Source organism: uncultured Altererythrobacter sp. (assembly GCF_913057185.1).
Taxonomy (GTDB): domain Bacteria; phylum Pseudomonadota; class Alphaproteobacteria; order Sphingomonadales; family Sphingomonadaceae; genus Erythrobacter; species Erythrobacter rubellus.
In genome coordinates this window covers 735,053-792,247 of record NZ_CAJXNK010000001.1, presented here as the reverse complement: position 1 = coordinate 792,247, position 57,195 = coordinate 735,053, and the positions used below count along the sequence as shown (strand labels likewise).

At 56.9% G+C, this 57,195-nt stretch carries 51 protein-coding genes, 1 tRNA gene and 1 pseudogene (2 of these 53 only partly in view); 22 read left to right on the top strand and 31 right to left on the bottom strand.

From position 1 onward, the window contains the following. The 3 genes in view from QZ487_RS03960 to QZ487_RS03950 are tightly spaced (at most 23 nt apart) and all read left to right on the top strand, a layout consistent with a single transcriptional unit that may run on beyond the window. Positions 1-834, top strand: the 3' portion of a protein-coding gene (locus QZ487_RS03960) for an acetaldehyde dehydrogenase (acetylating) (RefSeq protein ID WP_296023397.1). Its footprint begins 123 nt before the window's first position; the window shows 834 of its 957 coding nt (coding positions 124-957); its start codon lies off the left edge, out of view; the stop codon is at positions 832-834. Continuing rightward, a complete protein-coding gene (gene dmpG, locus QZ487_RS03955) occupies positions 831-1,859 on the top strand; it encodes a 4-hydroxy-2-oxovalerate aldolase (RefSeq protein WP_296023396.1) in 1,029 nt (342 codons plus the stop codon). Before QZ487_RS03960 ends, dmpG begins: the two co-directional genes overlap by 4 nt. Before the next feature lie 23 nt (positions 1,860-1,882). Beyond that, on the top strand, positions 1,883-2,971 hold the full coding sequence (locus QZ487_RS03950; protein WP_296023395.1) for an NADH oxidase: 1,089 nt from the start codon (positions 1,883-1,885) through the stop codon (positions 2,969-2,971). Positions 2,972-3,016: 45 nt separating this feature from the next. On the opposite strand, the gene QZ487_RS03945 is transcribed toward QZ487_RS03950, so the two are convergent. From QZ487_RS03945 to QZ487_RS03935, 3 genes are all read right to left on the bottom strand, one after another. Next, positions 3,017-3,643, bottom strand: coding sequence for a nucleotidyltransferase family protein (locus QZ487_RS03945; protein WP_296023394.1), 627 nt, complete (start codon positions 3,641-3,643; stop codon positions 3,017-3,019). Further along, positions 3,618-4,430 carry an XdhC family protein gene (locus QZ487_RS03940; RefSeq protein WP_296023393.1) on the bottom strand — a complete coding sequence of 271 codons (813 nt, stop codon included), beginning with the start codon at positions 4,428-4,430 and terminating at the stop codon, positions 3,618-3,620. Before QZ487_RS03940 ends, QZ487_RS03945 begins: the two co-directional genes overlap by 26 nt. Positions 4,431-4,834: 404 nt before the next feature. Then, positions 4,835-4,921 (bottom strand) — tRNA-Leu (locus tag QZ487_RS03935). A 176-nt stretch (positions 4,922-5,097) separates the two neighbouring features. On the opposite strand from QZ487_RS03935, the gene QZ487_RS03930 reads away from it, so the two are divergent. Beyond that, the gene (locus tag QZ487_RS03930) at positions 5,098-6,042 is read left to right on the top strand and encodes a complex I NDUFA9 subunit family protein (protein ID WP_296023392.1); all 945 of its coding nucleotides are present in this window, start codon (positions 5,098-5,100) and stop codon (positions 6,040-6,042) included. Here the strand turns inward: QZ487_RS03930 and QZ487_RS03925 are convergent. Both QZ487_RS03925 and QZ487_RS03920 read right to left on the bottom strand, forming a co-directional pair. Further along, a complete protein-coding gene (locus QZ487_RS03925) occupies positions 6,039-6,542 on the bottom strand; it encodes an NfeD family protein (RefSeq protein WP_349665847.1) in 504 nt (167 codons plus the stop codon). The two genes, QZ487_RS03930 and QZ487_RS03925, sit on opposite strands and share 4 nt — an antisense overlap. Continuing rightward, positions 6,539-7,534 carry an SPFH domain-containing protein gene (locus QZ487_RS03920; RefSeq protein WP_296023391.1) on the bottom strand — a complete coding sequence of 332 codons (996 nt, stop codon included), beginning with the start codon at positions 7,532-7,534 and terminating at the stop codon, positions 6,539-6,541. Before QZ487_RS03920 ends, QZ487_RS03925 begins: the two co-directional genes overlap by 4 nt. A 162-nt stretch (positions 7,535-7,696) precedes the next feature. On the opposite strand from QZ487_RS03920, the gene QZ487_RS03915 reads away from it, so the two are divergent. After that, the gene (locus tag QZ487_RS03915) at positions 7,697-9,811 is read left to right on the top strand and encodes a PQQ-dependent dehydrogenase, methanol/ethanol family (RefSeq protein ID WP_296023389.1); all 2,115 of its coding nucleotides are present in this window, start codon (positions 7,697-7,699) and stop codon (positions 9,809-9,811) included. Here the strand turns inward: QZ487_RS03915 and purU are convergent. Together purU and purT are read right to left on the bottom strand one after the other, a co-directional pair. Then, a complete protein-coding gene (gene purU, locus QZ487_RS03910) occupies positions 9,808-10,662 on the bottom strand; it encodes a formyltetrahydrofolate deformylase (RefSeq protein WP_296023388.1) in 855 nt (284 codons plus the stop codon). The genes QZ487_RS03915 and purU overlap by 4 nt on opposite strands. 52 nt (positions 10,663-10,714) lie before the next feature. Then, positions 10,715-11,896, bottom strand: coding sequence for a formate-dependent phosphoribosylglycinamide formyltransferase (gene purT, locus QZ487_RS03905; protein WP_296023387.1), 1,182 nt, complete (start codon positions 11,894-11,896; stop codon positions 10,715-10,717). A gap of 121 nt (positions 11,897-12,017) precedes the next feature. Between purT and QZ487_RS03900 the strand changes: the two genes are divergently transcribed. Continuing rightward, the gene (locus QZ487_RS03900; RefSeq protein WP_296023386.1) at positions 12,018-12,593 is read left to right on the top strand and encodes a redoxin domain-containing protein; all 576 of its coding nucleotides are present in this window, start codon (positions 12,018-12,020) and stop codon (positions 12,591-12,593) included. Between the two features lie 24 nt (positions 12,594-12,617). Here QZ487_RS03900 and QZ487_RS03895 read toward each other — a convergent pair whose 3' ends face one another. Beyond that, the gene (locus QZ487_RS03895) at positions 12,618-13,898 is read right to left on the bottom strand and encodes an aspartate kinase (protein ID WP_285976474.1); all 1,281 of its coding nucleotides are present in this window, start codon (positions 13,896-13,898) and stop codon (positions 12,618-12,620) included. A gap of 52 nt (positions 13,899-13,950) precedes the next feature. On the opposite strand from QZ487_RS03895, the gene ubiG reads away from it, so the two are divergent. Further along, positions 13,951-14,691 (top strand): bifunctional 2-polyprenyl-6-hydroxyphenol methylase/3-demethylubiquinol 3-O-methyltransferase UbiG, encoded by a 741-nt coding sequence (gene ubiG / locus QZ487_RS03890; RefSeq protein WP_296023385.1) that lies wholly within the window; start codon positions 13,951-13,953, stop codon positions 14,689-14,691. Here ubiG and QZ487_RS03885 read toward each other — a convergent pair. The 4 genes from QZ487_RS03885 to QZ487_RS03870 all read right to left on the bottom strand — a co-directional run bounded on the left by QZ487_RS03885 (position 14,669) and on the right by QZ487_RS03870 (position 17,675). Next, a complete protein-coding gene (locus tag QZ487_RS03885) occupies positions 14,669-15,667 on the bottom strand; it encodes a glycerophosphodiester phosphodiesterase family protein (RefSeq protein ID WP_296023384.1) in 999 nt (332 codons plus the stop codon). The genes ubiG and QZ487_RS03885 overlap by 23 nt on opposite strands. 281 nt (positions 15,668-15,948) lie before the next feature. Continuing rightward, entirely contained in the window at positions 15,949-16,290 is a 342-nt protein-coding gene (locus tag QZ487_RS03880) for an arsenate reductase (RefSeq protein WP_296023383.1), read from the bottom strand. A gap of 156 nt (positions 16,291-16,446) precedes the next feature. Continuing rightward, positions 16,447-16,920 carry a crossover junction endodeoxyribonuclease RuvC gene (gene ruvC, locus QZ487_RS03875; protein ID WP_285976470.1) on the bottom strand — a complete coding sequence of 158 codons (474 nt, stop codon included), beginning with the start codon at positions 16,918-16,920 and terminating at the stop codon, positions 16,447-16,449. Positions 16,921-16,928: 8 nt separating this feature from the next. Continuing rightward, positions 16,929-17,675, bottom strand: a complete 747-nt coding sequence (locus tag QZ487_RS03870; protein WP_296023382.1) for a YebC/PmpR family DNA-binding transcriptional regulator — start codon at positions 17,673-17,675, stop codon at positions 16,929-16,931. Between the two features lie 56 nt (positions 17,676-17,731). Here QZ487_RS03870 and QZ487_RS03865 point away from each other — a divergent pair, with 56 nt between their 5' ends. Then, complete coding sequence (locus tag QZ487_RS03865) at positions 17,732-18,490, top strand: CPBP family glutamic-type intramembrane protease (RefSeq protein WP_296023381.1); 759 nt, start codon at positions 17,732-17,734, stop codon at positions 18,488-18,490. On the opposite strand, the gene QZ487_RS03860 is transcribed toward QZ487_RS03865, so the two are convergent. The 3 genes from QZ487_RS03860 to QZ487_RS03850 form a co-directional block, all read right to left on the bottom strand. Further along, on the bottom strand, positions 18,487-18,834 hold the full coding sequence (locus tag QZ487_RS03860; protein WP_285976467.1) for a heavy metal-binding domain-containing protein: 348 nt from the start codon (positions 18,832-18,834) through the stop codon (positions 18,487-18,489). The genes QZ487_RS03865 and QZ487_RS03860 overlap by 4 nt on opposite strands. Before the next feature lie 50 nt (positions 18,835-18,884). Continuing rightward, a complete protein-coding gene (locus tag QZ487_RS03855) occupies positions 18,885-19,121 on the bottom strand; it encodes a DUF2312 domain-containing protein (protein ID WP_285976466.1) in 237 nt (78 codons plus the stop codon). Positions 19,122-19,202: 81 nt separating this feature from the next. After that, positions 19,203-19,517: a DUF1244 domain-containing protein gene (locus QZ487_RS03850; RefSeq protein WP_285976465.1), complete on the bottom strand. Its 315-nt coding sequence runs from the start codon at positions 19,515-19,517 to the stop codon at positions 19,203-19,205. 62 nt (positions 19,518-19,579) lie between these two features. Between QZ487_RS03850 and pyk the strand changes: the two genes are divergently transcribed. Continuing rightward, positions 19,580-21,049 carry a pyruvate kinase gene (gene pyk / locus QZ487_RS03845; protein WP_285976464.1) on the top strand — a complete coding sequence of 490 codons (1,470 nt, stop codon included), beginning with the start codon at positions 19,580-19,582 and terminating at the stop codon, positions 21,047-21,049. An 81-nt stretch (positions 21,050-21,130) separates the two neighbouring features. On the opposite strand, the gene gltX is transcribed toward pyk, so the two are convergent. The 5 genes from gltX to QZ487_RS03820 form a co-directional block, all read right to left on the bottom strand. Further along, positions 21,131-22,462, bottom strand: a complete 1,332-nt coding sequence (gltX, locus tag QZ487_RS03840; RefSeq protein WP_296023380.1) for a glutamate--tRNA ligase — start codon at positions 22,460-22,462, stop codon at positions 21,131-21,133. 64 nt (positions 22,463-22,526) lie between these two features. Beyond that, entirely contained in the window at positions 22,527-22,964 is a 438-nt protein-coding gene (locus tag QZ487_RS03835) for a DNA-directed RNA polymerase subunit beta' (protein ID WP_296023379.1), read from the bottom strand. 152 nt (positions 22,965-23,116) lie between these two features. After that, complete coding sequence (rpoC, locus tag QZ487_RS03830; protein ID WP_285976461.1) at positions 23,117-27,394, bottom strand: DNA-directed RNA polymerase subunit beta'; 4,278 nt, start codon at positions 27,392-27,394, stop codon at positions 23,117-23,119. A gap of 67 nt (positions 27,395-27,461) precedes the next feature. Next, positions 27,462-31,649, bottom strand: coding sequence for a DNA-directed RNA polymerase subunit beta (gene rpoB, locus QZ487_RS03825; RefSeq protein WP_296023378.1), 4,188 nt, complete (start codon positions 31,647-31,649; stop codon positions 27,462-27,464). 296 nt (positions 31,650-31,945) lie between these two features. Then, positions 31,946-32,245, bottom strand: a complete 300-nt coding sequence (locus QZ487_RS03820) for a hypothetical protein (RefSeq protein ID WP_285976459.1) — start codon at positions 32,243-32,245, stop codon at positions 31,946-31,948. A 354-nt stretch (positions 32,246-32,599) separates the two neighbouring features. Here QZ487_RS03820 and rplJ point away from each other — a divergent pair, with 354 nt between their 5' ends. Together rplJ and rplL are read left to right on the top strand one after the other, a co-directional pair. Continuing rightward, the gene (gene rplJ, locus QZ487_RS03815) at positions 32,600-33,115 is read left to right on the top strand and encodes a 50S ribosomal protein L10 (protein WP_296023376.1); all 516 of its coding nucleotides are present in this window, start codon (positions 32,600-32,602) and stop codon (positions 33,113-33,115) included. A gap of 85 nt (positions 33,116-33,200) precedes the next feature. Then, on the top strand, positions 33,201-33,578 hold the full coding sequence (gene rplL, locus QZ487_RS03810) for a 50S ribosomal protein L7/L12 (RefSeq protein WP_067597473.1): 378 nt from the start codon (positions 33,201-33,203) through the stop codon (positions 33,576-33,578). A gap of 159 nt (positions 33,579-33,737) precedes the next feature. Here the strand turns inward: rplL and QZ487_RS03805 are convergent. Continuing rightward, positions 33,738-34,577: pseudogene (locus QZ487_RS03805) on the bottom strand (sulfotransferase domain-containing protein). Positions 34,578-34,913: 336 nt separating this feature from the next. Here QZ487_RS03805 and QZ487_RS03800 point away from each other — a divergent pair. The 4 genes from QZ487_RS03800 to QZ487_RS03785 all read left to right on the top strand — a co-directional run bounded on the left by QZ487_RS03800 (position 34,914) and on the right by QZ487_RS03785 (position 38,829). Next, entirely contained in the window at positions 34,914-36,305 is a 1,392-nt protein-coding gene (locus QZ487_RS03800; protein WP_296023375.1) for an MATE family efflux transporter, read from the top strand. 139 nt (positions 36,306-36,444) lie between these two features. Further along, complete coding sequence (groES, locus tag QZ487_RS03795) at positions 36,445-36,732, top strand: co-chaperone GroES (RefSeq protein ID WP_285976456.1); 288 nt, start codon at positions 36,445-36,447, stop codon at positions 36,730-36,732. A 57-nt stretch (positions 36,733-36,789) separates the two neighbouring features. Continuing rightward, the gene (gene groL / locus QZ487_RS03790; protein WP_285976455.1) at positions 36,790-38,448 is read left to right on the top strand and encodes a chaperonin GroEL; all 1,659 of its coding nucleotides are present in this window, start codon (positions 36,790-36,792) and stop codon (positions 38,446-38,448) included. A 141-nt stretch (positions 38,449-38,589) separates the two neighbouring features. Continuing rightward, entirely contained in the window at positions 38,590-38,829 is a 240-nt protein-coding gene (locus QZ487_RS03785) for a host attachment protein (RefSeq protein ID WP_285976454.1), read from the top strand. 69 nt (positions 38,830-38,898) lie between these two features. On the opposite strand, the gene QZ487_RS03780 is transcribed toward QZ487_RS03785, so the two are convergent. Next, positions 38,899-41,130 carry a DUF305 domain-containing protein gene (locus QZ487_RS03780; protein ID WP_296023373.1) on the bottom strand — a complete coding sequence of 744 codons (2,232 nt, stop codon included), beginning with the start codon at positions 41,128-41,130 and terminating at the stop codon, positions 38,899-38,901. Between the two features lie 301 nt (positions 41,131-41,431). On the opposite strand from QZ487_RS03780, the gene QZ487_RS03775 reads away from it, so the two are divergent. Continuing rightward, a complete protein-coding gene (locus tag QZ487_RS03775; protein WP_296023372.1) occupies positions 41,432-42,457 on the top strand; it encodes a serine hydrolase in 1,026 nt (341 codons plus the stop codon). Between the two features lie 104 nt (positions 42,458-42,561). On the opposite strand, the gene QZ487_RS03770 is transcribed toward QZ487_RS03775, so the two are convergent. Further along, entirely contained in the window at positions 42,562-42,804 is a 243-nt protein-coding gene (locus QZ487_RS03770) for a hypothetical protein (protein WP_285976451.1), read from the bottom strand. Between the two features lie 249 nt (positions 42,805-43,053). Between QZ487_RS03770 and polA the strand changes: the two genes are divergently transcribed. Both polA and QZ487_RS03760 read left to right on the top strand, forming a co-directional pair. Then, on the top strand, positions 43,054-45,897 hold the full coding sequence (gene polA, locus QZ487_RS03765) for a DNA polymerase I (RefSeq protein ID WP_296023371.1): 2,844 nt from the start codon (positions 43,054-43,056) through the stop codon (positions 45,895-45,897). Between the two features lie 66 nt (positions 45,898-45,963). Continuing rightward, the gene (locus QZ487_RS03760; RefSeq protein WP_296023370.1) at positions 45,964-47,055 is read left to right on the top strand and encodes a mechanosensitive ion channel domain-containing protein; all 1,092 of its coding nucleotides are present in this window, start codon (positions 45,964-45,966) and stop codon (positions 47,053-47,055) included. A gap of 12 nt (positions 47,056-47,067) precedes the next feature. Here the strand turns inward: QZ487_RS03760 and QZ487_RS03755 are convergent, their stop codons facing one another. Both QZ487_RS03755 and QZ487_RS03750 read right to left on the bottom strand, forming a co-directional pair. After that, entirely contained in the window at positions 47,068-47,283 is a 216-nt protein-coding gene (locus QZ487_RS03755; protein ID WP_367114428.1) for a hypothetical protein, read from the bottom strand. A 182-nt stretch (positions 47,284-47,465) separates the two neighbouring features. Beyond that, positions 47,466-48,212, bottom strand: a complete 747-nt coding sequence (locus QZ487_RS03750) for a methyltransferase (protein ID WP_296023369.1) — start codon at positions 48,210-48,212, stop codon at positions 47,466-47,468. A gap of 172 nt (positions 48,213-48,384) precedes the next feature. On the opposite strand from QZ487_RS03750, the gene QZ487_RS03745 reads away from it, so the two are divergent. Genes QZ487_RS03745 through QZ487_RS03730 form a run of 4 tightly spaced genes read left to right on the top strand, consistent with a single transcriptional unit; the run spans position 48,385 to position 51,424 of the window. Next, positions 48,385-49,092, top strand: coding sequence for a CoA transferase subunit A (locus QZ487_RS03745; protein WP_296023368.1), 708 nt, complete (start codon positions 48,385-48,387; stop codon positions 49,090-49,092). Then, positions 49,089-49,622: a nuclear transport factor 2 family protein gene (locus QZ487_RS03740; protein ID WP_296023367.1), complete on the top strand. Its 534-nt coding sequence runs from the start codon at positions 49,089-49,091 to the stop codon at positions 49,620-49,622. The genes QZ487_RS03745 and QZ487_RS03740 overlap by 4 nt, the downstream gene beginning before the upstream one ends. Then, positions 49,622-50,284 (top strand): 3-oxoacid CoA-transferase subunit B, encoded by a 663-nt coding sequence (locus QZ487_RS03735; RefSeq protein WP_296024108.1) that lies wholly within the window; start codon positions 49,622-49,624, stop codon positions 50,282-50,284. The genes QZ487_RS03740 and QZ487_RS03735 overlap by 1 nt, the downstream gene beginning before the upstream one ends. A gap of 3 nt (positions 50,285-50,287) precedes the next feature. Beyond that, the gene (locus QZ487_RS03730) at positions 50,288-51,424 is read left to right on the top strand and encodes a CaiB/BaiF CoA-transferase family protein (protein WP_296023366.1); all 1,137 of its coding nucleotides are present in this window, start codon (positions 50,288-50,290) and stop codon (positions 51,422-51,424) included. On the opposite strand, the gene metK is transcribed toward QZ487_RS03730, so the two are convergent. The 6 genes from metK to hisS form a co-directional block, all read right to left on the bottom strand. Continuing rightward, positions 51,421-52,662, bottom strand: a complete 1,242-nt coding sequence (metK, locus tag QZ487_RS03725; protein WP_296023365.1) for a methionine adenosyltransferase — start codon at positions 52,660-52,662, stop codon at positions 51,421-51,423. The genes QZ487_RS03730 and metK overlap by 4 nt on opposite strands. 40 nt (positions 52,663-52,702) lie before the next feature. Beyond that, complete coding sequence (lnt, locus tag QZ487_RS03720; protein WP_296023364.1) at positions 52,703-54,298, bottom strand: apolipoprotein N-acyltransferase; 1,596 nt, start codon at positions 54,296-54,298, stop codon at positions 52,703-52,705. Between the two features lie 45 nt (positions 54,299-54,343). Then, entirely contained in the window at positions 54,344-54,946 is a 603-nt protein-coding gene (locus QZ487_RS03715) for a DUF4167 domain-containing protein (protein ID WP_296023363.1), read from the bottom strand. Positions 54,947-55,178: 232 nt separating this feature from the next. Further along, a complete protein-coding gene (prmC, locus tag QZ487_RS03710; protein WP_296023361.1) occupies positions 55,179-56,000 on the bottom strand; it encodes a peptide chain release factor N(5)-glutamine methyltransferase in 822 nt (273 codons plus the stop codon). Further along, entirely contained in the window at positions 55,997-57,064 is a 1,068-nt protein-coding gene (gene prfA, locus QZ487_RS03705; RefSeq protein WP_296023360.1) for a peptide chain release factor 1, read from the bottom strand. Before prfA ends, prmC begins: the two co-directional genes overlap by 4 nt. 125 nt (positions 57,065-57,189) lie before the next feature. Further along, a protein-coding gene (gene hisS / locus QZ487_RS03700) for a histidine--tRNA ligase (protein ID WP_285976438.1) crosses the window boundary here: on the bottom strand, positions 57,190-57,195 show its end. 1,233 nt of this gene lie beyond the right edge of the window; only the last 6 of its 1,239 coding nucleotides appear in the window; its start codon lies beyond the right edge, outside the window; it ends in the stop codon at positions 57,190-57,192.

Sequence of the window (57,195 nt, the reverse complement as noted above, 5' to 3'; positions counted from 1 at the left end):
AGCGACGGACTCAAGCGGGCAACGCGGATGGGTGTCGCCACGACTGCCGAGGGGATCGACGGGCTGATGGCGATGCCCGAGTTCGCCGATATCGAGATCGTCTTCGATGCCACGAGCGCCGGCGCACACAGGCGTCACAGCGAAGCTATCCTGGCCGCGGGCAAGCGCATGGTGGATCTGACCCCGGCCGCCATCGGTCCGTACACCATCCCGCCGGTGAATGGCGAGACCAACCTCGATGCGAAGAACGTCAACATGGTCACGTGCGGCGGCCAGGCAACCATCCCCATCGTCCATGCCGTAAACCGCGTGGCCAAGGTCCACTATGGAGAAATCGTCGCCTCGATCGCCTCAAAAAGCGCCGGTCCCGGCACACGCGCCAATATCGACGAGTTCACAGAGACTACCAGCCAGGCGATCATGGACGTGGGCGGCGCGACGCGCGGGAAGGCAATAATCATCCTCAATCCTGCCGAACCTCCCTTGATCATGCGAGATACGGTCTATTGCCTTTGCGCGGACGCTGACCAGGAGGAGATCCGCTGCAGTGTAGAAGATATGGTGGCCCAAGTTCAGACCTATGTCCCTGGCTATCGCCTTAAGCAGGCTGTGCAATTCGAACATATCGGGTCAAACCGCCCGCTGCGCATCCCCGAGATGGCGAAAACGGGACAGACAGATTTCACCGGCATCAAGGTCAGCGTGTTCCTCGAGGTAGAAGGCGCCGCGCACTACCTGCCCGCCTATGCCGGCAATCTCGACATAATGACCTCGGCGGCCATGAAGACGGCAGAAAAGATTGCCGCGCGTATTCATCAAGGAGTGACCGCATGAACTTCGATCCGACCAGCGCTAAGCTCTACATTCAGGATGTTACCTTGCGCGATGGCATGCATGCGATCCGCCACCAGTACGGGATCGAGCATGTCCAGGCGATCGCCAAGGCTCTCGATGCGGCCAAGGTCGATGCTATCGAGGTGGCCCACGGAGACGGATTGCAAGGTTCCAGCTTCAACTACGGCTTTGGCGCTCATACCGACTGGGACTGGATCGGCGCGGTTGCCGAAGTGCTCGAACATTCGGTGCTCACCACCTTGCTCTTACCCGGAATCGGCACTGTGCACGATCTCAATCGAGCCTATGAGATGGGCGTGCGCTCGGTACGGATTGCGACCCATTGCACCGAGGCAGATGTGTCGAAGCAGCATATCGAAGCGGCGCGCAATCTGGGCATGGATGTATCGGGCTTCCTGATGATGAGCCACATGTCGGAGCCCGAGCCGCTCGCACAGCAAGCCCGGCTGATGGAAGAATATGGTGCGCACTGCGTCTATGTCACCGACAGCGGCGGTGCGATGAACATGGAACAATATGCAGCCCGATTGCAGGCTTATGACCGGGTGTTAAAGCCGGAGACGCAGCGTGGTGTCCACGCTCATCACAATCTATCCCTGGGTGTCGCCAACTCAATCGTGGCTGTGCAGAACGGTGCCGTCCGCGTGGATGCCAGCCTCGCCGGGATGGGCGCAGGTGCGGGCAATGCCCCGCTCGAAGTCTTCATCGCCGCAGCTGACAGCTACGGCTGGAACCACGGCTGCGATCTCTATTCACTGATGGATGCGGCAGAAGACCTCGTCCGCCCGCTGCAGGATCGACCCGTTCGTGTGGACCGCGAAACGCTGACGTTGGGCTATGCCGGGGTCTATTCGAGTTTCCTGCGCCACGCGGAAAAGGCTGCGCAAGATCACGGTCTCGATACACGCACCATCCTTGCCGAAGTGGGCCGCCGCAAGATGGTCGGCGGACAGGAGGACATGATCGTCGATGTTGCTCTGGATCTTTCAGGTGAAAGGAATTGATTGCACGCCGGCTCGTCTCCCGTTTGGAACGGGACGGTTCGCTGACACTGCGATTGCGCAACGAAGAGGTCGGTTCCCTCGCGGCAAACGCCTTATTGCTGAAGGTCGATGCAGCGCCGATTAATCCTGCCGATTTGAAAGCGATGCTTTGCAGTCTCGAACCGGACGCCCTCTATGCGGTCCACGATGCAGCGGGCGAAGCACTGTGCGGTAACCTGCCCCCTGAACTCGCCAAGGCATTCGGTTGGCGTCTTGGTGTAGATATGCCGCTCGGCAACGAAGGCACGGGGATTGTTATAGCCGCAGGAGAAGCGGACAGTGCCCAGCAACTCATAGGCAAGAGGGTCTCTACAGCCACGAGGGGTATGTATAGTGACCATTGCATCGTCGACTGTAACGATTGCCTTGTTCTGTCTTCTTCCAGTCCGGTCGAACTTTGTGCGGCTGCCTTTGTCAATCCAATGACGGCACTGGCAATGCTGGAAACGATGCACAACGGAGGGCATAATGGCCTTTTGCTGACTGCTGCGGCATCCAATCTCGGGAAGATGGTCAATCGGCTGTGCGAGGCGGAAGGCGTACCCCTCGTCAACATCGTTCGATCGGACAGAGCTCGCGATGCCCTTCTGGAATTGGGCGCCGACCACATCTGCAATAGCTCGGACCCCAATTTCCGTGATCATCTCATCAATGCGCTGGTCGAAACCGGGGCAACCATCGCCTTTGATGCTATGGGCGGAGGAGCTCTGGCAGGCCAAATCTTGCACGCGATGGAGGACGCGCTTGCACGCAGTGCCGGTATTTCGGGACCATACGGTTCTAAAATCGGGAAGCAGCTATACTTCTTTGGCGGGCTTGATCCAGCTCCCGTGACATTCTGGCGCAATTTCGGGATGGCATGGAATATCGGAGGATGGCTCCTCCAATCGGAGCTGAAGAAGTTCAGCCCCGCAAAAGTTGCAGCGATGAAGGGCTATGTGGTCGACCGACTTGACGATATTTTCTCAAGCGAGTTTGCGGGCACGATTGCTCTTGAGCAAATGCTCCAGCCCGACACTCTGCAAGCATGCATGGGTATTCGAACCGGAGGCAAGTGGCTCGTCAGGCCATGACAAACGAGCCAGCGCCGGCACACATCTGATCTTCCCTAGATTGGGTTATTGAGATCGGTCTCCCGATCCCCGGCATGCCAGTATGTTTTCCGCTGTCCTTATGTCGTCAGGCGTGTCGACATCCAATAACGTGCTAGTTGGTGCAGCACATCTGGTGATGTCGGTAAGGCCGCGCAACAGTTTGCCTGCACCCTGATCGCCGCGAAGCTCAAGCAACCGAGGATAGTAGCTCGCCGGAAAGCGGGCAGGAACGCCGAGACCGCCATCCTCATGGATTGTGGCCGCAACACCTTCGCAGGTCCCAACCCTCTTCAGATGGTCCGGTTCTACAAGAGGCATGTCCGCCAGACAAACAAGGAGGGACTCTGCTCCAAGATGTTGTGCAGCTCCTACCGCCAAGCCGATCGAATGTGAAAGTGGTGTGGCCTGCCGCTCTTGCACTTCGAGAAAGGACCACTCCGTCGCTACGCCCAGCTTGGCCGCGAAGAGCGGTCGGCAGACCAAAACTCCGGGCTCGAACCCCGCCGCGTCGATTGCCTTCAATGCCCACGCCACCACTGGCATCCCGCAACAGGGCGCAAGCAGCTTGTTCTCCCCAAACCGCCGTCCTTTACCAGCGGCAAGGACTGCCACCAGCGTTTGCGACCTACCGATGCGGGTGAAGGCTGTCATACTCGGCCATGACGTGCGAAAATATCGACAACGCGAGCATATCCGGCTCGCGCGTTCGTGGAATCAATCCAACAGGACTATGAAAGCGTGAATCTGCGCTGGACCCAAGCCCATTTGCCTGGAGCATGGCCTCACGTTCTTCTCGTACAGCCTGCCCCCCCTGGACCCCAACAAAGAAAGCATCCGTGCGCAGCGCCCAGGGTAAGAGCATGCGCTCCCACTCATGATCGTGAAACAGGATCACGATCGCGGTCCACGGGTCGATGGAAATATCTTCCGGGGCGTGCCCGAGCGACAAGCTCGCCATACCCGGGCCTGCATCGCCAATTGGAAAGCGACATTCGACATCCACTCCGTAACCCTGCGCGAAATCTACCAAAGCCGTGACCTCGCGGCCCGTTCCAAGAACCACCAGCCGAGGCTGCGGAATGTAGGCTCTTCGTTGCAGGAATGATGGGTGGGACTGCAGGTTCAAATCGAGCGTCGCAGGCCTTCTCTGCGTTAACTGGCGTAGAACTTGCCTGCCTGCTTCAAAATCCGGTGCTGTATCGATAAGGATGTCAATGCCGCTTCCGCACGGCAGCCGAAAATCTATGTTCAGCGAGTTCTTGCCAAACCTCATTACAAACGCACCAAGGCCGGTGCGCGCCCGTTCGGCCTCCCGCCGCAACTGCTGCTCAAGACAGCCATCCGCAAGCGATCCGACCATGTCACCGTGCCAGCCAACGGCAAGCTGCGCGCCCAATCGGCGTGAAAAAGAGCCTTCAATATTGACTATCGTGCACATCGCCGCATTGCCCTCGGCGCAGCGAGCAAGTGCAAAATGATCCGACTGCAACTTTCCGGCTCCCCGCTAAATATGCCTCCATCGCCTGATCTATGATGAGTTCGTGGTTGCAGGGCAACCCAGACGCACCCTCATTCTCTCATAGAATGAGATTTTCGGCATCGCTTCGGGGGCGTTCGAACGGTCTACTGCTGGATGCCGATGCGGGCCTGTGAATTCAGTTTCCGAAGAAGCTTGCAAAAATCTGAGGCTGGGACGATTCGAGAGGAATCGAGATTCGAGTGCCAGGGACCGGTAGGTGCTGCGAGGGAAGAGAAAAGACGAATAGGGACAGTGATTTGGAGAACCAATGCGAGTCTTCAGAACTCGCCATTTTCTCTCTATATGTCAATGCGTTAATCTGATGGTGCCCAGAAGAGGACTCGAACCTCCACATCCTTGCGAATACTAGCACCTGAAGCTAGCGCGTCTACCAATTCCGCCATCTGGGCATAGGCTCTTCGCAAAACATATTTCGCGAGAACGAGCGAGGCGCGCGGTTAGCCCCGCTACGCGGCCCTTGTCAACGACTCATTTCCGCCATTTGCCTACCTCCAAACACTTGCGGCCGCGCGCTGCTTGGGGCAATGCGCTGCCAATCGACCAGGCAACCTTTCGGAAAAGCAACATGACCCGCCCCTCTTCGCTCAAGGACAAACTCGTAACTCTGTTTGGGGGCAGCGGTTTCCTTGGGCAATATCTGGCGCAGGCGCTTTTGGAACGGGGAGCCCGGCTACGCATCGCCAGCCGCAATCCGGAAAAGAGCCACAGGCTAAAGCCGCTTGCCAATTTAGGGCAGATCCAATTTGCCCGCTGCAACATCAATGATGCACGCCAAGTGCATGGGGCCGTTTCCGGAGCAGATGCTGTCGTCAATCTGGTGGGCAGCTTTGGTGGCGACTTGATGCAGCTTATGGGCAATTCCGCCGGAGAAGTGGCTTCGGCAGCAAAGGCTTCAGGGGCAGAAGCGCTGGTTCATATCAGCGCAATCGGCGCCGATGCGGATTCTGCTTCAACCTATGCTAGAGCCAATGCGCTTGGCGAGGAATTGGTGCGTGAGAATTTCGTCAACGCGTCGATCCTGCGTCCATCGGCGCTGTTTGGAGAAGACGACAATTTCGTAAACATGTTCGCCGGATTGGTCCAAATGATGCCTGTACTGCCGGTTTTTGGGCCAAGTTCACGTCTACAGCCAGCCTTTGTCGATGATTTAGCCGAGGCGATTGCGAACGCCCTTGAAGATCCAGGCAAGCATGGCGGAAAAACTTTCGAGCTCGGTGGTCCGGAAGTGATCACTATGATGGAATTGAATCAGCGTATCGCTGACTCGCAAGGCCGCAAGAGAACATTCTTGCCTGTGCCTGACACAGCCTCAGCCGTGTTCGCTGCATTGCCTTTGACGCCGATGAATCGTGATCAATGGGTCATGTTGAAAGAAGGCAATTGCGCGTCTGGCGACTACCCCGGTTTCAAGAAACTTGGCGTCACACCGCGCCCACTCGGTCTGTTTCTAGACAAATGGATGGTCCGTTATCGCAAGCACGGCCGGTTCAACGAAGGGCTTGCTAGCTAGGCCTGTTTGCCGCCAGCATCGTCAGTATCCCCGGCAGGGCTGTCAGCGATCAGATTGAACGGCTCCACCATCAGAATAGTGCCATCGCTTCCGGTGATGCGAACACGCTCCCCCTCTCCAATATCCGGTCCGCGCGCAATCCACTCGCTATCTCCATATTTGACGCGACCTGAACCACCGACGATTGCCTGAGTGACCAAGGCATTTTCACCGATCAGACGTGTGCCGCGCTGATTGAGCAGCGGGTCCGAGCTTTCGATCGGGGAATCGCGCAGGAAACGCTTTGCGCTGAACGCTGCGATCAATGACAAAGAAACGAACACCACGACTTGTGCCGGCAGCGCAAGGTCGATGCCCAAAGTAAGCAAGCCGGTTATAATCGCCGCGATTGCAAGCCAGATCAGATAGACGCCCGGAACCAGCATCTCCAAAGCGGCCAGGATCAGACCGATTGCGATCCAGACCCAGTGCGCATCAAATCCTTCGAGCCCGTTCATCATGTGCCGCCTGTCCGCGGCACGCTTGCTCGTGCACGATCTTTCGGCAGGGGTTGACCAGTGCGGGATCCGGTTGTGACATCACCTTGGTTCGGATCCATCGCATCGCGAACCAGCTCACCAATACCGCCTAGCGTCCCAATCAACTGCGTAGCTTCGAAAGGGAAGAGGATAGTCTTGGCATTGGGGCTGTCAGCAAACTTACCGACAGCTTTGGTATACTCCTGCGCGATAAAATAGTTTATCGCCTGATTGCCTGAAGAAGCAATCGCATCTGACACCATTTGGGTTGCCCGAGCCTCGGCCTCTGCGGCGCGTTCGCGCGCCTCGGCATCGCGGAATGCGGCTTCGCGTTTTCCCTCCGCTTCGAGGATTGCCGATTGCTTAGAGCCTTCCGAACGCAAGATTGCGCTGGTCTTGTCGCCCTCTGCCTCGAGGATTTCTGCACGCTTCAAGCGCTCTGCCTTCATCTGGCGCGCCATAGCTTCAGAAATGTCATGGGGTGGCCGGATATCCTTGATTTCAACGCGCGTGATCTTGACACCCCAGGGCGAGGTCGCGTGATCAACAACCGACAGCAGGCGAGCGTTGATCTCGTCACGCTTTGAAAGTGTCTCGTCCAGGTCCATCGAGCCCATAACGGTGCGCAAGTTTGTAGTCGTTAGCGCCATGATCGCCTGGTAAAGATGGGTCACTTCATATGCTGCTTTGCCTGCATCGAGCACCTGAAAAAACACCACGGCATCAACGCCGACCATAGCATTATCTGCAGTGATGATTTCCTGACCCGGAATATCAAGCACTTGCTCCATCATATTCACTTTCTGGCCAACACGGTCGATGAAAGGGATAATCAGGTGCAATCCAGGCTGGGCAGCGATGGTAAACCTGCCAAGCCGTTCGATCGTATAGACATAACCTTGTTTAACCACGCGCACTGCCATGAGCAGGAAGACAATAAGCAAGAACAGCAACGCGATCAGCACAAATTCCATGGGTCAAACTCCGCTAAGACCAGAGACGGTAACGTAACCACCAAACAGCCAGACGCCAATCAAAAGCGGAAACCTGTCACAAATGTGGAGATGGACAAAGGCAGCAGCGCAAGGCAGTCTGGAGACAAGTGCAGATAAACCGGCACCGGGGAGAGCGCAAAAGTGAGAAAGTTCGGAATTGCCTTAGCGGCAGCACTAACGCTGAGCGCGTGCAGCGAGAGCGGAGTGGATGGTGAAGCATTGCTCAACGCCGGCGATGATGGTGCGAACTGGATCACTTACGGCCGGACCTATGACGAGCAACGCTTCTCGCCGCTTGATCAAATCAACACTGCGAACGTCGAGGAGTTGGGCTTGGCGTGGTTTGCAGACATGGACACAGCGCGGGGACAAGAAGCCACGCCGCTGGTCATTGACGGCAAACTTTATCTCACAACCGCATGGAGCAAGGTCAAAGCATATGATGGTGTAACCGGCGCTCTTCTGTGGGAATATGATCCGGAAGTCCCGGGCGAAACCGCCGTCAAAGCCTGCTGCGATGTCGTCAACCGCGGACTGGCGACCTGGGGCGACAGCCTATTTTTGGGCACTTTGGATGGCCGCCTGGTGAAGCTTGATCGCGAAACGGGCGCAGTCGCGTGGAGCAAACAAACGACCGACCCGGAACAAAGCTATACTGTCACCGGCGCTCCTCGGATTATCGATGGCAAGGTCTTGATCGGTAACGGTGGCGCGGAGTTCGGCGTACGCGGATACATCGCGGCCTATGATGCTGGCTCAGGCCAGGAGCTATGGCGCTTCTACACCGTTCCTGAGGGTACAGAGGACGAAACTTCGCCCGAGTACCTTCAGGCTGCCGCCGAAACCTGGAACACAGAGGTCCTTGCAGGTTCAGACGCGATCGGCGGCGGCGGAACGGTTTGGGATTCGATGGCACACGATCCCGACCTGAATCTGCTCTATATCGGTGTCGGAAACGGCTCACCCTGGAACCGGGCTTATCGCTCTCCAGGCGAAGATGGCACCGGTGAAGGGGATAATCTTTATCTTTCCAGCATTGTCGCAATCCGGCCCGATACAGGCGAATATGTTTGGCACTATCAGACTACACCGGGCGAAACATGGGATTACACCGCGACGCAGCATATTATGCTCGCCGACATGGAAATCGACGGCGCCCAACGTCAGGTACTGATGCAGGCTCCGAAGAATGGATTCTTTTACGTGCTCGATCGGGCCACAGGCGAATTCATTAGCGCCAAGCCATATGTCACAGTGAACTGGGCAACCGGAATCGACGAAAGCGGCCGCCCGATCGAGAATCCCGAAACGCGCGTCGACAAGACTGGCCAGGCAGCCATCGTAACGCCGGGCGCTTTGGGCGGACACAATTGGCACCCGATGGCCTACCATCCGGACGAAAACCTAGTCTACATTCCGGCATTTGAAGCGGGGATGGTCTATTCGCCTGAAGCCGACTGGAAACCGGACAGGGACCGCGGGTTCAACGTCGGTTTTGATTTGAGCGCGGGCGACCTGCCGCCCGATCTTGGATTCCGAAAGGAGATCACAGGTACGCTGAAGGGTATGCTGGTAGCTTGGGATCCAGTGGCGCAGGAGCCGCGCTGGACCGTTGAACATCCGGGGCCCTGGAACGGCGGGTTGCTGGCCACGGCAGGCGGACTGGTGTTTCAGGGTACCGCAGGAAGCGAGTTCAACGCTTACAACGCCACGAATGGTGAGAAGCTATGGAGCTTCCCGGCACAAACCGGAGTGGTCGCGCCGCCGGTCACCTATACTATTGACGGCGAACAATATGTTGCTGTGTTGGCTGGCTGGGGCGGTGCCTATGCACTGTCCGTCGATGGACAGGCAATCCGCGATCTTGCTCCTGTACGCAACATCAGCCGCCTGCTTGTATTCAAGCTCGGGGCGGATGGAGCCTTGCCACCGGAACTAGAGCTGGCGAATCTCCCGCTTGATCCACCGCCCAGCCGAGCAAATTCAGCGACCATTTCCTTGGGCGGGGAAAAATACGCACGCTACTGCGCGGTTTGCCACGCACCAGGCGCTGTGGGATCGACCGTACTGCCAGACCTCAGGCGCTCGGGTACGCTGTCGAACCCGGCTAGCTGGCAAGCGGTTGTGCGTGAAGGCATGTTACAGAGCCGCGGCATGGCAAATTTTGCCGACAGCCTGAGCGCTGAGGAATCCAACGCGATCCGCGAATGGGTGATCTTCCGCGCGAATGAAGACAAAGCTGGAGGGTTGAACTAACCTTTGAAGACCACAGTTCGGCTGCCATTGAGGAGCACGCGCTCTTCCAAATGAAGCCGGACAGCTTCAGCCAGAACGCGGCGTTCAATGTCTCGTCCTTTGCGGACAAGTTCATCGGGACTGTCTGCATGCGTGATAGGTTCGACATCCTGATGAATTATCGGGCCTTCATCCAGGTCAGTTGTGACGTAGTGCGCCGTGGCGCCGATCATTTTCACACCACGAGCGTGCGCCTGATGATAGGGTTTTGCGCCTTTGAAGCCGGGCAGAAAGCTGTGGTGGATGTTGATGCACCGCCCCGTGAAGTGGGCCGCTTGCTCATCTGACAAGATCTGCATGTAGCGCGCCAGAACTACCAACTCTGCTTGTTTTTCCTGAGCGATCGCACGAACCTGAGATTCTTGCGCGGCTTTTTCGCCCGCGCGGATAGGTAAGTGATGGAACGGGATTTCGGCGAAATCCAGATGTTCGAAGGTTTCGCGCGGATGGTTTGAAACGATCGCCACAGGATCCATCGGCAGTTCGCCAATACGCCAGCGATATAGCAAGTCTGCCAGACAATGATCAAACGCGCTCACCATCAGCATGACGCGACGTGGCCGGTCCCGCAATGCGAGTTTCCATTCCATTGCATAGTCGCTGGCGACAACCGAAAAGGCAGTGCGTAAATCATCGTGCGATGCGGAAACAGTTTCGAATTCGACGCGCATGAAGAAACGATCACTCTCGCGATCATTGAACTGCTGTGCTTCGAGGACATTTCCCCCGTTCTCAAACAGAAAACCGGTCACCTTCGCGGTGATACCCGTCCTGTCCGGGCAAGATAAAGTAAGGACTAGAGGCGCCTTCATCGGTTCAGCGACTAGTCTTTGCAACGATGAAGATCAATCCAGCGCTACATTTCTAGTCGCGATAGACTATCCGGACCGCCTTGGCCGCCTGCCTTGCCAGACTGCGTGCATCGTCGGGCGTTTCCGCGCGTGCCAGCGCGACACCCATTCGCCGGTATAGCCGCGTAACTGGCTTTCCGAATAGCCGAACATCGCAATTGCCCTCGCCTGTCGTCAGGGCGTCATGCAATCCGTCAAAGGAAAAATCCCCGCCGTCGCGATCTGCCAAAATAACCGCAGAGGCAGATGATCGCGCAGCAACTTTCTCTGGAACGGGCAAGCCCATGATGGCGCGGGCGTGCAAATCGAATTCGGTCAGGTCCTGCGACACAAGCGTGACCATACCGGTGTCGTGCGGACGCGGTGACAATTCAGAGAAGATTACTTCTTCGCCTCTAATGAAGAACTCCACACCGAACAGACCCCAGCCTTTGCCATTGCCTTGCAGTGCGGTGACAACCTTCGCAGCCATCTCTTGTGCCTTCGCAATCGCCGCACTGCTCATCGGTGTGGGTTGCCAACTCTCCTGATAGTCGCCTCGTTCCTGTCTGTGACCGATAGCAGGGCAGAAAGTGATCCCTGCTTTGTGACGCACAGTCAGAAGCGTGATCTCATAGTCGAAGTCCACAAACTGCTCCACAATGACGCGGGTGCGATCGCCACGCATATTGGCAACGGCATAATTCCACGCCTCCTCGAGTTCCGCTGCATGATCGACTTTGCTCTGCCCCTTGCCTGAAGACGACATCACCGGCTTGATCAAACAAGGGAAGCCGGTTTCTTGCGCCGCGGCGCACACACCCTCGAAATTTTCTGCATAGCCATAGATCGAAGTGGTTAGCCCCAACTCGTCTGCGGCCATGTCTCGGATCGCATCACGATTCATGGTCAACTGCGTTGCCTTCGCAGACGGCACGACATTAAAGCCCTCCGCCTCTAGCTCGCCCAGTACCTCTGTTCGGATCGCTTCAATTTCAGGGACAATCAGGTCGGGCTGGTGTTTCTCAATTGTCGCTCGCAGCGCATTCCCATCAAGCATGGAGAACACTTCGCTCGCATCGGCGACCTGCATTGCAGGGGCATTCTCGTAGGCATCACAAGCTATGACGTAAGCGCCCAAACGTTTGGCAGAGATGACAAACTCGCGGCCCAATTCGCCTGAACCAAGCAGCAAGATTTTCTGTGTGAAAGGCATTGGATCACCATAGCGCGTGCTAAGGTCCAATCCAAGCGCACCACAAAAAGAAAGGTGGCGGCTTGCGGTGCAATCGATTGTCTGTAATCCGCCGTGCGACTGGAAAATGGGACTGATGATTATGTCGCTTAAACGCAAGATTTTCGCTGGCGTTGGATTGTCGTTGCTCGCACTGGCCGCATTGGCAGCTTCGCATCTTTGGCCTGCCCTCTTTCCTCCGAAAAACATCGATGTTGGTGTCGCCATTGGCGAGAAAGTTCCGCTCGATCAGCCACTACGAAATGCAGCTGGCGAGCCCACCTCTCTTGCAGAGATCGCGGGTCCGAACGGAACTGTTCTTGTATTGGTTCGCTCCGCGCACTGGTGCCCGTTCTGTAAAGTGCAATTGGCCAATCATGCTGAGATTGCAGGCGATCTGGATCAACGGGGCTACACTCTCGCAAGCCTTTCCTACGACCAACCAAAAAAGCTGGCCGAGTTTGCCGCAGATATGGAGCAGTCCTATCTGATTCTCAGCGACACAGAGAGCGTTTTCATCGATGCAGTCGGTCTGCGCGATCCGCAATATTCCGAAGATCACTTTGCATATGGTGTGCCGCGCGCGAGCGTGCTGATGTTTTCACCGGACGGCACTGTCCAGGCCAAGTTCGTATCGGCTGACTATCGCCAACGCCCAAGCAATGAATATGTACTCTAGATGGTCGAAAGCGCAGCCGACTAGCTAAGCTGCTTCGTCACTTGCATCGAGGCCATAGGCCGTATGCAACACGCGCACCGCCAGTTCGGTCTCGTCTTCATCGATCAAGACAGAAACCTTGATCTCTGACGTTGAAATCGCCTGAATGTTTATGCCGCGATCAGAAAGCGCGCGGAACATCGTGCTAGCAACACCCGCATGGCTCTTCATTCCCACACCAACAACGCTGACCTTCGCGATCTTGCTGTCAGTAATTATGCGATTGAACCCGATTTCTTCGCGCTTGTCTTCAAGCAAGGCTTGCGCGCGCGCCAGATCGGTTTGCGGAACAGTGAACGTAACGTCCGTCTCACCCTTGTCGCGGCCCACGTTCTGAATGATCATGTCGACGTTGATTGAAGCATCGGCGAGCGGTTCAAAGATATGCGCCACGGCGCCGGGCTTGTCTGGTACGCGCGTCAAGATCACCTTCGCTTCATTCTTGTCATGCGCAATACCGGTAACGTGCTGGCGTTCCATTTCGCCACTCTCCACTAGCTGGTTCATCTCATCATCCGACACGATCATCGTGCCGGGCAGTTCGTCTGCAGGGATCGCATCTTCGCCAAGAAAGCTGGACAATACCTGCAATCGCACGTCGGCCTTCATCGCTAAACCGACCGAACGCGTCTGCAGAACCTTGGCGCCCACAGACGCCAGTTCCAGCATTTCTTCATAGGTTACGGCTTTAAGCTTGTGCGCTTTGGCCACAATCCGTGGGTCCGTGGTATAGACGCCATCGACATCTGTATAAATGTCGCAGCGATCAGCCTTGACCGCAGCAGCCACAGCCACAGCTGACGTATCCGAACCGCCACGCCCCAGCGTTGTAATCCGGTTATTGTCGCCGAGCCCTTGAAAGCCAGGGATCACAGCGATTTCTCCAGCGACCATCGATGCTATCAATGCGTCGGCATCAACCGCCTCGACGCGCGCCTTCGAATGCGCTTCGATTGTATGGACTGGCAGCTGCCAGCCAAGCCAGCTACGCGCTTTGCAACCCATGGATTGCAGCGTCAGTGCCAGCAATCCGCTGGTGACCTGTTCGCCGCTCGATACAACCACGTCATATTCGGCAGGGTCATAAAGCGCATTTGCTTCGCGGCAGAAATTGACGAGTCGGTCCGTTTCGCCGGCCATTGCGGAAACAACCACAGCAACCTCATGCCCGGCCGCCTGTTGCTTGCGCACAATATTGGCCACGCGACGAATACGCTCGGTCCCGGCCATAGAGGTGCCGCCGAATTTCATCACGATACGTGCCAAGGCTTGAAAGCTCCTGCTGGTTCGAATCCCCGAGCGCTGTTAGGGGTACGGAATGACAAACGCAAATGTCACAAATGTAACTATCCGCCCAGAGGAAGAAGCACATTTTTCCTCACTGGCGCGCGAATGGTGGAATGCGAAGGGACCGATGGCTTCTCTGCATGAAGTCAATCCGGTGAGACTTGCTTTCCTGCGTGAGGCAATCGACATGTATTGGGGAGATGATGTTCAAGCCAGAAGGCCGTTGAGCGGCAGGTCTGCGTTGGACGTGGGCTGTGGTGCTGGTCTAGTGTGTGAGCCGATGGCCAGGCTGGGTGCCGATGTAACCGGTGTTGATGCCTCTGCAGAAAACATCGGCGTAGCAAGCGCGCATGCGGAAAGCTCTGCCTTGGACATCCGTTATATGGCGGGAGAACTCGCGAGCCTCACTCTCGGCACATTCCATCTGGTCACAAGCTTTGAAGTTATTGAGCACGTGGCTGATAAATTGGTCTTTCTCAAGCAACTGGCTACCAGCCTGAAGCCTGATGGCATGCTTGTCATGTCGACACCCAATCGCACTGCGGCTAGCCGTTTGTTGCTTGTCGAAGCGGCAGAGCGGGTGGGATATGTTCCGCGCGGCACGCATGACTGGAATGACTTCATCACACCTGAAGAACTTGGCGATTTGCTGGCGCAAGCAGGTATGGAAATGGGCAATCCTCGCGGCATTGCTTGGCGACCGAGCAAGGGGTTGCATCTATCAGATGACCTATCGCTAAACTACGCTTTCACCGCCCGTCACGCGCGCTGACAGCGCCCTTCGGATCATCCGTGAACACACCGGCGACGCCCGCACCAGCCAGCATTCGATAGAGTGCCGATTGGTCCCCTCTTCCAGAATCACCACCTTGGCCATGCAATGCTGGCGGCAGAAACGCATTTTCCGGGCGCAGCGTCCACGCATGAACCGGCAAACCTGCCGCCCTGGCATCGGCGACCAGAGTGGTGGGTGAACCGTCCGGATTGAGGATCATGGCGATGTTTGCGCCCAAACCATCGGCATAGTCGGCGATTTCTTCCAGCCCCGATGGCGTCGTCATCTCGGTATAGCGCATGCTTGGTTCGTCAGCTGGTCCGTCTTCCGGTTTCACCAACTGGATCAATCTGAACTCGCTGCGTTTGTCGAGCCGTTGCAACGTACCAACCTCGAAACTCTGGATCATGACAAGATCGTCTGGCCCCAGTCCCAGATCGCGAAACTCCCTCAGCACCAGATCCACGATATCAATGCCCACCTCCTCAAGCAGAAAGGTCGGATGCTTGAGCTCGAGATAAAGCCCGATCTTGCGCCCGGTTTCGACTTCCTTGGCGCGGACCAGCCTCACAATCTCATCCAGGGTCGGCACTTGATAAAGCCCATTGTAGCGCGCGTTTGCCGGGCGAATACGCGCAACCCGTTCCTTCGCGCGCAGGGTGCGAATTTCCTCTAACGTGAAGTCTTCGGCAAACCATCCCGCCACAAGCTGACCGTCGATCATCTTGTCACGCAGGCGATCCTCGAACTCCTCCCGGTTGGCGACGTCGGTTGTGCCAGACAGCTCGTTCTCGTGGCGAGAAATCAGCTCGAGATCCTTGGTCACCACCAGGTCTGGCTCGATATAGTCCGCGCCTTGATCAATCGCGAGCTCATAGGCCGCAAGCGTGTGTTCAGGGCGCTCCGCACTCGCCCCGCGATGGGCAATGATCAGCATGTCATTCTCCTGCGCGGCTGTTGGCGAGTAAGGCATTGTAATTGAGAAGAATAATCCGGCAGCCAACAACAAGACCCGCATTAGCCCTTGGTTAGGCAGTTTTAAGGTATTTTTCGAAGTCATGTTCAAAAGCTACTCCTAGAGTCGCTCATCATTGTGATTGGCCTCTATGGGGCCGGTTACGATGTCATGGGTACAAAAGACGATATCATCGGCGCGGCCAACAAACAGGCCGAAGCGATGTCTCCTCGTAAAGTCGACGAGAAAGCCGATTGGGGTTCTGATGCCTTCTGGCGCACTGGTTGACTGCAGGCTGATCACAGCGCCGATTCCCATTCGCCTTCCTTAAAGCCAACCAAAATTCCGCCCGAGTGCTCCACAACGGGTCGCTTGATCATGCTCGGATGCTGTTCCAGCAATATGACAGCTTTGGCTGCATCAATATCGGCCTTCTCCGCATCGGACAGTTTGCGAAAGGTCGTGCCGCGCCGGTTTAACACCACGTCCACCCCATGCGCGTCGATCCAGGCGGCCAACTTGGCCAGATCGGCACCTTCCTTCTTATAGTCGTGGAATGCGTATTCGATACCCTTCGTATCGAGCCACTTGCGCGCTTTCTTCACGGTGTCGCAATTGGGGATGCCGTAGAGGTGTATCACAAGCTAAGTCCTACTGGTTGGAACACATGAAACACTGTCCTAGCGGGAGAAACCTTACTCGCAAATGAGCGCATATTTCCCCTTCGAAACCGATGCTGCTGGATTGGATGATTGCCCATGCCCACGCCTTACATAAGCCACTGCATGTAGAACAGATCAGCGCGACGCAAGATGCGCATCGGCAATCGCCACCGCGAGCGCATCAGCCGCATCGGCGCCTGCGATCTGCGCTCCTGGCAACAGTACCTTGAGCATGGCCTGGACCTGAACCTTGTCCGCACCACCTGTGCCGACAACAGACTTTTTGACCAGCCGCGCGGCATGCTCATTCACCACCAAGTTCGCCGCGCCGCAGGCCGCCAATACTGCGCCGCGCGCTTGCGCCAACTTCAAGGTCGATTGGGCGTTTTTGTTGACGAACACTTCCTCTGCCGCCACGCGATCAGGATTGTGGGCAGCGATCACGGCCGTGATAGCACTGTGCAGCTGATACAGCCGTTCTGCCATAGGCGCCCTGGCATTGGTTTTAACTTCGCCATTGGCGACATGGCTAAGCCGCGATCCCTGGGCACAGATCACGCCCCAGCCGGTGCAGCTGAGCGACGGATCAAGGCCGAGGATTAGCGTCACCGGCAAGCTCAGCCCTCAAGCTTGGCCATGACCTCGTCAGAAATCTCGTAATTGCCCCAAACGGTTTGAACGTCATCATCATCGTCCAGCACATCGATCAGCTTGAGCAGCGTTTCTGCGTTCTTCTCGTCCAGCTCGACAGTCAGATTGGGCTTCCAGGCGAGTTTGACTTCCTTGGCTTCGCCAAGCGACTTCTCCAGACTGCCGGCAACTTCATGCAGATCTTCTGCTGCTGTCCAAATTTCGTGGCCGTCTTCTGATGAGGAAATGTCTTCCGCGCCCGCTTCCATCGCGGCTTCGAGCACTTTCTCTTCGTCACCAGCTTCCGGACCATACTCGATGAAGCCCAAACGTTCGAAACCATGCGCCACCGAGCCTTCAGTGCCCAGATTACCGCCATTCTTGCTGAAAGCTGTGCGAACCGCAGTTGCAGTACGGTTACGGTTGTCGGTCAGTGTTTCGACGATGATTGCACTGCCACCGGGGCCATAGCCTTCGTAGCGGACTTCTTCGTAATTCTCGTCATCGCCCGCGCTGGCTTTATCAATCGCGCGCTGGATATTGTCCTTCGGCATCGACTGAGCTTTTGCCGTATTGATCGCCAGCCGCAGGCGCGGATTCATATCCGGATCGGGCGTGCCCATCTTCGCCGCCACGGTGATTTCGCGGCTCAGTTTGGAAAACAGGTTAGAGCGCTTCTTGTCCTGCGCACCCTTGCGGTGCATGATGTTCTTGAATTTGGAATGGCCTGCCATGGGTTGTCATTCTTCCGCATTTGAAAGTTTGCAAATCTGAGGGTCGCATTAGCCGCATGACAGGTGAATCCACAAGCCTTCCGTCGCTCATTACGATGCGCGCGGAATGGGGCCATTTTCTCGGCTTTCTCAAGCGACCTTCTCTACCAGATAATCAGGCGAGTGATCTGCGCGAAGGCGCACGCGCAGTGTCGCGCATATTAGCGCTCGATCTGATTGCAATGGGAACGCTGCTGGCGATTGCCGGGGCGGTAATGGCATCGGGGATAGAGATACCCGAGACAGCGTTGGCGGGCATCGAGATCACGCCGGGAATCATCTTTGCAGTGATCCTTGTCGCACCGGTCAGCGAGGAAATCCTGTTCCGCAGCTGGCTGTCGGGCCGGCCGCGCTATTTGATCGCGTTTCCGATACTATTGGTCGCCGGACTGACCGCTGTCATGCTGGCCGCAAACAACACGGGCGAGAACGCAGAAGTGTCGGTTGGCCTCGCGATCATTGCCGGCGCGTTGCTGAGCCTGATCATGTTCGGTGTGCTTTGGCGGAGACCACCGATGCGCTGGTTCCGCACATTATTCCCGGCGATGTTCTGGCTCAGCACTATCGCCTTCGCCTGCATCCACCTGGCGAACTTCAGCGAAGGCAATTGGATGACCTTGCTACCATTGGTCCTGCCACAATTCATCCTTGGTGCTCTGCTTGGCTATCTGCGCGTCAACTATGGTCTGTGGACCGCGATCGCGCTCCATATGATCCACAACGGGTTGATTATCACTATTGTGTTGGCTGCCAGCAAAGCTGCAGGGGCATCTTAGACCTTCACCGCTGTTCCACTGGCCGATACCATCAGCATCGAGCCGGTATCGCCGATCACTTCGTAATCAAGATCGATGCCCACCACGGCATTGCCGCCGCGCGTCGCGCATTCCGCTTGCAGCTCTTCAATCGCCTGATTGCGCGCGTCCGCCAGAATACGCTCATAACTGCCCGAACGCCCACCTACGATATCGCGGATATTGGCGAACAGATCGCGGAACAGGTTCGCGCCGACGATCACTTCGCCAACCACGATCCCGCAATATTCCTGGATCAGCTTGCCTTCGATTGTGGGCGTTGTGGTTACAATAATCTCGCGCGCATCTTTCCAAGGACCGGCCATAAATTTCTCCTTCTTACTGTATTACCTAGATAATACGCGAAAGCGAAAAATCAACCGAGCCCCAGCGCCGTCTTATAGGTGTCGAGCACCATTTCCATTTCATTGCGATCATCAGGCTTCATTTTGCGCAAGCGGACGACCTGACGCATGATCTTGGGGTCGTAACCGACCGCCTTCGCTTCTGCATAAACATCGCGAATATCATCAGCGATGCCTTTCTTCTCTTCTTCAAGGCGTTCGATGCGCTCGATCAAAAGGCGCAGGCGATCATCGGTGGCGTCGGCCATCTTTACTTGTCTCCATTGGAATGAGAATCACTTTGGACACGCGATAGCCAGCAAGGTCAGCCGCGTGAACCGGGCACGCGATCAATCCACTCTATTTTTCGCGACACTGGCTTCCATCGCAGCCAGTTGTTCTTCGGTAGCGGGTTTTTGCCGGGTCGCTTTCCACTCATCTTGTGGCATGCCGTGGATCAGTTCGCGCGCCGCTGCTTTGTCACCATCGAAGCCCGCATCGCGGATCCAGTCGGCCAGGCAATTGCGGCAGAATCCCGCCAATCCCATCAGCTCGATATTCTGCGCGTCATGGCGATGCTGAAGGTGGCGCACCAGCCGGCGAAAGGCCGCAGCCGCTATTGCGTCGTCCAAATGATCAAGCGCGTCTAGTGAATTCGTATCCATCGCATAGTATCCCTTGTGACTATTCCTTGAGTTGCAACACAACTTTGTCATAGCATCAACGCATGTCACGTACTGCACTCAATCGGCTTGATCCACGCGGCCGCAAAGTCAAGATTTTGGCAACCATCGGTCCGGCGAGCCGATCGCCGGACGTCTTGCGCCGTTTGCTAAAGGCGGGCGCAGATGCGTTTCGTGTCAACATGAGCCATGGCGAGCACAAAGACCATGCCGACACAATCGCGGGCATTCGTGCGCTAGAAAAGGAATTCAACCGCCCGATCGCGATCCTTGCGGACTTGCAAGGGCCCAAACTGCGGGTGGGACAATTCAAGGATGGCCAGGCTGTTATCCGGCATTCAGGCCATTTCACGCTCGATCGCAATCCCGAACCGGGCGATGAGACCCGCGTTTGCTTGCCGCATCCCGAATTGTTTTGTGTGCTCGAGAAGGGTCAGCGTCTGCTGATTAATGACGGCAAAATCCGATTGCGGGTCATCAAAGCCAGTGAAGACAAGATCCTCTGCTCCGCTGAGGTCGGCGGTTTGATTTCAGATCGCAAGGGCGTGAATGTTCCTGACGCCGAAGTTCCGATCCCGGCTTTGACCGAGAAGGACCGCAGAGACCTGGCCTTTGCGATGGAACAGGGTGCAGATTGGATCGGCCTTTCCTTCGTACAACGCCCCGAAGATCTGGCCGAAGCGCGCAAGCTAATGAGCGGACATGGTGCATTGTGCGCCAAGATTGAAAAGCCGATGGCCGTGCGCCGCTTGAGCGAAATCATAGAGATGTCTGACGGGATCATGGTTGCGCGCGGCGATCTGGGTGTCGAGCTTGAACCCCAGGAAGTGCCGCCGCTGCAGAAGAAAATCGTCAATGCTGCACGCACAGCGGGCAAGCCGGTGATCGTCGCGACGCAAATGCTGGAAAGCATGATCGAGAGCTCAACCCCGACGCGCGCGGAAGTTTCCGATGTTGCCAACGCGGTTTACGACGGTGCCGATGCCGTAATGCTGTCTGCTGAAACCGCAGCGGGCGAATGGCCCGAAGAAGCGGTCACCATGATGGACAAGATCGCCGAGCAAGTCGAACGCAGCGAAGATTATCGCGCCCGCGTGCGTTTTCTTGATACGCCGCCCGATGCCACTACTTCGGACGCCTTGGCCCATGCTTGTATGACCATAGCAGACACGGTTGCGATCAGCGCGATCAATGTCTTCACATCGTCCGGCTCGACCGCCCGGCGCGTGGCGCGCGAGCGCCCTGACACCCCGATGCTAGTTCTGACCCCATCGATCAAGACCGCACGGCGCGTTGCTTTGCTTTGGGGTGCGCATTCTGTCGCGACAAAAGACATTGGCAGCTTTGAAGAGATGATCGCCAAGGGTAAACGCATGGCGCTGCGCCATGGTTTCGGCAAGGCTGGCAGCAAGCTCATCGCGCTGGCCGGCGTTCCCTTCGGCACGCCCGGAGCGACCAACCTGCTGCATGTCGTGACGCTTACCGGTGACGAGCTGAACAAGCGCGAGGGGTAGCAGACTTGCATTTCCGCCACCAACCATGGCGGATATCAGGTAAAGCAGGTTGGTTAAGGCGGGGTTGACGTGGCCTGAGAGCTACCCCGAATAGGCGGCACGTTGCAGCCTCGCACGCACTTCAGCTTCACCGATCAGCGGCAATAGCTCACCCATATCAGGGCCGTGATCCATGCCGGTCAGCGCCTGGCGCAGCGGCAAGAACAGCGCCTTACCCTTGCGGCCCGTGGCATCTTTCAAGGCGTTGGTCAGGCAATGCCAGGGGTCATCTGACCAAGCGAGCATTGCGGCAGCCTGCGCCAGATAGGTGCGGTCTTCCGCCCCGAATTCGATCCGGTCAATGGGGCCGGTGACCAGACGCCACCAATCGGCAACTTCGCCAATCGTTCCAATGTTTGGTTGTACGGCGCGCCAGCCAGCTTGATCCATCCCTTCGGGCAGGCGGTGCCGGACCGCCTCGAACGGCATCGCATGGACGATCGCGGTATTGATCCGATCCAGCTCGGCATCATCGAATTTCGCAGGCGCACGGCCAAAGGTAGATAGATGGAAAGTGCTGAGCAGAGCTGATCGATCCGAGATCGGCTCAACCGGCAGGGAAGTTCCGAGCCGCGCCAGCATGGCAATCAATGCTTCCGGTTCGATCCCGCGTTCGCGGAACGCATCGCAGCCAAGCGAACCAAGACGTTTGGAGAGCTTACCCTCTTTGCCCACCAGCAGCGCCTCATGCGCGAATTCCGGAGCGGCGGCGCCCATGGCAGTGAACATCTGGATTTGGACCGCCGTGTTCGAAACATGATCTTCGCCGCGCAGCACATGGGTGATGCCCATGTCGATATCGTCAACTGTGCTTGGAAGCATATACAGCCAGCTGCCGTCCGCGCGGCGGATTACCGGGTCGGACAGAAGTTTGGGATCGAATTTGGAAGCGCCACGAACACCGTCATCCCATGCAAGTGCTTCGTCGTGGTCAAGTTTGAATCGCCAATGCGGCGCAATGCCTTCGGCTTCCTTGGCCGCGCGCTCCTCTTCTTTGAGCTCCAATGCACCGCGATCGTAGATTGGCGGCAACCCGCGCCCCAGCTGCACCTTGCGCTTCAGCTCCAGCTCCTGCGCAGTCTCGTAAGCCGGATATACGCGGCCCGCTTGTTTCAGCTTTTCAAATGCAGCGTCATAGCGATCCAGCCGTTGCGATTGCCGTTCTTCGCTGTCCGCCTCGATCCCGAGCCACACCAGATCAGCGCGGATTGCATCGACATATTCCTCTTTGCTACGCGCAGCGTCGGTATCATCGATCCGCAATACGAATTTACCGCCGCTCTTCTTGGCGAGCATCCAATTATGCAGCGCGGTGCGGATATTGCCGACATGCAGGCGGCCGGTCGGAGAAGGTGCGAAACGGGTAGTGGTCATGCGCGCCCCTATAGGCGGCCTGCGCTGGAGTGAGAAGTGTTTGCTGACGTGTCAGTGCGAATGTCTAGCCGAATTCTGCCACAATCAATTCACCAGCCGCATTGGCAATGGTCTTGCGAGTGTCGGACGGCATTAGATCAGCAAGTTGGGCATCGAAGCCGTCAACATTGTTCTCAGCGATTGCCTCAAGGGCGCGGGCTATTGTGAGTTCGTCATGGCTCAAAATCTGGCAGCAGCATCGCTGCACATGCACCGGCTCCGGCCAGACGTGCGCCATCGATTCAAACAGCTGCAGCGATTTTACAGCGACAGTGATACTCCCCACCCGGCTTGTCAGTTCAGCGAGCGGGTCACGGCCAGCCTTGCGATATACTGCGACCACACGCAGTCTGAAGATGAAGCGCTGGGCAATCGGAGAAAGGTCGTTGACCGTGGCTGGCACATGCAACCTCGCAATCCAGCCCGCGGCACCCCTGGTCTCCCCGCCATGTCTGTCCTTCATCGCTGCCCATCCTCAATCTGATGGAGACATGGCTAGATTATTTGCAAATGGTTCGCAATAGCATTTATAGAGGTGGTGAGGCAAAGAAAACCCCGCTGAAAGCGTACTTCCAGCGGGGCTTTTATCTGTTAAGCCAGCAAAGCTAGCGAGAGTTATTCAGCAGCAGTTTCGCCGCCACCCATAGCTGCCTTCATCGCGTCTTCTGACGGAATGGCATCAGCCACCGGCTCTGGTTCAGGCGCATTGGCCGCTGCCAGCGTTTCCTGCTGCTTCTTCCACTGTGCACGCAGCGCAGCGTCACGGCTGGAGGCCATTACACGCATGCGGTTCATGCCAGCGCCCGTACCAGCCGGGATCAGGCGGCCCACGATCACGTTCTCCTTGAGACCGATCAGCGTGTCCTTCTTGCCTTCAACCGAAGCCTGCGTTAGCACGCGGGTGGTTTCCTGGAACGATGCAGCAGAGATGAAGCTGCGTGTTTGTAGCGACGCCTTGGTGATGCCGAGCAAGATTGGCGTACCCTGGGCAGGCTTCTTGTTCTTCGTCAACTTGGCGTTGTACTGGAGCATTTCCTCGTAATCGACCTGCTCGCCCGGCAGCAAGGTGGTGTCGCCGCCATCGGTGATCTCGACCTTCTGCAGCATCTGGCGAACGATCACCTCGATATGCTTGTCGTTGATCTTCACGCCCTGAAGTCGGTACACTTCCTGAATTTCGTTGACGAGATATTCAGCCAGCGCTTCGACGCCCATGACTTCAAGAATGTCATGCGGGTTCGGCGAACCAGAGATCAGCGTATCGCCCTTCTTCACGAAGTCGCCTTCCTGAACGTCGATGACCTTGGTCTTCGGGATCAGGTACTCGACGCGATCCCCCTCCTCGGGAACGATCGCAATCTTGCGCTTCGCTTTGTATTCACGGACGAATTCGATCTTGCCCGAAATCTTGGCGATAACCGACATGTCCTTTGGCAAGCGCGCCTCGAACAGTTCGGCAACACGTGGCAGACCACCGGTGATGTCACGCGTCTTCGCGGCTTCGCGCGATGCACGTGCCAGAATGTCACCGGCTTGAACCGTCTGACCGTCCTGCACCGAAAGGGTTGTACCCGGAGCCAGCATATAACGCTGCGCTTCGGTTTCGCCTTCTTCGGTCTGACCTTCGCCCAGAAGTGTCATACGCGGACGCAGATCTTCCTTCTTCTTGCGGCCGGTTGCACGGTTCTCTGTCACAACACGCTGAGCGATACCGGTGGCATCGTCGGTGCGTTCTTCCAAAGTCGTGCCTTCGACAAGATCCTGATACTTCACGACACCGGATTGCTCGGTGATGATCGGCAGCGTGAACGGATCCCATTCCGCCAGACGATCACCTTCCTTCACCTGCGCGCCATCTTTGTTCATCAGAACCGTACCATAAGGTACCTTGTGAATTTCACGCTCACGGCCTTCCTTATCGATCACGGCAATCTCACCATTGCGGGCGAGCGAAAGGATACGGCCCTTCGAATCCGTGATCGTCGGCATGTCGCGATATTCGACCTTACCGTCAGAGATAGCCTCAAGGTGGCTGGTTTCGTTGAGCTGCGCCGCACCACCGATATGGAACGTACGCATGGTCAGCTGCGTACCAGGCTCACCGATTGACTGTGCCGCGATAACGCCGACAGCTTCACCGATGTTCACTGGTGTACCGCGAGCCAGGTCACGGCCGTAGCATGTGCCGCAAACGCCCTGCGCTGCTTCACAAACCAGCGGTGAACGGATCTTGGCCGACTGAACTTCCGCATCCTCGATCGCTTTCACCATCGGTTCGTCGAGCAGCGTGCCGGCCTTGGCGATCACTTCGCCAGTTGCGGCATTGACCGCGTCTTCGGCCAGCGTACGGCCCAGGATACGTTCACCCAGTGATGCGATAACCGAACCGCCCTGAACGATCGCGCGCATTTCCAGCGCGTTCTCAGTCTTGCAGTCTTCTTCCACGATAACGCAGTCTTGTGACACGTCCACCAGACGGCGGGTCAGGTAACCTGAGTTCGCCGTCTTGAGCGCTGTATCAGCCAGGCCCTTACGCGCGCCGTGGGTCGAGTTGAAGTATTCAAGAACGGTCAGACCTTCCTTGAAGTTCGAGATGATCGGCGTTTCGATGATCTCGCCAGATGGTTTGGCCATAAGGCCGCGCATACCGGCAAGCTGCTTCATCTGCGCTGGCGAACCACGCGCACCAGAGTGGCTCATCATATAGATCGAGTTGATCTGCGCTTCCTTGCCATCGTCACCGATTGGCTGCGCTTTAATCTTCGCCATCATCGCATCGGCCACCTGGTCACCGCAACGGCTCCAGGCGTCGATCACCTTGTTGTACTTCTCTTGCTGAGTGATCAGACCATCCTGATACTGCTGCTCATAGTCAGCAACCAGGGACTTGGTCTGGTCAACCAGATCATCTTTCTCATGCGGGATGATCATGTCATCCTTGCCGAAAGAGATGCCGGCCTTGAACGCGTGACGGAAGCCCAGCACCATGATCGCGTCAGCGAACAGCACGGTGTCCTTCTGGCCCGTGTGGCGGTACACTTCGTCGATCACGTCACCGATATCTTTCTTCGTCAGAAGGCGGTTGATGATGTCGAATGGAACCTTGTGGTTCTTCGGCAGACATTCACCGATCAGCATGCGGCCCGGCGTCGTGATAAAGCGCTTCATCGAGACATTGCCGTTTTCATCGGCTTGCGGGACGCGAGCGATGATCTTGCTGTGCAGGGTAACCGACTTGACCTCCAGCGCCTGATGCACTTCAGCCATGTCAGAGAAGCGTGGCAGCTTCTCGATCTTGGTGCCGTCCTTCTCTTCGATGAATTCAGGCGTCTTCTCCTGACGTTCCATCGAGAGATAGTAGAGACCCAGAACCATGTCCTGCGAAGGCACGATGATCGGCTTGCCGTTGGCTGGCGACAGGATGTTGTTGGTAGACATCATCAAGACGCGCGCTTCCAGCTGAGCTTCCAGGCTCAGCGGAACGTGCACAGCCATCTGGTCACCGTCAAAGTCAGCGTTAAATGCGGCGCAAACCAGCGGGTGAAGCTGGATCGCCTTACCTTCGATCAGCACAGGCTCGAACGCCTGGATGCCCAAACGGTGAAGCGTAGGCGCGCGGTTCAGCAGAACCGGGTGCTCACGGATCACTTCATCCAGGATGTCCCAGACTTCCTTGCGCTCTTTCTCGACCCACTTCTTCGCTTGCTTCAGGGTCATCGACAGACCCTTCGCATCGAGACGTGCGTAGATGAACGGCTTGAACAGCTCCAAAGCCATTTTCTTTGGCAGACCGCACTGGTGCAGTTTCAGTTCCGGACCGGTCACGATGACCGAACGGCCTGAATAGTCGACGCGCTTACCGAGCAGGTTCTGACGGAAGCGGCCCTGCTTGCCCTTGAGCATGTCGGACAGCGACTTCAGCGGGCGCTTGTTCGCGCCGGTGATTACGCGGCCACGGCGACCATTGTCGAACAATGCGTCGACCGATTCCTGAAGCATGCGCTTCTCGTTGCGGACGATGATGTCCGGCGCACGCAGTTCAATCAGGCGCTTCAGTCGGTTGTTACGGTTGATCACGCGGCGATAGAGATCGTTGAGATCGGACGTCGCGAAACGGCCACCATCCAGCGGCACCAGCGGGCGCAGCTCAGGCGGAATAACCGGGATCACTTCAAGGATCATCCATTCCGGGCGGTTGCCCGAATCGATGAAGCTTTCGACAACCTTCAGCCGCTTGATGATCTTCTTCGGCTTCAGCGTAGACTTGGTCGTTGCAAGCTCTTCCAACAGGTCATCGCGTTCTTGCTCAAGATCAAGATCCATCAGCATGGCCTTGACCGCTTCCGCACCGATGCCGGCGCTGAATGCGTCTTCGCCATACTCGTCCTGCGCTTCGAGCAGTTCGTCTTCGGTCAGCAGCTGGAATTTCTCCAGCGGCGTGAGGCCCGGCTCGATCACGACATAATGTTCGAAATAGAGCACACGCTCGAGCTGCTTGAGCTGCATGTCGAGCAGCAGGCCGATGCGCGAAGGCAGCGACTTCAGGAACCAGATGTGCGCAACCGGCGCAGCCAGTTCGATGTGGCCCATGCGCTCACGACGCACCTTGGTCACAGTCACTTCAACGCCGCACTTCTCGCAGACGACGCCTTTGTACTTCATGCGCTTGTACTTGCCGCAAAGGCATTCGTAGTCCTTTACCGGGCCAAAGATACGCGCACAGAACAGGCCGTCACGTTCTGGCTTGAACGTACGGTAGTTGATGGTTTCCGGCTTCTTGATCTCGCCGAAAGACCAGCTGCGGATACGCTCTGGCGAAGCGATGCCGATCTGGATCTGGTCGAATGTTTCCGGCTTTGCCAGTTGATTGGTGAATTTGCTCAGTTCGTTCATTTTTCACATTCCCTTACGGGTGGATTCTTCGGGGCGGTTGAAGGGAGAGGCCAGAAGCCTCGCCCCCTTATTCCGCCGCCTCCGGCCATTCGTCCTCGTCTTCGCCATCGCTCAGCGACTTCAGTTCGACATTGAGGCCAAGGCTGCGCATTTCCTTCACGAGAACGTTGAAGCTCTCTGGAATGCCCGCTTCGAAGGTATCGTCACCCTTGACGATCGCCTCGTAAACCTTCGAACGGCCAACCACGTCGTCAGACTTGACAGTGAGCATTTCCTGCAGGGTGTAAGCAGCGCCATATGCCTGCAGTGCCCAGACTTCCATCTCACCAAAGCGCTGGCCACCGAACTGCGCCTTACCACCCAGCGGCTGCTGCGTGACGAGCGAGTACGGACCGATCGAACGTGCGTGGATCTTGTCATCAACCAGGTGGTGCAGCTTGAGCATGTAGATGATGCCCACTGTCACCTTACGGTCAAATGCGTCACCTGTGCGGCCATCATGGAGAACCGACTGGCCAGAGCTGTGAATGCCGGCTTTCTCAAGCTCGGTCGTCACATCGCCTTCACGCGCGCCGTCAAACACCGGTGTGCCCATCGGGACACCCGCAGTCAGATTGCCGGCAAGCTCGACGATTTCCTCGGTGCTGCGGGCATCGATTTCATCGTGATACTGCTTACCATAGACATTCTTCAGACGGTCAATGACCGCTGTAGGCGGCTTGGCTTTCTTATAGTCTTCCGCCGCGTTCGGGTTGTCCAGCTTCCACTGTTCAAGATCTTCAGCGATCTGCATGCCCAGCCCGCGCGCTGCGAAGCCAAGGTGCGTTTCAAAGATCTGACCTACGTTCATACGCGAAGGCACGCCCAGCGGGTTAAGCACGATGTCGACCGGAGTACCATCCTCAAGGAACGGCATGTCTTCGATCGGCAGAATGCGCGAAATCACACCCTTGTTACCATGACGCCCGGCCATCTTGTCGCCCGGCTGCAGCTTGCGCTTCACAGCCACGAAGACCTTGACCATCTTGAGAACACCTGGTGCCAGCTCGTCACCGCGCTCCAGCTTTTCCTTACGGTCTTCGAATTTGGCATCGATCACAGCGACGGCTTCGTCGTACTGGCTCTTCACCGCTTCGATTTGCGTCTGGCGCTTGTCATTCGCAACAGCGAACTTGAACCACTCGAAACGTTCAACACCTTCCAGCATCTCTTCGGTGATCTTCTCGCCCTTCTTCACAGCCTTCGGTGCTGCAGAAGCGGTTTGACCGATCAGCATGTCCTTCAGGCGGTTGTAGGTTGCACGGTTCAGGATCGCGCGCTCGTCCTGGCTGTCCTTGCGCAGGCGCTCGATCTCTTCATGCTGGATCGCCCGTGTACGGTCATCGATCTCGATACCGTGACGGTTGAACACACGCACTTCAACGATCGTGCCCGCAACACCCGGCGGCAGACGCAGCGACGTATCGCGAACATCCGAAGCTTTCTCTCCGAAGATAGCGCGCAGAAGCTTTTCTTCCGGCGTCATCGGGCTTTCGCCCTTCGGAGTAATCTTGCCGACCAGAATATCGCCCGGATGCACTTGCGCACCGATATATACGATACCTGCTTCGTCCAGATTGCGGAGAGCTTCTTCACCGACGTTCGGAATATCGCGTGTGATGTCTTCCGGACCAAGTTTGGTGTCACGTGCCATCACTTCGAATTCATCGATATGGATCGAAGTGAACACATCGTCTTTCACGATGCGCTCGCTGATCAGGATCGAGTCTTCGTAGTTGTATCCGTTCCACGGCATGAAGGCGACCAGGCTGTTCTTGCCCAGTGCCAGTTCGCCCAGATCGGTCGACGGACCGTCAGCGATGATGTCACCTTGCTCGATCACGTCGCCCACCTTCACCAGCGGACGCTGGTTGATGCAGGTGTTCTGGTTCGAACGCTGGAACTTCTGAAGCGAATAGATGTCCACGCCTGACTGGCCTGGCTCTACATCGCCGATCGCGCGGATCACGATACGGGTCGCATCAACCTGGTCAACGACACCGCCGCGGCTGGCAGTGATCGCAGCGCCCGAATCCCGCGCCACGGTCTCTTCCATGCCGGTGCCAACCCAAGGCGCTTCCGCCTTGACCAGCGGCACAGCCTGACGTTGCATGTTTGATCCCATCAAGGCGCGGTTCGCGTCATCGTTCTCTAGGAACGGGATCAGCGAGGCTGCAACCGAAACGAGCTGCTTGGGCGAAACGTCCATCAACGTGATCTGCTCACGCGGCGCCATGAAGTAATCGCCATTCTGACGTGCAGAGACGAATTCTTCCGCAAAGCTGCCGTCTTCGTTGAGCTCGGCCGAAGCCTGCGCAACAGTGTGACGCTGCTCTTCCATCGCGGACAGATAGATCACTTCGCTGGTGACCTTGCCATCAGCAACAGTCCGGTATGGCGTTTCGATAAAGCCGTATTTGTTCACGCGGCTGAAGGATGCCAGCGAGTTGATCAGACCGATGTTCGGGCCTTCAGGCGTTTCAATCGGGCAGATACGACCATAGTGGGTCGGGTGAACGTCGCGGACTTCAAATCCTGCGCGTTCGCGTGTCAGACCGCCCGGGCCAAGCGCCGATACGCGGCGCTTGTGGGTGACTTCGGACAGCGGGTTGGTCTGGTCCATGAACTGCGAGAGCTGCGAAGACCCGAAGAATTCACGCACAGCGGCCACAGCCGGCTTCGCGTTGATCAGATCATTGGGCATCACTGTCGACACATCGACGCTGCTCATACGTTCCTTGACCGCGCGCTCCATGCGCAACAGGCCGACGCGGTACTGGTTTTCCAGCAGCTCACCCACAGAGCGAACACGGCGGTTGCCAAGGTTATCGATGTCATCGATATCGCCCTTGCCGTCTTTCAGGCCGACCAGTTCCTTAACCACAGCAAGAATGTCTTCCTTGCGCAGCGTGGTGACTGTGTCTTCTGCATCGAGATCCAAACGCATGTTGAGCTTTACACGGCCAACCGCAGAAAGGTCGTAGCGCTCGCTGTCGAAGAACAGGCCTTCGAACAGGGCTTCAGCGGTTTCGAGTGTAGGCGGTTCGCCCGGACGCATAACCTTGTAGATGGCCTCAAGGCCTTCTTCACGGTTTTCAGCCTTGTCGACTTTCAGCGTGTTGCGGATCCACGGACCGGTATTGATCTCGTCAATGTCCAACAGATTGATCTGGTCGATGCCAGCGTTATCGAGCGCTTCGACATGCTCCAGCGTGAGTTCATCACCCGCTTCGACATAGATGCGGCCGGTCTTCTCATCGATCATGTCGACCGATGCATAACGGCTTACGATCTCTTCGGTTGGAAGCAGCAGCTCTTTCAAGCCGTCTTTTTCCGCCTTGTTCGCTGCGCGCGGGCTGATCTTATGGCCGGCCGGGAAGATTTCTTCGCCGGTCTTGGCGTCGACCAGAGCAAACGCGGGCTTTTGACCGCGCCATTGCTCCGCTACGAACGGGATAGTCCAGCCTTCGCCCTTCTTGCCAGAGGCACGCTTCCACGTGACCTTGTCATAGAAGTGGTCGAGGATTTCTTCGCTATCCATGCCAAGCGCGTAGAGCAGCGCCGTTACAGGCAGCTTGCGCTTGCGGTCGATGCGGACGTTCACGATGTCCTTGGCGTCGAATTCAAAATCCAGCCAGCTGCCGCGATATGGAATAACGCGCGCTGCAAACAGAAGCTTGCCCGAGCTGTGAGTTTTGCCGCGGTCATGGTCAAACAGCACACCTGGCGAACGGTGCATCTGCGACACGATAACACGTTCTGTGCCATTGATGATGAATGTGCCGTTCCCGGTCATGAGCGGCATATCGCCCATGTAAACATCCTGTTCCTTGATATCGAGGACGGAGCGGGTTTCGGTTTCCTGGTCGACTTCGAACACGATCAGGCGCAGCGTCACCTTCATCGGCGCAGCATAGGTAATTCCGCGCTGCTTGCACTCTGTGGTGTCGTGCTTTGGCTCTTCCAACACGTAGTGAACGAAATCGAGCTCGGCCGTGCCGGCAAAATCACGGATCGGGAAAACGCTGCGCAGCGTCTTTTCCAGACCGGAAACATAGTCGATTTCCTTGTTCGAACGAAGGAACTGTTCGTAGCTTTCGCGCTGAACCTCGATCAGGTTCGGCATATCGACTACTTCATGGATGTCGCCGAAAATCTTACGGATACGCTTCTTTGCTGTACCCGACGCCTTTGGGGCCTTTGCCTTAGTCGCCATGGAGAGGTGTGCCTCTTGATTTATGCATCAGCCAGGTGCTGGCTAACTATTCGTGAACTCAAACGGTCACGCGAAATTTGACTCCGGGTCACGACACAAGAAAAGGCCGCAGCGAAAGGCACGCCTTCTCCGGCGCGCTGCTGCAGCACAATCGTTCGTCGCGAATATGGAACCCATCGCTTCCATCCTTAAGACCGAATCCCGCGCATGAAACGGACTTGCTCGAAGCTGATGTCAAATGGCTACATAGGAATGGAGTGCACGCCTGTCAAATGGCTATATTGCGGCGGTAATTATCAGGCGCATCCGGAACCCTGATTTCGGGTCAATTTACCACCAGTCTTAGCTTTGATTCGACCGCCATCTGGGATTGCCGGGCTGATCAGCAAGCGGCAATCCAGCGCACGTCCCTCGCGATCAAACCGGCGGCGAATGACCAGCGATGGCTCACAAAAGGGCAGTAACCGGTGCACTTCAGGCTGGCCATGCTCAACCCGGCAATACCAGGCAAGGTCGGCAATCTGATCCGGGCCAGACATGTCCCAGGCCCGGTAGGAACCGGCTTGATGGACAGGCGCGGTTTGATGATGCGGCATAGGCAGGTGCTAAACGACAAATGACGCAAGTACGAGATGCCATTCGTTGACCCGCCAATCCAGCCCGATGGGGGCATTTGGCTTGACTCTGAACCCAATCCCGCTAATTGAGCTATCCGACTGCTTTCGAGCGGTCATCCGTCCGAGACAGTTGGTGAAGGCAATCGGGCCTTCTTAATTTCCAGCCTAGACGGGGAAACGAGATTTCTCGCGATGCAATGTGCATTGCTTTCGCCTGTTTCGCAGGCACTCCTTCCCCATCAACGGACTCGCTTCGGGGCATGAGCCTCGGGGCTAATTTGAGCCGGTCGCCGGAGCATTCGTGCAACGGCGATCATAGTGAAGGAGTATGGCATGGATCGTTCGCAAAAAGCCGACGCGGTCGCTCAGCTTAACTCGGTCTTCAACGAGGTTGGCGTGGTGGTTGTCACCCGCAATCTTGGCCTGTCGGTGGATCAGTCCACTGAACTGCGCGGGAAGATGCGTGAAGCTGGTGCGTCCTTTAAGGTTGCGAAGAACCGTCTCGCCAAGCTCGCCCTGAAAGACACCGATTACGCCGGTCTCGATGAGTTTCTCACCGGACCGACTGCACTGGCCTGGTCAACTGATCCGGTCGCAGCCGCCAAGGCTGTTGTCGATTTCGCAAAGTCGAACGACAAGCTGGAAATCGTTGGTGGATCGATGGGCACGCAGGTTCTCGACGAAGCAGGTGTCAGGGCGCTCGCCTCGATGCCAAGCCTCGACGAACTGCGCGGCAAACTTGTTGGCCTCGTCAACGCACCTGCAACCAAGGTTGCTCAGGTCGTTAACGCACCGGCTGCCAAGCTTGCTCGTGTCTTCGGTGCCTACGGCGCCAAGGACGCTGCTTAAGAGACGCTTTCGCAAACGCGATTTTGAACCACGTTTTGGGGGTGTGACCTGGATAGGCCGCCCCGCACAATTGGAGTAAGACATCATGGCTGATATTGCCAAGCTTGTTGAAGAACTTTCGAAGCTGACTGTCCTTGAGGCAGCAGAACTCGCAACTGCACTTGAAGAAGCATGGGGCGTTAGCGCCGCTGCTGCTGTCGCTGTTGCTGCACCTGCTGGCGGCGGCGATGCCGGCGCTGCTGCTGAAGAAAAAGACGAATTCGACGTCATTCTCACCGGCGACGGTGGCAAGAAGATCCAGGTCATCAAAGAAGTCCGCGCCATCACCGGCTTGGGCCTCACCGAAGCCAAGGGTCTCGTTGAGGGCGCTCCTAAGCCTCTCAAAGAAGGCGTCAACAAGGCTGAAGCCGAAGAAATCAAAGGCAAGATCGAAGCAGCTGGCGGTACTGTCGAACTCAAGTAATTGAGTTTGCAGGACTGCTTGGGCTCGCTCAAGCAATCTTGATCTTAAGTTTTGTGGGTGTCTTGAAGCGCCCGCAGATGGAGGGGCGGTACCGCAAGGTGCCGCCCTTTTTCTCGGTGTCTCTTAGCGACCCAGATGACGACACTCGGTTTAGTGCGACTATCCCTGCATTCTTACAGGGCCGCCGTTTTCCAGCCACTGCGCATAATCTGCAGGAAGCTTGCGCATTGCCGCTTCGTATAGAGCTAGATCTTCTTCATCCAGCACGCCTTGCCAGCGCCCGTTGTTGCCTTTGTGAATGAACGTGTCTGCCCCGCCCTTAAAAGCAAAGCAGATGTTCTCTCGGACCACTTTCGACGGGTCTTTCTTGACCTCAGCAAATGTGCAGCGCTTCACGACATCCGCCCACAATTCATCGGGCACCTCGATATTAAGGAAATCGGCGATATCCCGCATCTGGCCGTCCAGATCGCTTAGAAGATCGTTGAAATGGACGAGCTTGATGTTGGGCAAGTGCCAGAAATTCCAGAAGGTTTGCGCATAACTGAGATGCGACCAATAGGGGTAACCGCCAATTTCCCAATCAAACCAGCTTTGCGTGATCCAATCCCGCCAGATCTGCTTCGTCTGACCGGTGAACCTGGGAAACTCGTCTCCGACGCGGCCCGGCAGACCGTTTGCAGCGGCAGAGAACTCTTAAGTATGGCTTCCCCAATGGTTGAGCAGGGACATGAATACATCGCGGGGATCGCGGCTCACGCACAGGTACTTCGCTTCGGGGAAATACGGAAGCCCGTCTAGCGGAGTGTGTGTCTTGATATAGCGGCGGTGTTCTTGCGCTTCGAGTTGACCGAACACCATTTCCAGAGGAATAGGCCGGAAATCAAGCCAAGGGGAGATGAACGAAGCGGGCCCGGGCAAATCACCGTCCGGAAAAAGGAGGTTGCCGACAATTGTCTGCATCAAGGTCGTTCCGGCCTTATACGACGTTGCGACCACGATATCGTCATCACGCGGAGTGAACCAATTCCACCGCGTCGAATCCAGATAATGATTTTAATAGATGCGTGAACGTGTCGGCAGGCTCGTCATCAAACGGATTCCTCTCAGAGCGCGACCCTTGTGAGTGGCAGGCTAGTGCGCCTTCGCATTCTAGGCAAATTGAAAGCGCCATCGAACCAAATGATCTTCCGCTAGTTCGATTTCGATCTGCCTGCGGACTTCCTGATCTTTGATGGCGGTGTAACCGCTATGCCGCAGCACGCGCGCTAAGTTTCGCCGGCTGCTACAACAAGCTTTGACAGACGCGCCCACGCATATATCCGATCCGGCTTCATGCGTGAGACAGAGCATCTTGATACGCCCTCATGGCGCAAGGAAACCGGCGAGACGTTCAAGCTCGCATGGCCGCTGGTGCTCGCCAATCTTATGCAAATGGGCATCTACATGGTGGATGTCATTTTTATCGCGCGGCTAGGTGAAGCACCGCTTGCGGCATCTGGCCTTGTTGCGGGCTTATTCGGGCTGATCGTATGGTCCTTGGCGTCGCTTTCAGGTGCGGTTGCACCACTGATTGCCGAAGCTATTGGCGCGAAAGACCGTTCGCTAGGACCAGTACGCCGCGCCACTCGCATGGCCCTTTGGGTAGCGCTCGTCACAGGGATATTAGGCATGGGCCTTGCGTCGCTGCTTGGCCCCGTCATGCGCGTAACCGGCCAAGACCCAAGTATCATCGCGCTCGCGCTTGAGTACAACTCCTTGGTCGTATTCTCGCTTATGCCGATGCTGCTCGCGTCAGTCTTGCGCAACTATGTATCGGCGCTCGGCTGGCCTGTGTTTGCAACGGCGATCACTGCGCTTGGTATTCCTGTGAACGCCATAGCCAACTACGCCTTCATTTTCGGCAACCTCGGTGCACCAGAGATGGGGCTGACCGGTGCGGCGGTCGCTACGATCATCACGACCTTGATTACCCTGGGTGCGTACATCTTGGTGATCCTCATCTTCCCTAAGCTGGCGCGCTATCGCATCTTCCACCGCTTCTGGCGCCCCGACTGGAAACGTTTCTGGCGGATCGTGCGCATCGGCACACCGATTGCGTTGACCGTTGCGGCGGAAGCAGGCGTTTTCAGTGCCGCCGCATTCTTGATGGGCCGAATTGGTGCGGCCGAGCTGGCCGGTCATATCGTCGCGCTCAATATCGCCGCACTGGCATTCCAGGTTCCGTTCGGCGTGGGACAGGCCGCAACCATTCGGGTGGGATATGCCTATGGCGCAAGAGACAAGGACGGGATCAAGCTGGCTGGCTGGGTCGCGTTGACAATCGGAACCGGCTTTATGGCGTTCACCGCTTTGGCAATGGTTTTCATTCCCGAGCCGCTGCTGCGCATCTATGTCGACATAGATGACCCCAAGAATGCAGCGCTGGTCGGGTTTGCGCTGCAGTATTTGGTGCTCGCAGCAGCTTTCCAATTGGTCGATGGCCTGCAAGCGGTTGCTGCTGGAGCATTGCGAGGCCTGCAGGACACTCGCGTGCCGATGTGGATTGCAATATTCAGCTATTGGGTGCCTGGATTTGGCCTTGCCTTCGTGCTTGGTTCCTTCACAAATCTTGCCGGTGTTGGCCTATGGATCGGGCTGGCAACGGGCCTAGCGTTCGCAGCGGTCCTGCTTACCTGGCGCTGGATGTTGCGCGAACGGATCAGGCTGACGCTTCGATCGGCCTGAACGACCGAAAATTCTGAAAAAATTTGTTGGGCAAGCTGTTGACTCATGCAGCTGGCGCACCCATTTACCCCCTCGCTGGCACTCTCACAAGGAGAGTGCCAATTCGTGATTATCAACCCAAGCAAGAAAGGTCATTACCATGGCATTTCGTCCGCTGCACGACCGTGTATTGGTCCGTCGCATCGAAGCCGACCAGAAAACCGCTGGCGGCATCATTATCCCAGACAGCGCTCAGGAAAAGCCAAGCGAAGGCGAAATCGTCTCCGTTGGCGAAGGCACCCGTGACGATTCAGGTAACCGTGTTGCACTGGACGTCAAAGCTGGCGACCGCATCCTGTTCGGCAAATGGTCCGGCACCGAAGTCAAACTCGACGGTGAAGACCTGCTGATCATGAAGGAAAGCGACATTATGGGGATCATCGGCTGATCAGCCGGACACCCACACGCTTTTCCCTCTTTCATTTGAATACCAGGAGAAACAACTATGGCTGCTAAGGACGTAAAGTTCGGCCGTGATGCCCGCGAAGGCATCCTCAAGGGCGTAGATACGCTCGCAAACGCTGTGAAAGTCACGCTTGGCCCGAAAGGTCGCAACGTCGTGATCGACAAGAGCTTTGGTGCACCGCGCATCACAAAGGACGGTGTGACTGTCGCCAAGGAAATCGAACTCAAAGACAAGTTCGAGAACATGGGCGCTCAGATGCTCAAGGAAGTTGCGTCGAAGACGAACGATCTTGCTGGTGACGGCACAACGACTGCAACGGTTCTGGGCCAGGCAATCATTCGCGAAGGCATGACAGCCGTCGCCGCGGGTATGAACCCGATGGATCTGAAGCGCGGCATCGACCTCGCAGTCGAGAAAGTGGTCGCAGACCTCGTCGGCCGTTCAAAGGATGTCGCTGGCTCATCTGAAATCGCTCAAGTCGGCATTATCTCTGCCAATGGCGACCGCGAAGTTGGCGAGAAAATCGCTGAAGCGATGGAAAAGGTCGGCAAAGAAGGCGTCATCACCGTTGAAGAAGCCAAGGGCCTCGAGTTTGAACTCGATGTTGTTGAAGGCATGCAGTTCGACCGCGGCTACCTCAGCCCGTACTTCATCACTAACCCGGACAAAATGACGGTTGAACTCGACAACCCATACATCCTGATCCACGAGAAGAAGCTTTCGAACTTGCAGGCGATGCTTCCGATCCTCGAAGCGGCTGTCCAGTCTGGCCGTCCGCTGCTGATTATCGCAGAAGACATCGAGGGCGAAGCGCTGGCGACACTCGTTGTCAACAAGCTGCGCGGTGGCCTGAAAGTGGCTGCGGTCAAGGCACCGGGCTTCGGTGATCGCCGCAAGGCGATGCTGCAGGACATTTCGATCCTCACCAAGGGCGAAATGGTCAGCGAAGACCTCGGCATCAAGCTCGAGAACGTCACGCTCGGCATGCTGGGTGAAGCCAAGCGCGTCACTATCGACAAGGACAACACCACGATTGTTGACGGTGCCGGCAGCGAAGCTGACATCAAGTCTCGCGTCGAACAAATTCGTGCGCAGATCGAAACCACCACAAGCGATTACGACAAAGAGAAGCTGCAAGAGCGTCTTGCAAAGCTTGCTGGCGGCGTAGCTGTGATCAAGGTTGGCGGCGCTTCGGAAGTCGAAGTTAAGGAGCGTAAGGACCGCGTTGATGACGCGCTGCACGCTACCCGTGCTGCGGTTGAAGAAGGCATCGTCCCTGGCGGCGGTACAGCTCTGCTTTACGCAACCAAGGCTCTTGCTGGGCTGAAGGGCGCGAATGATGACCAGACCCGCGGTATAGACATTGTGCGCAAGGCTATCCTCGCTCCGGTTCGCCAGATCGCTCAGAATGCTGGCCATGATGGCGCAGTGATCTCTGGCAATCTGCTGCGCGAAGATGACGAAAAGCAGGGCTTTAACGCAGCGACAGACACCTATGAAAACCTGGTGGAAGCTGGCGTGATTGACCCTACCAAGGTTGTCCGCACAGCGCTGCAGGACGCGGCATCGGTTGCTGGCCTGTTGATCACCACCGAAGCGGCGATCACTGACGCTCCGGAAGACAAGGCTGGCGGCGGCATGCCCGATATGGGCGGCATGGGCGGCATGGGCGGAATGGGCGGAATGGGCGGCTTCTAAGCCAACCCACACGCTTCAAAAGCTGAAAAAGAAGAGCCCCGTGGGACTTTCGTCCCGCGGGGTTTTTCGTTGGTCGAAACGCCCGATTTGAAGGCGACCAATTTCAGCGCGGGTGTGCGGCATCAGGATCAACTGGGGTAGATGTTAGGGCGAACGCAGCTTGATGAACTGGCTCACGGTGCCGCGGCTGCCGAATGGCTCAATCAGAAAGCCATCGGCGGGCAGATTGAAGAGGTGCTGGTAATTGCTGACCCAAAGACCCTTGGTGAAATGCGCCAGCATTATCATACAGAGCTTCGCAGCAAACTTGCCGGCGAAATCGACAAGACATTGACTGGTCTGCCGATCGATAAGATCGAAGCCGCAATCGACGCAGCCTGACCTGTCAGCGGGCAAGAAAAAGGGCCGGAAAGCCCCGGCCCTTCTCAAACCAGTCATTGAACAAACAGATCAACCGCCCTTACGGCTAGCCTCGACCATTTCGAGCACCTCGTCAGACCAGGTTACCTGCGTCTGCGTTTGCGGATTGAACACATCACCCGGATATTGTGCGGCTTCGGCTGCAGCAATTTCCTCTGCCGTCAGGAATTCACTCGGCTCAAGCGCAAAGACGTCAAGTCCGCGAGTAATCTCGGTCGCATAGATACGGCCATTGTACCAATAGGCCGACCAATAGCCCCCCGTTATCAACTGGTCGTTGTCGATTGGTCCACGATCAAAAAAGGCGATCTCTTTCGGGTTCTTTGCGTCCGTGAAATCAATCACTGAAATGCCGCCCTGATACCAAGCCTGAACGAAGATATCGCGCCCAGGCACCGGGATAATCGAGCCGTTATGAGCGACGCAGTTTTCCTTGCTGCTTTGTGGTGCAGGCAGCTTGTAATTGCTGCGGAACTCTAGCTTGCCATTTACCACTTCATAGATTGCGTTGGCGCCCCAGTTCATCGGGTCACCAGCCTGGCAGCGCGGGCGGCCACCGCCACCCCATTCATCCGTGAACAGCACCTTGGTACCATCATTGTTGAATGTGGCCGAGTGCCAATAGGCGAAGCCAGTGTCAGTGACATCGTCGAAACGCTGCGGATTGTATGGATCGGATATATCCATGATGATCCCATTGCCTGAACACGCACCAGCCGCGAGGTTCAACGACGGGAAAACAGTGATGTCATGGCACTGGTTCGTATCACTGGTTTCCTGCGTTCCATCGCCATGGTCACCGCCACGCCACAGGCCCGCAATATTACCACCCTTTGCAAATACGCGAGGGCTTGACGTGATGCGAGCAGCAGACGGATCAGCGAGCGGGATCTCGATCACGTCAATGCTGAACAGCGCAGTTTCATCGCCAGCACTGTTGAAGCAACCCTCCAGCTCTTCATCGTCGCGAACATAAGAGGTGCCCGAGTTATAGAGCACTATGCGTTCATCATTGGCATCGACAATCGAGTGCGTGTGCGAGCCGCGGCAGGTCTGCACCTGCCCGACTTGCACAGGATTGCGAATATCGGAAATGTCGAAAACGCGAACACCACGGAAGCGTTCTTCATTGACATCGCCCTGAACCCCTTCGAGCCCGCAATCGAGCCGTGCGCGGCTGTCCTGGACACTCATCACGAGAATGTCGCCGACGATGGAAACGTCACCTTGTCCGCCCGGGCACACAATCGAACTGACCAGCGTTGGAACGCCATCTTCGCCCAATTCATAAGCGTTGAAGCCGTGATAATTGCCCGCGACCATCATATTACCGGAAAACGCGATATCGGTGTTTGCAAAATCCAGTGGCGAAGAACGACTACTGAAGCGGGGTTCCGCCTCTTCACCATCGTCCGCACTGTCTTGGTTTGCATCCTCTTCATCATCATCTTCGATGCGCGGCTGAAGACCAGCCGGATTTGCAGGATCAAAGAATCCAGCTGGCTTCGGCATTGCAGTGACCAAGCGCAGATTGCTGATCGCTTCACCTGCGTCACGGAAACCTGCAGCCAGCGTGGCACGCGGATCATCTGACAGCCCGGCAAGCAATTCGTTCATCCGTTCGACTTCAGTCTTCTGATCGCCCGCAACATCGTTTGTGAACTCAAACATCACAGGCTCATAAGCAGCACCTGGCTGGCTGTGCAGATCATCGACCATATCAATTGCTCCAGCATGATGACGGATCATGAGTTGCAAAAACAGGCGGTCAAAAGCCGTGCCGCTAGACGCGGCGAGCTCTGCCATTTGAGCCGGCGTTGCCATGCCCATCATCTCGTGGTGCCCATGATGCATTGAATGATCGCCACCATGATGCGCCATCTGCATAGCCACAGGCTCGCCGCGGTCGGTAAGCCAGCCGGCCATGAAATCAATCTCGTCCTTCTGGCTCGCATTGATCCGGCCGGCGAGCGCGACGATATCTTCATTATTGGTACGGCCATCAACCAGCGCGGCCATCTCAACAGCTTGCTGGTGGTGGACGATCATGCCCTGCATGAAATCGACATCGGCAGGCGTATAGGTCGCACCGGCAAGCTGGCTTGCCTGTTCGACTGTCAGAACGGTGTTCCGTTCACCGGGCGCACCCGGCTTCACGATTGGAACACCTTGCGCAAATGCAGCGGTGGAACTGCTTACCATCAGCGCGGCAACAGCAGCCTTCATACCTGCCGATGACAGGCTGACGCGATCAATATTCATGCAAAACCCCAATTCTCTCAAATATCAAGCATGCCGCCACAGCATGCCCGCACTCAAAGCCAGAATATGGCCAACCCCGCAAACCCGCTAGACCCCGGCCCTGCGCAAATGCGCCAATATCTATGCAAACGATTGGCGTCACTCTGCAAACGACATGCATAGCCCAGTGGTTCCTTACATTTTGCAGGAATCCGGTCGCATCTCCGGAACATCCGGTCGCCCCGAATTGCTTCAATGCTTGCCTAGGCGAATCCCGGTCTGTTAATCTCCCAACAACACAAAACAGGATAGTTCACCGAGTATGGAACAGTTTTTGGGAAAATCGCTGATCGCCGCCTTGGGCGCAATTGCGTTTGTCGCAAGCCCAGTTCTGGCGCAGTCAAACGACCTCGAAGCCGCTTTCGACAGTACCTTTGGCACAGAGGTCAGGGCACCAGAGAGCTTCGAAGCCGTCTACGAGACATCTTTCGAGCGGCGGATCGCGCAACTGGCAGACGGCAGCCGCGGCCGCATCGGTGTTGCTGCCATAAATCTTAACACTGGTGAAGAGATTGCGGTACTTGGCGATCAGTTGTTCCCGCTGGCTTCGACCAGTAAAATTGCCGTGGCTGCTGCCTATCTGGAGCTGGTTGAACAAGGCCGGTATTCGCTGACAAGCGAGTTTCCACTGTTGATCCCGGTCCGTTCAGCGAAGTTTTCTTCGCGAGCCGCACCGGTTCGCGAAGGCAATTATATGCCGGCCAGTGAGCTGATCGAGATCATGATATCTCGATCGAGCAATCCCGCGACTGACGCGCTCCTGCGTGTGGTTGGCGGACCCGCAGCCGTGAACGACTGGATGCGTCGCCAAGGCATAAAAGAATTCAGTATTAATCGAGATATCGCAACTCTAGTGCGCGATGATGGAGAGTACGATCCATCCGCACACATCGACACACGCGATGCCGCCACGCCCAAGGCCATGGTAGAGCTTTTACAAGGCCTCTATCAGGGTAAGTTCCTGTCCGCCCAAAGCCGGCAAGTGATCCTTGACGCTATGGCAAAAACCCGCACGGGAACGCGCCGGATTCCGGCCGAAATGCCGGACTATGTCCAAGTGATGCACAAGACCGGTTCGCTCAACAACACGTCCAGCGATATCGGAATTCTTGAAGGCCCGAACGGACATGCGATTGCTGTTGCGATTTATGTGACCGGTCAAGGCGCGCGGGGCGCTCGCGAAGCCCGGATCGCTTCGATTGCGCGTGCACTTTATGATGGCTTCGCAGAGAAAGCCGGCGTGGCGAGCCCTCGGGTCTGGACCAGTACGGCCCGTCCCGGCGGCTGATTCCTCTTACCTATTTCGCGGTGCTTAAGCCGCAGCATAGAAAAAGGGCGGCACCATCGCTGGCACCGCCCCTATTTCAATCGAAAAATCGATTTGAGCTGAAATTACTCAGCAACTTCAGCAGCAGCTTCTTCAGCAGCTTCAACAGCGCCGTCTACTGCTTCTGCAGTTGCGTCAGCAGCTTCACCAGCAGCTTCGTCTGTAGCTTCAACCATTGCGTCGGTGTTTGCTTCAGCGTCTGCAGCCATTGCGTCTGCAGTTTCAGCAGCCGAATCAGCAGTTTCCGAGCAAGCAGCCAGGCCAAGAGCAGAAGCTGCAACAGCAGCAGCAAGTACGATCTTACGCATAATATAAATCCTCGATCAGCAAGTGTGTAAGGCAGATCCGATCTGGGTCTGCCAAAGCGAGCTTCTCGCATCGCTTCGACTAGCTAAATAATGGCTGGAATGTGGCAATGCAAGCGAAACCACACGTTCTCGCCTCTTTTCCGCCTTATTCTTCACCGTTGGTCGTTCACCTCATTCCCCGCGCAACGTGTGGGAAAATCGCCAGAATGACGGCTTACACGCGGGGCAAAGCGCTGCTAGCAAGCACATATGGCCGAGCATCAGCATCTTTATCTCGTCGACGGATCGTCATACATTTTTCGCGCCTATCATAGGCTTCCGCCGCTCACCGATCCCGAAGGCACACCGGTAGGCGCAGTCTATGGCTACACCACGATGCTCTGGAAGCTGGCCACTGACCTTGATGAAGCAGATGGTCCAACCCATCTTGCGGTGATTCTCGACGCTTCGGGGAAGTCTTTCCGCAACGATATTTTTCCCGAATACAAGGCCAATCGCCCCCCTCCACCGGAAGATTTGGTGCCACAATTTCCACTGATCCGCGATGCGACCCGCGCGTTTAGTCTCCCTTGCATCGAAGAGCAGGGTCTGGAAGCAGATGATCTGATTGCAACCTATGCCCGTGCCGCGCAAGCGCAGGGCTGGGACGTTACAATCGTGTCTTCAGACAAAGATCTGATGCAGCTTGTTGGCGAGAGAGAAGGTCCGAATGGGCCGGCGCGCATCGATATGCTCGATACGATGAAGAGCCAGCGGATCTACATCGAAGAAGTAGAGGCGAAGTTTGGGGTGAAACCCGAGCTGGTGGGTGATGTGCTGGCGCTGATGGGCGACAGTGTCGACAATATTCCCGGGATCTATGGAATTGGTCCCAAGACAGCAAGCAAGCTGATCGCAGAGCACGGCTCGCTAACCGCAGCGCTGGATTTTGCGCCGGAGATGAAGAAGTCAAAACTGAAAGAGCGGCTGCTGGAAAGCAGACAAGACGCGGAGATGAGCCGGGTCTTGGTCACTCTCAAGGAGGATTGCGATCTTCCGCAACCGCTCGATGAGTTCAAACTCGATGGCGTGCCTCCCGAACCATTGGCAGCGTTCTTGGAAAAGCATGGGTTCAGTTCGCTTTTGCGGCGGTTGGATTCTGGGAAGGGAAGCCCGGAGCGGCCCAACAATCTGAACCCTGCAAAACAGGAAACTGAAGGCGCCGTTGCTTCGGCACAGGGCAGCCGGCAACCGCTGCCAGAGATGCCGGCTGTGGATCGCGGCTCTTACGAGACAGTCCAGACCATGGAGCGTCTTGAGGCGTGGATCACACGCGCAACCGCCGCACGCCTCGTTGCCGTCGACACCGAGACCAGTAGCCTGGATGCAATGCGCGCAGAGCTGGTCGGCGTAAGCCTCGCGCTAGGCCCGAATAACGCATGCTACATACCGCTTGCACATGGCGGCAATGATATGTTCGCCGAAAGGCCCGAGCAGATTGATCGTGACCAGGCGGTGGCCGCTCTCAAGCCGCTGCTGGAAGACGATTCGGTCATCAAGATCGGTCAAAACATCAAATACGATATCAACGTGCTTTCGCGGTATGGCATCGATGTGGCGCCTGTTGATGACACAATGATCATCAGCTTCACGCTTGATGCCGGTCGCGGTGAAGTCGGCATGGGCGGGCACGGCATGGACGAATTGTCTGACCGTCATCTGGGCCACACTCCGCTGTCCTTCAAGGAAGTCTGCGGGACGGGAAAGAAAGCGATTCCTTTCGGGGAAGTGGATCTCGATCGCGCTACCGAATATGCCGCCGAGGACGCCGACGTAACCTGGCGTTTGCATCGTCACATGAAACCAAGGCTAGCTGATGAAAGTGGCACGCGCATCTATGAGCGGGTCGACCGCCCTCTCATTCCTGTAGTGGCCCAAATGGAGCGTCACGGCATCAAGGTAGACCGGGCACGCCTTTCCAGACTTTCAGAAGAATTCGCCAAGGAGACAGCTCGGCTCGAAGGGGAAATTCACGGCATAGCGGGACAGGAATTCACGGTCGGAAGCCCCAAGCAACTGGGTGACATTCTGTTCGACAAGCTCGGGTTCAAAGGCGGCAAGAAAGGCAAGAGCGGGCAGTATTCAACCGACCACAGCGTGCTGGAAAAACTCGCCGGCGAAGGCGCGGAAATCGCGAAGAAAGTCCTCGAATGGCGTCAGCTTGCGAAGCTGAAATCGACCTACACCGACGCTCTGCAAGAAGCGATCAATCCCGACACGGGCCGTGTGCATACCAGCTATTCGCTGGTCGGCGCGCAAACTGGCCGGCTGTCATCAACTGACCCCAATCTGCAAAACATCCCGATCCGGACGCCAATCGGGCGCCAGATCCGAGAAGCCTTTGTCCCAGATGAAGGCAACGTCTTGCTGGCCGCTGACTATAGCCAGATCGAATTGCGGTTAGCTGCGCATATGGCCGACGTCCCGACGTTGAAAGAGGCCTTCGCGCAAGGCGAAGACATTCACGCGCGAACAGCCAAAGAGATGTTCGGTGAAGTCAACCGCGATACGCGGGCGCAGGCCAAGACGATCAATTTCGCCATACTCTATGGCATTTCGCGTTGGGGGCTGGCCGGGCGGCTGGAGGTAGAGCCGGATGAGGCGCAAGCGATGATCGACACCTATTTCCAGCGGTTTCCCGGCATCCAGCGATACATTCACGAGACACTGGAGACGGTTCGCGAGCGCGGCTATTCCGAAACACTGTTCGGTCGCAAAACCTGGTTCCCAAGGATCAACTCCAAGAACGTTGCAGAACGCCAGGGCAGCGAACGCGCCGCGATCAATGCGCCGATTCAAGGGACCAGCGCGGATATCATCAAGCGTGCCATGGTCCGCATGATGCCCGCGCTGGAAGACGCCGGTCTCGGCCACGTGCGCATGCTGTTGCAAGTGCATGACGAGCTTGTGTTCGAACTGCCCGAAGGCGACGTCGCTGCGGCCTCACCCATTATCGAACGGGTCATGGCCGAAGCTGCTGGGCCTGCCGTAGAACTGGATGTGCCGCTGGGCATTGAGATCGGAACAGGCATCAGCTGGGATGCTGCACATTGACCGGCACAACTGAGCCATTTCCGGCATGTGTTGCAAAATGCCAATTCAGCACATACGCCGCTCGCAATGTTTGACCAAATCAATCCAGCTAGCTGGCGCATCGATTTGAATGCTCTGGCTTATGACATCACCGTATCCGCGCTGATTGTCGCGGTCGCGGTCGTTATTGCCTATTTGATTTACCGCGCAGCATTCCACCTTGTCAGCCGCGTAACCCGCGTTTCGGAGACAAATGTCGATGACGAGATAGTCGGCCGCATCCGTGCGCCGATCAAATGGTCCTTTATCGCCATCGCCGTCACACTCGCGGCGCAATATGATGCGTCGCTGGGATTGCTGTGGGAACCGCTGGCTCAGTTCCTTCGACCCGCTCTGCTCGGCTGGATTGCCTATAACGCAGTGAAGGGCTTCACCGCCGCCATCGAAGCGCGAATCGAGATCAGCGATGATCCTGTTGCAATGCGCAGCCGGCGGACCCGCCTAGCTGTGCTTTCGCGCGTTCTGACGTTCGGGATAATCGTCATTACCGTTGGCCTGATGCTGTTTACTATCCCATCGGTGCGAGCAATCGGCACGACAATGCTGGCTTCTGCAGGTCTCGCTGCTCTGGCCATCGGTGCAGCAGCTCAACCCGCACTCAAGTCACTGATCGCTGGCCTTCAGATCGCATTGACCGAGCCACTTAGGCTCGGCGATCTTGTCAAAGTCGACGGTGAAGTAGGGCGCGTCGAAGAGATCAGGATGAGCTTCATCACTGTCCGCACATGGGACGAGCGGGTGATCATTGTGCCCACGTCGCGCTTCCTGGACGCAAGTTTTGAAAACTGGTCGCGCGAGAACGAAAAGCTTTCCGGTCCTGTCATGCTGCACCTTGATCCAATCGCCGATGTGACGCCGATTCGCGCCGAGTTTGAGCGCTTCGTCCGGGCGCATGAGCTTTATGACGGACGCAATATGGCGCTTCTCATGACTGAGGCTTATCCCGAAAGTGTCGAGCTGCGTTTGTCAGTGAGCGCCAGCACAATAGGCGAACTTTGGCAGCTGCGTTGTGACCTTCGCGAACACATGCTCAGATGGCTGCGCGAGAACCAGCCCGATGCGCTGATCCGCCACCGGCTCGAAGTCCCCAACGGCCACCCGAAGGCGGGCGAGCCGTAAACGCAAGAGTTCTTATTCGATCCCGCTCTCTTCAGGCGAGCTGCCATGCTTCGCGACCCGGGTCGATTCAAGCATCCCCTCGTGTACAAAGCCGATCTGCTGAACTTCGTGCGCACGTTTCTTCAGCTCGCCGCTCATCTTGCGATACTCGGCTTCCATCCGCGGCGTGACGGTTGCGCGTGAGTCCTTCAGCGTTTCGTCAAAGTCGACATTCGCGACTTCCTTCACCTCACTCCCTTCGCGAAGCAATGCAGGCCAGGCAAGAAAAAAGCCCGGTCAATAATGACCGGGCTTGAAAGTCTTTGGGAGAGGATGCCTAAAAGGCACCGACTATTTGCAGTGCAGCATTGTTTTTCGCAAGTGCGAAAAGAACATCCTGTGTTGCAAAATGCGCAACAACCTTAGCGCTATCACTCCGTAGGTTTCTGAAATTTCATCATAAAGCGGTCGGTTTTGCCGCGCACACTCTCATCGAAGATGGATTTCGTCATCTCGTCATCGCTGCGGCGCAACATATCCGACTGGCCGACAAGCACAAACCCTGCCGCCTGCATTGCCGCGAGCACTGTGGCGGGATCAATCCGGTGGACCGCATCCACCACTTCCCGGGTATCCCCGGACTGTCCGACATGATCGATTACAATTACGTGCCCTCCCGGCTTCAACGCCGCAAACCAGTTGGCAAGCATCGCGCGTTCGTCGATCCGCTCCATCTGGAAGCGCTCGGATGTCCAGTAGATGTCATGAAAGGTCTGATTGGTGAAGATCATGTGGACACTATCGGGCGCCAAAACCATGGCACGATTGCGAGTTCCGATTGGCCGGATATTGCTATGCTTATCAGTTCTCGCTTCCCAGATTTCCGGGTTGTGGAATGCAGCAGGATTGAGCGCATAGACAGCGCCCCTTGGGCCTACAATTTCTGCTAGCAATGCACTGTAGTAGCCATCTCCGGCCATGAAATCGGCAATAACATCGCCTTCTTTTGGTCCTGAGAAACGCAAAACTTCAACCGGGTTGCGCCCTTCATCCAGCGCCCGATCTGCTTCGCTTCGGCTTTGGTCTGCCACTGCATCGCTTGCCGGATCGGCCAATGCTGGCGTGCCCCAAGCAATTACGACACTGGCCAATGCAGCCAGCATTGATTTTCTTCGCATTTCACTACCCCTTGGTTGCAAGCGCAGGAGTGTACCATTCAAGCGATTTCGCAATCCCGCACCGACCAAGGCGCGACGGTTTTCGATCAAGAGAGCGGATGACAGCCGGCTTTCAAGACGCTAAGCGCTGCCGCTACGTAACCCTCTTCATACGAACTCCTCCGAGTCATTGATGCAAAAGATTTTTCCCGATGCCGCGGCCGCCCTGGAAGGGCTGCTATCAGATAACATGTTGATCGCCGCCGGAGGCTTTGGCCTTTGTGGAATTCCAGAGCGGTTTCTTGACGCGATCCGTGACAGTGGCGTCTCGGGCCTGACCTTTGCAAGCAACAATGCCGGAATCGATAACGAGGGGATCGGCAAGCTGTTGCGCACCAAGCAAGTCAGGAAGATGATCAGTTCCTACGTGGGCGAGAACAAGGAGTTCGAGCGCCAGTTCCTGTCCGGCGAACTGGAGGTTGAATTCTGCCCGCAAGGTACCCTGGCCGAACGCATGCGCGCCGGCGGCGCAGGCATCCCCGGATTCTACACCAAGACCGGGGTTGGAACACAGGTCGCCGAAGGCAAGGAACACAAAGACTTCAACGGCGAAACCTACGTCTTGGAACACGGAATTTTTGCCGATTTGTCGATCATCAAAGCGTGGAAAGCGGATGAGACCGGCAATCTGATGTTCCGGAAGACCGCACGCAATTTCAATCAGCCCGCGGCGACATGCGGCAAAGTCTGCGTCGTCGAAGTCGAGGAGATCGTGCCCGTCGGCGAGCTAGACCCGGATTGCATCCATTTGCCCGGTGTCTTCGTGAACCGCATGATTGTGGGCGCGCCATACGACAAGAAGATCGAGTTCCGTACGGTGCGCGAAAGAGAAGCCGTATGAATCCGATCGCATTCGCAGTTGCGCTCGCGCTCGCTGCCATACCCGCCTACCCGGCATTCGCAAGTCATCCCGAAGGAGTAGAGCTCGTGGTCAATGAACAAGCCGCCATTCAAACCACTATTGATGGCGTCTATGATGTGATCTCAGGCCCGGTCGGCGCGGCGCGCGACTGGGACAAGATGCGAGCTCTGATGACCGAAGATGCGCGTCTCACGCCAATCGGGACCGACGGCCACAGCTCGTATGACGTGGATGGCTATGTTGCGCGGTCAGAGGAGTTTCTGATGAGCCAAGGGTTCTTCGAGATCGAAACTGGCAACCGGATGGAAGTCTATGGCAATCTCGCCCAAGTCTGGTCCGCCTATGAAGGCCGCACCAGTAGTGCGGATGGCCCTGTCTTCGTGACCGGCATCAACAGCTTCCAGCTGGTAAAAACCGAAAATGGCTGGAAGGTTTTCTCGATCCTGTGGCAGGCCGCTAATGACAAGCTGCCGGTTCCTGCTGACCTTGCCGAGACGGAGGCCGAATGATGAGCGCTGAAGCAAAAGGCTGGGACCGCAACCAGATGGCCGCGCGTGCGGCGCAAGAGCTGGAAGACGGTTATTACGTCAACCTTGGCATTGGTATCCCGACGCTGGTTGCCAACCATATTCCCGATGGCATGCATGTCACGCTGCAAAGCGAAAACGGCATGCTGGGCATCGGCCCATTCCCCTATGACGACGAAGTCGATCCGGATCTGATCAACGCTGGCAAGCAAACCATCAGCGAGCTGCCGCACAGCGCTTATTTCGACAGCGCAACCAGCTTTGCCATGATCCGCGGCGGGCATATCGACCTGACTGTGCTGGGCGCGATGGAAGTTGCCGAAAACGGTGACATCGCCAACTGGATGATCCCGGGCAAGATGATCAAGGGCATGGGCGGCGCGATGGACCTTGTTGCTGGCGTGAAGAAGATCATCGTGGTGATGGATCACGCCAGCAAGGCGGGCGAGCCAAAGTTCATTCCCGAATGCATCTTGCCGCTGACAGGCACCAATGTGGTCGACATGATCATCACCAATCTGGGTGTATTTCACCGCAAGGATCACGAAAGCCCGTTCCGCCTGATCGAGCTGGCACCGGGTGTGACGGAAGATGATATCGCCGCCCAGACAACGGCGAAATATGAAGTCGCGCTGAGCGCATAGCCCATGTGGCTCGAAAAGCCTCGCAACCCGAACGCCCCGCTGGCCGGGCTCAAAGTGCTTGAGCTGGCGCGAGTGCTGGCTGGGCCATGGGCAGGGCAAATCCTCGCCGATCTGGGCGCGGATGTGATCAAGGTCGAAGCGCCGGAGGGGGACAATACGCGTATCTGGGGGCCACCCTGGGTCGAGCATCATGGCGAAAAGACCTCGGCCTACTATCACGCCTGCAATCGCGGAAAACGTTCGTTCGTAGCGGATTTCCGCCAGCAGGAAGATATCGCCAATGTTATCGGGCTCGCTTCCGGGGCGGATGTAGTGCTCGAAAATTTCCTTCCGGGAAAGCTCGTTAAATTCGGCCTGGATTATCCGACGCTGTCGAGGGCAAACCCTCAGCTTATCTATTGCTCGGTCACAGGCTTCGGACAGGATGGCCCACGGCGCAACGAACCCGGTTACGACTTCGTGATCCAGGGCATGAGCGGATTCATGTCTTTGAACGGTGAGCCCGGCGGCGATCCCATGAAGTTCGGCGTCTCGATTTCTGACCTTTCCTGCGGCCTATATGCCGCCAATGCCATTCAGGCGGCGCTGCTGATGCGCGAGCGCACCGGAAGGGGACAATGGATCGATATGAGCTTGCTCGATTGCTCGGTCTCACTGCTCGCAAACCAAGCTTCGAGCTATTTCGCGACCGGCACAAATCCGCCGCGTATGGGCAATGCGCATGCGCAAGTCAGCGCCTATGGCGTATTCCCGAGCAAGGACGGCCCGGTCGTGCTGGCACCTGCAAACGACAATCTGTTTCGCAAGCTGCTGAACGTGCTGGGCCGGGATGATCTGCTCGATGACGCCCGCTTTTCTTCCAACGAAGCCCGTGTCGCCAATCGCGAAGAAGTCGACACCATGATCGCTCGAGAAACCGTTCTTTGGGAACGCGATGTTTTGCTGCGCCACTGCGCAGAAGCTGGCGTACCTGCCGGCCCGATCAACAATCTGGATGAAGTCTTCGCAGACCCCCAGATTCAAGCCCGCGGCATGCAGGTGAAGCTAGACGGAATGCCCGGCGTGCGCAGCCCGTTTAGATTCTCCGACGCAGAGTTGGCGCTGGACAAGCCTTCGCCAACATTGGGCGAGGACAGTTAAGCGACCGCAGCTTTCAGATCATCGATCAAATCGGTCCGTTCCCAAGGAAACAGATCGCCTTCAGGGGTACGGCCAAAGTGGCCATAGGCCGCGCTCTTGCTATAGATCGGCTTATTAAGACCCAGATGCGTGCGGATCGCGAGCGGGGTCAGCCCGCCCAGCTTGCCGATCGAATTGATCGCCGCTTCAAGCTTCGCATCATCAACGGTGCCAGTACCGTGCGTATCGACATAGAGCGATAGCGGCTCCGAAACGCCAATCGCATAGGCGATCTGGATCGTGCAGCGTTTGGCAAGGCCTGCCGCAACAACATTCTTTGCAAGGTATCGCGTGATATAGGCCGCCGAACGGTCCACCTTGGTCGGGTCCTTGCCGCTGAAGGCACCGCCACCGTGCGGCGCGGCACCACCATAGGTGTCGACGATGATCTTGCGGCCCGTCAGGCCAGCGTCACCATCAGGCCCGCCGATCACAAAGCTACCGGTCGGATTGATGTGCCATTGTGTCTCATCGGACAGGAAGCCGTCGGGTAGGATATCCGCCACTACTCCCTTCACATAGGACTTGAGCTCGGCTTCTTTCGCACCTTGGTCATAGCCCTCCGCATGCTGAGTGCTGACCACCAGGGCCGTGCAAGCAACCGGCTTTCCATCCTTGTAGCGCAGCGTGACCTGGCTCTTGGCATCTGGCTCCAGGAAAGGTGCCACACCAGAATGACGATCAGCAGCGAGCCGCTCCAAGATCTTGTGGCTGTAATCGAGCGTCGCAGGCATCAGGTCAGGCGTTTCATCGCAAGCAAAACCGAACATGATGCCCTGATCGCCGGCGCCCTCGTTCTTGTTCGAGCCTTCGGCACCTGCGTCGACGCCTTGCGCGATGTGAGCCGATTGGCCGTGCAAATGGTTTTCAAACGTCAGCGTCTTCCAGTGGAAGCCGTCTTGCTCATAGCCGATATCACGCACGGTGCTGCGGACCGCCCGCTCGATCTCTTCCTTGGCACCGGGTGCCCAGCCGCCGTTGACCGCCCATTCCTCGTTATTTTCGTCATACATTGGTGCGCAGCGAATTTCGCCCGACAGAATGACGCGCTGCGTCGTGGTCATCGTCTCGCAGGCGACACGCGCTTCCGGATCTTTGGCGAGCATGAGATCAACAATAGCATCGGAGATCTGGTCAGAGACTTTGTCCGGATGACCTTCTGAAACGCTTTCGGAGGTGAAGAGAAAATCGCTGCGCATGATACCTTGATATAAAGAGTTCTTTATGTGTGCGCGTTCCCTAGCTCCTGCGCAATCGCAAGGCAACCAGAGAAGCGGTGATCAAGAGAAAAGCCCACCCTAATGGCAGGTTATTGCCTAGTTTCGCGAAAAGCGTTGCGCCTTTTGCAGGCGGGATCACTCCATCGAGCCAGCCATCGACACCGCTGGGAATGTAGGACCGGACGATTCCGTTTGCATCGATTACTGCGCTGATACCCGTGGTGGTTGAACGCAGTACAGGCAGGCCTTCCTCGATCGCGCGCAGCCGTGCATGCGCCAGATGCTGCGGCGGCCCCCAGCTCCCGAACCAGCCATCATTGGACGGGTTGAAAATGAATTGCGGCCGGTTTGCGCGATCGACAACCTGACCAGAGAACACAATCTCGTAGCATATCTGGATGCCTGCACGGCCAAAACGCCTCAGCTCCAACGTCGCAGGGCCAGCGCCCGGCTCGTAGTCAATAGAGCCGGCAACAAGTCTGGAAAGCCCGATCGGTTCAAGGATGGAACGCATCGGCAGATATTCGCCATAGGGCACAAGATGCGCCTTGGAATAATTCGCAAAAATGTCACCGCGACCATCAATTGCGCTCACCGCATTGCGAGCGCTGACCGCGCGCAACCGCCCATCGGGTTGCCCCATGGACAAATGAACGAGACCAGAGAGAAGAATCGACTTCTCACCGATGACTGCGGCAATCCGTTGGCGCGCAAACTGCGGATCACGACCGGCTGTACGCGCGCGATAGTATCGATCAGGATAGCCATCTTCGAGATAGTCCGGAATCGCAGCTTCAGGCCAAAGTACCAAGCGGGGTTCATCGCGGCCAGGCAGTGTATTCTCAGTCAGCCTTGCAAATTGTTCCTCGTATTTGGTCGGGTCGTCACGCTCCTCCTGCGGGATCAGCGGCTGGACCAGCATGAATGGAACCGTGCCTTCATCGTTGACGTATCGCGCGGCAGGGAAAAGCATTGCTGCCGCTACGCTAAGCGCGACGACGAACGAGAGCATGCGTACGCGACCCATGCTCCAAAAAGCGATCGGCAGCCCTGCTATCAAAATGACGGCGCCGGAGAGCGCGTAGGTGCCCAGCCACGGTAGCAGCAAGGCGATACCCGGGCTGTCAAAGTCGCCCAACAGCATCAACCCCAACGGGGGCCAGGGATATCCGGTGAAAACCCAGCTACGCAGCCATTCAGCCACAATCCACGTACCCGCGAACACACAAGTGAAGACCGTCATCGTGCCCCTACGCGCGATGACGTGTACGGCCAGCGCCGCAAGTGCGGGATAAATGGCAAGGTAAATGCAGAGCAGCGGAACTGCGAGCGACCCAAGGAACACCGGCATTTCAGATTGGAATGTGAACGCCGTAGCGATCCAGTTGTTGGCTAGGGTTAGATGCCCAAAGCCAAAGCACCAGCCCAATAATACCGCTGCTTTCCCTGATTCAGCGGCCCGAAGCAGAGCGATAAAGGCAGCGACACCAACCAGACCAGCCGGCCATAGCCCCAGCGGGGGATATGCGGTGGCAGACAATGCGCCGAGAACAAGTGCGAACACGCGAGGCCACTGAAGCAGCACCTGCCACATCCGGAGGACTTTTTCGGTCATGATCCGAATGCTGCCCCTTTCGCCTCAACCAAAGCCTGAACGGTTTTAGCCTACGGCTTCTTCGCTATCTTCGCTTGGCTGTTTACGGCGGCGGCGTGGCTTGGGCGCGGCTTCGCTATCGTCGTCCAAGGCTACAATCGCTGGCGGAAGAACCGCTGCGTCAATCTCGCCATCTGCGCTGCCACTGGTGTCTTCGCGCGGTTTGCGGCGCGGCTTCTTTTCGTCCTCGTCACCTGACTGATCGATGGGTTCGCCTTCGTAGCCCCGGCTGCCTTCGCTGGTGCTGTCGTCGCGACTATCGCGATTGCCACGCGAGCGGCGGTTGTTACGGCGATGATCGTCGCCATCATCATCGTCATTGTCATCGTCGGACTGGCCGCGCTCATCCTGACGTTTCGCCTTGGCCTCGCCCTGACGCGCCTTGTTATCGGCTATCACACGGAAATAGTGGTCAGCGAACTGAAGATACTGCTCCATCAATACGCGGTCGCCATTATGCTGCGCGTCCTGTGCCAGTTTCTTGTACTTGTCGAGAAGCTGCGGCGCATTACCACGCGCCCGGTTGTCAATGCGATTGGCGCTATTGCTACCGCCCTGGTTACGGTTACTGCCGCGGCCGCGACGTCGATTATTGCGGTTGTTATTCAAGGAATTCCATCCTGTTTGGAGGCCCCTACGCGTCTAAAAATGTAACGCAGGGTCATCTCACCCCTTTATGTGCGCCCTGTCCATGGGACGGAGCAGTCCTATCCACATGATCCAGAAAGCGTTTTCGCTCTGCCTATCTCTTTGAAAATGTGGAGCTTAGGTCCTCGGTGAGCACTCATGCTATCCGGGAACTGATTCGTGGGTAGACTCGCAGATCGAGTTTGCCAAGCCTTTATCGCAGAATCAGCGCGCGCGGGCGCCCGGACAAGTCACAGCGCAATTCGGCCGAGAACCCGTTTTTCTCTGCAATATTCGTTACCTGCGCCGCCTGAGAGGCTCCGATTTCGAGCACAGCCGCTCCTCCTTCTGTCAACAGTTGACGCAGCTGCGGGATAATCGCCCGGTAGTCGTCAAGCCCTTCTTCGCCGGCGAACAAGGCGCTGGCAGGCTCAAAGTTGCGCACGTCCGGATCGAGCTGAGCCGTGGTTTCAACATAGGGCGGGTTGGCAATGATGAGATCGAATTGGCCCACATCATCGCTCCAACCATGCTCGTGCCAGTCGGCACGCAACATATGCGTGCGTTCGACAACGCCAAGCCTGGCTGCGTTCGCTGCCGCAACCGACAGGGCAGAAAGCGAGGCATCAATCCCGACACCCACTAGCGAAGGCCGCTCGGCCAGCAATGTGATCAACAGTGCGCCTGATCCCGTTCCCATATCGAGTGCGCGCCCGCTGTCCGGTGCAACCGCGAGCGCGGCTTCGACAACACATTCGCTATCGCTGCGCGGGATCAGGACATGGGGAGTGACAATGAATCGGCGGCCATAAAACTCGGCATCACCCAGGATGTAAGCAATCGGTTCCCGATGAACACGGCGATCAACAAGCGATGCGAAACCAGCAGGCGCATCATCTGACATATGTCTTAGGAGCATGTCCGAACGACTTACGCCTAAGGCATGTGCCATCAAAAGCTCTGCATCTAGCCGCGCGGTATCACTGGTTTCTGTCAGCCGTGCCGTTGCTTCGCGCAGAGCGACTGCAACAGTCACTCGTTCATCGCGGCGAGACGTTTGGCCTCGTCCTCTGCAATCAGCGCATCGATCAATTCCCTGAGGCCAGTGCCCGCCAGCACTTCATCCAGCTTGTGCAGCGTCAGCCCGATCCGGTGATCGGTCACGCGGCCTTGCGGGAAATTGTAGGTGCGGATGCGTTCTGAACGATCGCCACTGCCGACCATCGCCTTGCGCGCCGCCGCCTCTTCGCCCTGCGTCTGCTCGCGCAGATGATCATAAACCCGCGTACGCAGCACCTGCATCGCCTTGGCCTTGTTCTTGTGCTGGCTGCGCTCGTCTTGCTGCTGCACAACGATTCCGGTTGGCAAGTGCGTGATCCGCACCGCAGAGTCAGTCGTATTGACGTGCTGACCGCCCGCACCCGACGCGCGATAGATATCGATCTTGAGGTCCTTGTCTTCGATCTGGACATCGACCTCATCGGGTTCGGGCAGCACCGCTACGGTTGCCGCCGAAGTGTGAATGCGCCCGCCGCTTTCGGTTACGGGAACGCGCTGAACGCGATGAACGCCGCTTTCGAACTTCATCTTCGCGAACACGCCTGTGCCGGTGACATTGGCAACGATTTCCTTGAAGCCGCCAACTTCGGATGCGTTCATGCTGACCGGCTCAACCTTCCAGCCCTGTTCCGCCGCAAAGCGTTCGTACATGCGGTAGAGATCGCCCGCGAACAGCGCGGCTTCATCGCCGCCGGTCCCCGCGCGTATTTCCAGCATGGCAGGCTTGCTGTCGGCGCTATCCTTGGGAAGCATGGCGATCGCGAGCTTCCGCTCGGCCTCAGGCAGCTTCTCGCGGATCTCGCTGAGCTCCTCCTCGGCCATAGCCTTCATTTCGGGATCGCCGAGCATTTCTTCGAGTCCCGCAATCTCTTCGCGCATGGATTTCACCTGGGCAGCGGTCTTGGCGACGGGTTCCAGCTCGGCATAGTCGCGGCTGGCCTGCACAAAGGCTTCGCCCTCAAGCGTGCCCGAAGCCATGCGCGCTTCAAGCTCGGCAAAGCGATGCGTAATCTGGTCAAGGCGTTCAGCGGGTATTTGCATGTGGGACTTCTCTTATCGTCATTCCCGTGGTTGTGAAACACAGCCGAAGGCTGAACACGGGAATCCGGTTTGACACGAACGGTGGCTTCGTTCTGGATCCCCGCCTTCGCGGGGATGACGAATGGCTAGAC

What these genes read in the sequence shown, in the direction of transcription:
- dmpG (WP_296023396.1), top strand. Translation starts at nt 831, where the DNA reads ATGAACTTCGATCCGACCAGCGCTAAGCTCTACATTCAGGATGTTACC.
- QZ487_RS03945 (WP_296023394.1), bottom strand. Translation starts at nt 3,643, where the DNA reads ATGACAGCCTTCACCCGCATCGGTAGGTCGCAAACGCTGGTGGCAGTC.
- QZ487_RS03940 (WP_296023393.1), bottom strand. Translation starts at nt 4,430, where the DNA reads ATGTGCACGATAGTCAATATTGAAGGCTCTTTTTCACGCCGATTGGGC.
- QZ487_RS03930 (WP_296023392.1), top strand. Translation starts at nt 5,098, where the DNA reads ATGACCCGCCCCTCTTCGCTCAAGGACAAACTCGTAACTCTGTTTGGG.
- QZ487_RS03925 (WP_349665847.1), bottom strand. Translation starts at nt 6,542, where the DNA reads ATGATGAACGGGCTCGAAGGATTTGATGCGCACTGGGTCTGGATCGCA.
- QZ487_RS03920 (WP_296023391.1), bottom strand. Translation starts at nt 7,534, where the DNA reads ATGGAATTTGTGCTGATCGCGTTGCTGTTCTTGCTTATTGTCTTCCTG.
- purU (WP_296023388.1), bottom strand. Translation starts at nt 10,662, where the DNA reads ATGAAGGCGCCTCTAGTCCTTACTTTATCTTGCCCGGACAGGACGGGT.
- purT (WP_296023387.1), bottom strand. Translation starts at nt 11,896, where the DNA reads ATGCCTTTCACACAGAAAATCTTGCTGCTTGGTTCAGGCGAATTGGGC.
- QZ487_RS03900 (WP_296023386.1), top strand. Translation starts at nt 12,018, where the DNA reads ATGTCGCTTAAACGCAAGATTTTCGCTGGCGTTGGATTGTCGTTGCTC.
- ubiG (WP_296023385.1), top strand. Translation starts at nt 13,951, where the DNA reads ATGACAAACGCAAATGTCACAAATGTAACTATCCGCCCAGAGGAAGAA.
- QZ487_RS03885 (WP_296023384.1), bottom strand. Translation starts at nt 15,667, where the DNA reads ATGCCTTACTCGCCAACAGCCGCGCAGGAGAATGACATGCTGATCATT.
- QZ487_RS03870 (WP_296023382.1), bottom strand. Translation starts at nt 17,675, where the DNA reads ATGGCAGGCCATTCCAAATTCAAGAACATCATGCACCGCAAGGGTGCG.
- QZ487_RS03865 (WP_296023381.1), top strand. Translation starts at nt 17,732, where the DNA reads ATGACAGGTGAATCCACAAGCCTTCCGTCGCTCATTACGATGCGCGCG.
- QZ487_RS03860 (WP_285976467.1), bottom strand. Translation starts at nt 18,834, where the DNA reads ATGGCCGGTCCTTGGAAAGATGCGCGCGAGATTATTGTAACCACAACG.
- QZ487_RS03855 (WP_285976466.1), bottom strand. Translation starts at nt 19,121, where the DNA reads ATGGCCGACGCCACCGATGATCGCCTGCGCCTTTTGATCGAGCGCATC.
- QZ487_RS03850 (WP_285976465.1), bottom strand. Translation starts at nt 19,517, where the DNA reads ATGGATACGAATTCACTAGACGCGCTTGATCATTTGGACGACGCAATA.
- pyk (WP_285976464.1), top strand. Translation starts at nt 19,580, where the DNA reads ATGTCACGTACTGCACTCAATCGGCTTGATCCACGCGGCCGCAAAGTC.
- gltX (WP_296023380.1), bottom strand. Translation starts at nt 22,462, where the DNA reads ATGACCACTACCCGTTTCGCACCTTCTCCGACCGGCCGCCTGCATGTC.
- QZ487_RS03835 (WP_296023379.1), bottom strand. Translation starts at nt 22,964, where the DNA reads ATGAAGGACAGACATGGCGGGGAGACCAGGGGTGCCGCGGGCTGGATT.
- rpoC (WP_285976461.1), bottom strand. Translation starts at nt 27,394, where the DNA reads ATGAACGAACTGAGCAAATTCACCAATCAACTGGCAAAGCCGGAAACA.
- rpoB (WP_296023378.1), bottom strand. Translation starts at nt 31,649, where the DNA reads ATGGCGACTAAGGCAAAGGCCCCAAAGGCGTCGGGTACAGCAAAGAAG.
- QZ487_RS03820 (WP_285976459.1), bottom strand. Translation starts at nt 32,245, where the DNA reads ATGCCGCATCATCAAACCGCGCCTGTCCATCAAGCCGGTTCCTACCGG.
- rplJ (WP_296023376.1), top strand. Translation starts at nt 32,600, where the DNA reads ATGGATCGTTCGCAAAAAGCCGACGCGGTCGCTCAGCTTAACTCGGTC.
- rplL (WP_067597473.1), top strand. Translation starts at nt 33,201, where the DNA reads ATGGCTGATATTGCCAAGCTTGTTGAAGAACTTTCGAAGCTGACTGTC.
- QZ487_RS03800 (WP_296023375.1), top strand. Translation starts at nt 34,914, where the DNA reads ATGCGTGAGACAGAGCATCTTGATACGCCCTCATGGCGCAAGGAAACC.
- groES (WP_285976456.1), top strand. Translation starts at nt 36,445, where the DNA reads ATGGCATTTCGTCCGCTGCACGACCGTGTATTGGTCCGTCGCATCGAA.
- groL (WP_285976455.1), top strand. Translation starts at nt 36,790, where the DNA reads ATGGCTGCTAAGGACGTAAAGTTCGGCCGTGATGCCCGCGAAGGCATC.
- QZ487_RS03785 (WP_285976454.1), top strand. Translation starts at nt 38,590, where the DNA reads ATGTTAGGGCGAACGCAGCTTGATGAACTGGCTCACGGTGCCGCGGCT.
- QZ487_RS03780 (WP_296023373.1), bottom strand. Translation starts at nt 41,130, where the DNA reads ATGAATATTGATCGCGTCAGCCTGTCATCGGCAGGTATGAAGGCTGCT.
- QZ487_RS03775 (WP_296023372.1), top strand. Translation starts at nt 41,432, where the DNA reads ATGGAACAGTTTTTGGGAAAATCGCTGATCGCCGCCTTGGGCGCAATT.
- QZ487_RS03770 (WP_285976451.1), bottom strand. Translation starts at nt 42,804, where the DNA reads ATGCGTAAGATCGTACTTGCTGCTGCTGTTGCAGCTTCTGCTCTTGGC.
- polA (WP_296023371.1), top strand. Translation starts at nt 43,054, where the DNA reads ATGGCCGAGCATCAGCATCTTTATCTCGTCGACGGATCGTCATACATT.
- QZ487_RS03760 (WP_296023370.1), top strand. Translation starts at nt 45,964, where the DNA reads ATGTTTGACCAAATCAATCCAGCTAGCTGGCGCATCGATTTGAATGCT.
- QZ487_RS03750 (WP_296023369.1), bottom strand. Translation starts at nt 48,212, where the DNA reads ATGCGAAGAAAATCAATGCTGGCTGCATTGGCCAGTGTCGTAATTGCT.
- QZ487_RS03745 (WP_296023368.1), top strand. Translation starts at nt 48,385, where the DNA reads ATGCAAAAGATTTTTCCCGATGCCGCGGCCGCCCTGGAAGGGCTGCTA.
- QZ487_RS03740 (WP_296023367.1), top strand. Translation starts at nt 49,089, where the DNA reads ATGAATCCGATCGCATTCGCAGTTGCGCTCGCGCTCGCTGCCATACCC.
- QZ487_RS03735 (WP_296024108.1), top strand. Translation starts at nt 49,622, where the DNA reads ATGAGCGCTGAAGCAAAAGGCTGGGACCGCAACCAGATGGCCGCGCGT.
- QZ487_RS03730 (WP_296023366.1), top strand. Translation starts at nt 50,288, where the DNA reads ATGTGGCTCGAAAAGCCTCGCAACCCGAACGCCCCGCTGGCCGGGCTC.
- metK (WP_296023365.1), bottom strand. Translation starts at nt 52,662, where the DNA reads ATGCGCAGCGATTTTCTCTTCACCTCCGAAAGCGTTTCAGAAGGTCAT.
- lnt (WP_296023364.1), bottom strand. Translation starts at nt 54,298, where the DNA reads ATGACCGAAAAAGTCCTCCGGATGTGGCAGGTGCTGCTTCAGTGGCCT.
- prfA (WP_296023360.1), bottom strand. Translation starts at nt 57,064, where the DNA reads ATGCAAATACCCGCTGAACGCCTTGACCAGATTACGCATCGCTTTGCC.